Origin of the sequence: Aliidiomarina quisquiliarum, assembly GCF_023922585.1 — a bacterium.
In the GTDB taxonomy this organism is placed as follows: domain Bacteria; phylum Pseudomonadota; class Gammaproteobacteria; order Enterobacterales; family Alteromonadaceae; genus Aliidiomarina; species Aliidiomarina quisquiliarum.
Genome location: NZ_JAMFTN010000026.1, coordinates 1 through 57,671, shown reverse-complemented (window position 1 = coordinate 57,671; position 57,671 = coordinate 1). Strand labels below are relative to the sequence as shown.

Genomic DNA, 57,671 nt, shown 5'->3' with positions numbered 1-57,671 from the left:
CTGGATCGCACAACGGGTTCAGCCGTTGGAAATAAGGCACAATTTGTTCTGAGCTATAGTTCGCTTCAATTAAATTATCGTAGGCGTTAGGCACAATACCCACCGAGTGGGTAAGCAAATGCTGTACTTGCACTTTATTACTGTATTCAGGATTAGCGAAAGTAAACTCAGGCACATATTGGGTAAGCGGATCAGTCCAATTAAAACGCTGATCGTACTCTAAGCGGGCAGCGAGGCCGGCAGCAAAGGTTTTCGATACGGAAGCTATACGAAACACGGTGTCGGCAGTAACCGGCTCAGGCGACGACATAGAGCGCACACCAAAGGTGTGAATATGCTGAATTTGGTCACCTTTAATTATAGCAAATACCCCACCCGGTACATTGTCGCTTTTTAGGCGCTCTTCAAAGAACTGGGTAAACTCAGGGTATAACGGTACTGGGCTTTCCACATGCACATGTTCTGCAGCGTTAAGAAGGCCGCCGCACATGCATGCGGTAATAACACTAAGGCTGGCTAATCGTCGTTTTATCATTCAGTTTCTTTTATTGTTATGTTCACGACATTATTTTTCAGCGAGCACTTGGTCCACGAGCAATAACAAGCTTAGGCTAGTTTCTGCTGCTGCGCGATAAAAATCTACGTCGACTCGATCAGCTGTGTCCGTTGGCTGATGATAGTCGGGATGGTCGGCCACGCCAAAATAAATAAATGGAATGCCCTGTTGGTGGAAAGGACCATGGTCGGAAGAATTGGTCCAGTCGGGCGTGTAACCGGCTTTATATTTGGGTTTGTCGTGCGCCATAATTAACTTAACCCCGCTTTCCTGCTGTACCCGACGAATAAGAGGAGCAAGCCAAGGTGAATGATAAGTACCAACCGCAAACAGAGTTTGGTTGGTGTCGCGACTAATCATGTCCAGGTTCAAATTAAAGGCAAGTGTGTTCGGGTCGAGAAATTCAGTTGAAAACAACGCCCGCGAACCCCTCAGACCACGTTCCTCGTGATCTAATGCCATAATGGCGATGGGGTGTTTGTTTGGATATTCCATCAAGTAGCGAGCAATTTCAAGAATAGCCGCTGTACCTGAAGCATTGTCGTCGGCACCATGGTAAATTTGCCCGTTATGCACCCCAAGGTGGTCGTAATGCGCTGAAAGTACGATGGTTTTAAGTGGCTTTCCTTTTTTTAGCTCGGTACCGGGAATAATGCCAATAATATTCGCCGTTAGCTCTGTACTTGGCGTGTTAAATGGGTGTAAATAGCCATCGCTCCCACCTGGTTGTAAGCCAAGCTCTTCAAATCGTTGAATAATATACTCACGGGTGGCTAAACCACCGGCGGAACCAGCCAGCCGGCCTTCGCGCTCAGGGGCAGCTAGCCAGTTAACATCGGCCATAAGGCGTTCAATACTAAGGCGTGCCGGAATAACTGCAGCTACCTCGGTTGGCGTAATAGCCACAATACGTTCTGCTTCTTTTACCGTAAGGTGATTAAGGTAGGCAAGGCGGCCAGGCCATGCAATAAGTACGGCTAAAACAACAAAAGCAAGCCAAAAGGGCCAAAAACGACGAAACCAAGCCATGATGTGTCTCTTTTACAGGGGTAAAGATGGCATAATACCTTGTTTTAGCAACGATGAAAAATACTTGGAGTAATCTAGCCTAATGACTGATCAGCAAGCCAAAATACCTAAGCAGCCCGGTTTATTTGTTGAGCTACTGTTCAATATAATCATTCCCTCAATAATTTTAATGAAACTGAGCGGCAAAACCACCTTAGGCCCTATGTTTGGTTTAATAGTAGCGCTATTGTTTCCACTGGGTTACGGCCTATGGGACTTATACCGCCGCCGTAAAGTGAATATGTTTTCTCTGTTAGGTTTAGTTAGTGTGTTATTAACAGGTGGTATTGGCTTATTACAGCTCGATCCAAAATATATCGCAATAAAAGAAGCCGCTATTCCTGCCTTAATTGGAATGGTGGTGTGGGTAAGCCAGTACACGCGATTTCCATTGGTACAAACATTATTATTGAACCCGAAAATAATGGATGTAAAGAAACTGGAAAATAAGCTGGCCGAGGTTGCACAAACAGCGGCATTTAAGAACACTTTGCGCCATGCGGGAATAGGGGCCAGCGGTTCGTTTTTCTTGTCGGCCACGCTGAATTACATTTTGGCCCGCATGATCGTAGTAAGCCCAGCTGGAACCGAGGCCTTTAATCAGGAAATAGGGCGTATGACAGCTTTAAGTTTTCCTGTCATAGTGTTGCCTACAATGATTGTACTTTTAGCTTCTATTTTTTATTTATTCTGGCAAATTAAGCGTTTAACTGGCGAGTCCATTGAATTTTTTATTCGCGATGAACGTGAATAGTACGCAAGTATATTAGGAGCTTTCGTTGCTGCATGTTGACCTAAAAGACAGCTTTCACTTACGCATTACCCGTGAACTAGGTGACTTTCCCGAACATACGTTCGATGCTTGCCTGTTTGTGCCGGGCGAACTTGCGTTAACGCCGGAAGTGTTAGAAGAGAAAGTTTTCTATCAGCAAGGTGTTCAAATTCACCGTACGTACCAAAGTACGGCCACCCTTGAGCCTTTGGTACGTAGCCGGCTTATTCGACGCATGAGCCGCGAGCGTGGCCGGCCCGATCCGCAATACCGCCTTAGCTTAAGTTTGTATGGTTTCCAATATGTAACTGCTATGGAACAAGCCGTGCATAAAATATTACAGGGCGACAGTGAAAACCTTCGTGAAGAACTAGGTGAGCTAATTGAGCTAAGCAGCACTATTCTTGGCCGTTTGCGCCGTAACCGACCAGACGACGGCACCTTAGCCTTATATTTTACCAATATAGACAACTACGTGTCGTGGCTAACCGAGCAACAATTTTTAAAGTTAGCCGCCGAACTAGAATTTCAAGATAAAGAAAGTGACTTGAAAGAGTTGCTTATGCGTATTGCTCAGCGTGAGTCGAAGTACCGCGATGAATTAAAGTATAACTCGGCTCGAGTGAGCCAAGACAGTATTCGTCTGTCGAATAAAATGCGTTTATTACGCCGTTTAATTGAGCACCCTGTGTCGATGCGCCGAGTAGGTATGGAGCTTGGTGAGCGCGAGCAAAAATTGGTGCGTGCAGGTGTAACGGCGGTAATTATGTCGGGAGTGTCGTTTTTAGTGCTACGTACCAGAGACGTGCTAGGCGACATTACCGCCATATTCTTACTTGCCTTGGCACTGTTATATGCTATACGAGAGCTATTCCGCGAAGACTTGCAAAAAAAGCTGTGGAACTGGTTACGTAAGGGCCGGCCTAAGTGGCGCTATCAATTTATTGACGTGAACTCAGAGCAAACCGTGGGCACCGCACTTGAATGGTTCGACTATAAAAAGTACGAAGACTTGCCCGAGAACATACGGAATGCGCGCCATAGTAGTGCTCAGCAGCGCGAAGAAACCGTGGTTAGGTTTCGCAGCTATTCAAAAATGCTACCCGCCCGATTTTTAAGTGGTTATGCGGGCACGCGGGAAACCTTAACCTTCGACTTGTCGCTGTTGCAGCCACTAATGAACCAAAGTACTTACCCGCTGTATAGCCAAGAAGACGGCCAAGTATTAAGAGAAGACGTTGAGCGCCGCTACGTATTTAACCTGATTACCAGTGAGCGTGTAGGCGAGAAAAAAGAAACAATAGAGCGTTGGAAAATTACTATGAATTACTCGCGCATTATAAGCGTGGAGAAAAGCGAGATATAAAAACAATAAGAGCATAACAATAACTAAAAAAGGGAATAACCATGATAGGAAATTTGGGTCTTTTAGCCGGGTTAGTATTGCTTATTATGCTGGCCCTAAGAGGTTGGAATATTCTGTTTGCGGTGTTGGTGTCGGTGTTCGTAATTGGCATGACCAATTCGATGACCTTAGCTGACGTATTCCTGAAACACTTTCCATTTGGGCCCTCGGGGGCCTTTTCTTTTGCCGGTAATTTTTTAATGCTGTTTTTATGGGGTGCTGTGTTTGGCCGCATGATGGCCGCTAGCCAAGCTGCGCACAGTGTCGCTACCGCTATTACTCAGTGGTTAGGCGCCAAGCGTGCTTTACTTATTGCCATGTTAGTGTGCGCACTACTAACTTACGGTGGTGTGGTGGTGTTTGTGGTTATTTTCACCATGTACCCCATTGGCGTAACCCTTATGCGCGAAGCCAATATTCCCCGCCGCTTATATGCCGCCGCCATTGCCTTAGGTGCGGGAACTTTTACCATGACCGCCATGCCAGGTACGCCTTCCATTCATAACGTAATTGCCGCCCGTGCACTTGGCACCGACCTATTTGCCGGTGGTTGGTATGGCGTATTTGCCAGTGCAATTATGGCCGTGCTAGGTATGTGGTATTTAGAGCGTCGCTGGCGCACAGCCACCAATGCAGGCGAAGGTTACGTGGCCACTGAGCAAGACGAAAAAATGCACCAGTTAGCCATGGCGCGCGGGCATGAAAGCCCAGCCTGGCAGCTGGCCATACTGCCAATGATTATTGTATTAGCGATAATTGTGTTGCCGCGGTTGTTGCAGATGGTTGGCCAGAGCGCCGATTGGATAACCTTTGGCTTAACCCAGCCAATTTTATGGGCCAGCTTTGCCTTATTAATGGGCGCCATAAGCTGCTTTGTGTTGTTTAAACCGTTACGTAGCCGTTTTTCAGACGCCATATGCGAGGGGGTGAACGACTCTATTTTACCCCTTATAAACACCGCGGCGGTAATCGGCTTTGGTGGCGTAGTGATTCAAACTACAGGCTTTCATGACTTTGCCGCCTGGCTCTTAGCCTTACCCATGCCGCCATTACTTTCAGTATTTGTGTCGGCCAACCTAATTTCTGGCGTTACCGCTTCGGCCTCAGGCGGCTTACAAATATTTATGTCGAGCTTAGCCCCGGCTTATTTAGAAGCCGGCGTAAGCCCAGAGTTGCTGCACCGTTTAGCCAACCTTGCCGCCGGCGGGCTTGATTCATTACCCCATTCAGGTGCCGTAATCGCCCTGTTTACCTTAATGGGCTTAAAGCACAAAGAAGCCTACCGCGACGTGTTTATGGTTACCGTACTGTTTCCCATGGTGGCAGCATTAGCGGTAGTTATGGTGGCATTGGTGTTGGGTTAACGTTGGGTGCTAAATGCATGAAATGAAAGAATCTGCCCAATTATGTTTATCGTTAATCAGTAATTGAAGGAGCAATAAAATGGACAAGAAAGCTGTAGGAATGCTACTAGGGGTGGCTGGTGTAATTTTGTGGTTTATGCCTTTTTTATCCGTAAAAATGGGCGGTTATAACAACATGTTTCATGGTTTACAGCTACATCAGGCTGGGCACCATATTGGCGGCATTGCCTACCTGTTAATAATAAGCTCGGCTATTTATGCAGTAAGCGCATGGCTGCTAAACAAACAAATTTCAATTGTTGCGGCTGTTGTTACTTTAGGTATATCTGCTTGGCTTGTGATTCAAGTAGGCTCGAGTGTAGCTTGGGGTTTGATAAGTTTAGTTGCTGTTGCCATTGCAAGCTTAATTCTTGCTTTGACAATGGATAAACATGAAAGGCTAGATGAGGGCAAACATTATAGAGCATTCAGCCCAAGCCCTGCGAATACGAATAGACAACCTGTAATAACACAGTCGATGTTAACCTTTGAGTGTGATTGATATTCACCCCGCCACGGTGGCTTAGGCCAATTTTAACTTTTTCCTCAGCGCCGAAGGGTATGGCCAAAGTATGCCAGTTGCCGACAACAATACGGAAAGTGGTCGGCAGTTAAACCGTCGTGTAGAACTGCGTATTATCCCTAACACAAACTGGTTTTTTGTTAACTCCTCTTTTATTGGTCGTGTGTTCAGAACGTTTGACCGTAGTGCACTAGACTTACTCTAGCAACTGCTTTAAAACAAAATCATAACTAATAATTGGGGAACTCCATGAAGTCACTAACTACTATGTTGCCGGCGCTGGGTTTAGCGGCGTTGGTAGCAGCTATGCCTAACTATGTGCAAGCTGCAGAAAGCTGGTCGGTTGCCGAACCACAAGGCGAACTTAAGTCAGTTCAAATTCAAACCACTGAAGGCACTTGGATGAGCGTGGACATTAGTCCTGACGGTCGCCATGTGGTGTTCGACATGCTGGGCGATATTTACCGTATGCCAGCGGCAGGTGGTAAAGCAGAGCTGTTGCGTGGCGGTATAGGCTGGCACATGCAGCCCTCCTTTAGCCCTGACGGTGAATACATTGCTTACACTTCAGACGAGGGTGGCGGTGACAACATTTGGGTAATGAAATCCGACGGTAGCGACGCGTACCAAGTAACGAAAGAAAGTTTCCGTTTATTAAACAGCCCAGCCTGGAGCCCAGACGGTAATTATATTGTTGCCCGTAAGCATTTTACCGCGCGCCGTTCATTGGGTGCCGGTGAAATTTGGATGTACCATCGCACGGGTGGCCAAGGGGTAATGTTAACTGCCCGGCCGAATGATCAAAAAGACTTAGGCGAGCCGGCGTTTTCTCCAGACGGCCGTTATGTGTATTACTCGCAAGACAGTACCCCAGGCCCTATTTTTGAATACAGTAAAGACTCGGAAAGCGGCATTTATACCATTAAGCGCTATGAGCTAGAAACCGGCGAGATTGAAACGGTACTTTCGGGCCATGGTGGTGCGATTCGCCCAGTTCCTTCCCCAGACGGCAGGCTGCTTGCTTATGTTTCGCGTGACGACTTCCAAAGCAAGTTATATGTATATGACCTAGCAACCGGTGAACACAAAGAAGTGTACGCTAACTTGTCGCGCGACATGCAGGAAACCTGGGCCATTCACGGTGTTTACCCAGCCATGGGCTGGAGCAAAGACAGCAAAGACATTGTGTTTTATGCTAATGGCGGTATACATCGGGTAAATGTGAACAACCAACAGGTTGCGGCTATTCCGTTTGAAGTAACAACCACCAAGGAAGTTCAGCACACCTTGCGTTTTCAACAGCCGATTGAAGCAGGTAGTTTCGACGTGCGTATGTTGCGTAACGTACAGGTGGCACCAGATGGCAGCCAAGTTATTTATGAAGCGCTTGGGCATTTATATAGCCGCGCCTTGCCTAATGGCACGCCAAAAAGACTAACCAATAGAACCGATCGGTTTGAACAGTTTCCTGCGTTTTCACGCGACGGTCGCTATTTGGTGTACACCACCTGGCACGACCAAGAACAAGGTCAAGTTATTGTGCGTGACTTGAAGCGTAATTCAGAGCGGGTACTGCCAACAGGAAAAGGCAAGTTTGTTGAGCCTGTGTTTGCGCCAAATGGCGAATCAGTGGTGTATCGGAAAATTAGCGGTGGCTACTTAACCGACCCATTACATGGTTTAAATGCGGGCTTGTATCACTTAGCGCTAAATGCGACCCAGCCTGAATTTATTACTAAACATGGTTCACAGCCACACTTTGGAGCACGTAACGACCGTGTATATGTGCAAGGCCGTAGTAGCACTGGACCAACATTAGAAAGTGTTGATTTAACAGACAATAGTAGCCGGACTCTATATACCTCAAGCCATGCTACTGAATACCGAGTGTCGCCGAACGGTGAATTTTTGGCCTTTGCTGAACGCTTTCGTGTTCATGTAACGCCATTTGTAGAGCGCGGCCAGCCGATTAGTATTAGCCCTACGGATCGCCAGTTTCCAGTTGAGCAGCTGTCGAAGCGGGCAGGCGATAATATTTCCTGGACCAACGATAGCTCGCGCTTATATTGGTCGCTAGGTCCGGAGCTTTACTCGGCGTCGTTAGCGGGTATGTTCGACATTGGTGCCGGCAAAGTTGAGTTGGTGGCCGACGGTACTAACATTAGCTTTAGCCAAAATGCTTATGTGCCAGAGCAAACTGTTGCCTTTGTGGGCGGTAAAGTGCTGACCATGAATGGTGAAGAAATTATCGACAACGGCGTAGTGGTGGTGGAAGGTAATAAAATTGTCGCCGTAGGTGAGCGCGGCACAGTACGCGTACCAAGGAATGCACGAGTGATAGACACCACAGGCAAAACCATTATGCCTGGCTTGGTTGACACTCATGCCCATGGTGCGCAAGGCGAGCAGCAAATTATTCCCCAGCAAAACTGGGTAATGTATGCTGGGTTAACTTTTGGTGTAACCACGATTCACGACCCGTCGAATAATACCGGGCAAATATTCACCGCCAGCGAAATGCAGCGTGCTGGTACCATTGTAGGGCCGCGTATATTTTCTACCGGTACTATTTTATATGGTGCTAATGGGCCAGGTTATACCGCCCATGTGGATAGCTTAGACGATGCTTTATTCCACTTAGAACGCATGAAAAAAGTAGGCGCGTTTTCAGTGAAAAGCTACAACCAACCACGTCGTGAACAGCGTCAGCAAATTATTCAAGCGGCTCGCGAACTCGACATGATGGTAGTGCCAGAAGGTGGTTCGTTGGTTCACCACAACTTAAGTATGATTGTTGATGGCCATACGACGATTGAACACTCTATTCCGGTGGCGAATATATACAGCGACGTGAAACAGCTATGGAGCCAAACGGAAACGGCCTACACACCAACTTTAGTAGTAGGGTTTGGTGGTATTTGGGGCGAAAACTATTGGTATGCACATACCAATGTGTGGGAGCACCCAAAACTGTCGCGCTTTGTACCTAAACATATACTACAACCACGTTCGGTGCGTCGTGAAATAGCCCCAGAACACCATTACAACCACTTCAATATTGCCCGTGGTGGTAAAGAGCTACAAGATGTTGGGGTAATGGTAACCACAGGTGCCCACGGGCAGCGTGAAGGTTTAGGCCAACACTGGGAGCTTTGGATGATGGCACAAGGCGGCATGACCCCTATGCAGGCGCTGCGTACCGCAACCATAGACGGCGCGCGCAATTTAGGCATGGACCATGCCATTGGTTCACTTGAAGTGGGTAAGCTGGCCGACATTATTGTGATAGACGGTGATGTGGTGAACGACATACGTAGTTCAGAGAAAGTAACCCATACCATGGTAAACGGTCGTTTATTCGATGCCGACACCATGAATGAAATGGGGCGTCGAGCGCAAGCGCGTCAGCCGTTCTATTTTGAGTAGTAACTTGGCTTTAAGTGTATAAAGCTTTTAAAGGCCAACCTTCGGGTTGGCCTTTTTGCTATTTAAGTGCTGATTTTGTAGTCTTGACATACACTATTGGTTATAAAGAACGAGCCGTTTCTATTTTAAGTAACCCCGCTTGGAGGCGTTATGTCTTGGTTGACAGCACGATTAAAGAAATTGTCGACTCGCATTATTGCGGGCTTTGTGGTGGTTGCCATTTTGGTGGCAGTAACAGGCGGCGTGGGTATTGGCTTTATTAATAGCTTTGAGCGCACCTTACGTTATGTAACAGAAACCACAACACCAACGGTTACCATTACGGGTGAATTAACCAACGCTATGTTTGAAGCAAATGCTTTGGTAGGACGGGCTTTAGTAACTGAAAGCGTAGAAACATTGAGCCAGTATGAGGACGAGTTTAATGCTGGCAGTGCGCAGTTTGGACAAAATTATCGAAAGTTAAATACCTTAGTAGATAATCGCCAGGTTAAAGTGCGGCTAGAAGAGTCGATGCAGGCCCGTACGGCTTTTGAAACGGCAGCAAGCAACCTGTTTGCCTATCATCTTGAAACCTTACGGCATGCGGCGGAAGTGCGTCGGCTATTAACCCACTTCGACCGTGTAGCCGCCTTCTTAGTAGGTGAACTAGGCAATATTTCGTATCATGCAGAGGAGGTTGCGCAAGACGTGGAGCTTACCTCTGCGGCGGTTAACCTGCAAAGCTTGGTAATGGAAGTGCAATATTTAACCCGCGATTATGTAAACCAAACCAGTGTTGTTACCTTGCGACCATTGGCCGAAGAGGTTGAGCAGGTTTTTGAAATATTTGAATTTCCTATGGCCACCATGCAAGAGCGCAGTGGTCCAGACATACGAGCTTCGGTTACTGAAGTGGCGTCGTTGCTTGAACAATGGAGCGAAGCTGCGTTTAGTTCAGGGGCGTTGTTTGAATCGTATCAACGGCAAGTGGAAGCGCAAATTCAAGCCGCAGCTAGTTCAGCGGCCATGGACGAGGCTATTGAGCAGGTTAATGCTGCGTTAGCAGAAGTTGAGGCCGCCGCTATAACACTGAACACCAATGCAGCAGCAGCGGCAACCGACAAGGTTACCTCGGCTTTAGGAATTATTTCGGTAGTGGTGCTGTTTGGCTTTGCCGTGGCTGTGGCGTTGGGCTTATGGGTTACCCGCAGTGTAACTCGGCCATTAGGTGGCGAGCCAGAACACATGCGGTATATAGCAGAACAAATAGCCAATGGAAACTTAAGCGCTAAGGGCACTGGAACAGAAGTAGGTTTATTAAATGCCATGATGCTAATGGCTGAAAACTTGCGCAAACTATTGGCTGATATTTCAACAGCAAGCCGTACGGTAACAGATTCAGCGCAGCAAACTCATGCTGTGGCTGAGTCCACTAGCGACAACGTACACGAACAAGAAGCTTCGGTGCAACGGGCGGTAACTGCTATTGAAGAAGTAGTCACTACCGTACAAGAAATTGCCAACGCCGCGTCGCGGGCACTTTCAGCTACGCGCCATGCAGAAACTGAAACCCAAAGTGCAGAACGAGTATTTCAAGAAACGTCGAGCGCTATTAGTAATGTTGCCGATGAAGTAAAACATGCCGCAGAAGTTGTGCAACAGGTGGAAACCCAAAGTAATGAAATAGGCACCATACTAGAAGTGATTGAGGCGATTGCGAATCAAACCAACTTGCTGGCGCTAAATGCCGCCATAGAAGCGGCCCGTGCGGGCGAACAAGGCCGTGGCTTTGCCGTGGTTGCCGATGAAGTTCGTTCGTTAGCGCGACAAACACAAGATTCAACTTTAAATATTCAACGTATTATTGAAAGCCTGCAAAAAGGTACGCAAAACGCTGTAACGGTTATGGCGGGTAGCCAAAAAGGCGTAGCAGCAACGCTAGAAAAGTCGATAGAAGCACGCAGTGCGCTTGACACCATTCGTGAGGCAGTTGGTGAACTTACGGGCATTAATGATCAAATAGCTACGGCCTCGGAGGAGCTAGCCGCTGCTACGGTGGGCATTAAAGGTAATATGGACGAAATTAGTGAAAGAGCAAAAGAATCGGCCTCGGGCACATCGCAAATTATTGCTTCTAGCCGGGAATTAACAGAAGTAGCAAATCATTTACAAAGCTTGGCAGATCGCTTCGAAGTTTAAGACCGGCTAGCTACTTCTGCTAGTAGAGTACGAAACCAGCGGTGGCCTTCGTCGTGCTGCAACAGCGGGCTCCATATCATGCGTAGGTCAATAGCTGGAATAGGGAAAGGTGGTTCGCGTAGCACTACGTCGGAGTTGTCTTTATATAAGTTTGCCGCACGTCTTGGTAACGTTGCAATAAGGCCTTCCAAAGCCAAATGCATAGCCACATGATAATTCCGCGTAAACACCTTAATATGCCGCGTATGGCCAAGTTGCGCTAAGGCATTGTCGACCCAACCTAATTTTTGCACAGCATCGGGTGTCATACCAATTCCTACCCCAAAACCAGTTTTACTCACCCAGCTATGCTGCGCGGTTAGATAGTTTTCTAGCGTGTAATTTTCAAGCAAGGCATGATTTTTATGTACCAAGCAGGCAAAGTCGTCGTTCCAGAGAAGTTTCTGGTGGAACGATTGGGGTAAGTCGTCGAAACGGTTAATGGCAAGGTCTACTTTGCCATTTTCTACGTCGTGAAAGCTTACGTCGCTGGGAGTCATTAAGTCGAGGGTAATATGTGGCGCTTGTACACGTAAAGCTTTTAGTAACGGCGACATAAGTGTAGAAGCCGCATAGTCAGAGACCATAATACGAAACACACGGCTACTTTCGAGCGCTTCAAAACCCCGGCTAGGCTGAATAACTTCTTCTACCGCGTAGAGTATTTGCCGCACTTGCGGCTTCATGGCCAAAGCCCGCTCGGTAGGTACCATGCCTTCACTGGTGCGCACCAAAATAGGGTCGTTTAGTAAGTCGCGTAGCCGTTTTAAGGCGTTGCTCATGGCCGGCTGGGTAATGTTAAGTTGCTCGGCAGCACGGGTTACATTGCGTTCGCGCAGTAAAGCGTCAAGGTAGGTAAGTAAATTAAGATCTATTTGACGAAAATGATTCATGCAACCGCCTGCTTTAATATGCCATTATAACTGTGGTGAATTATAGAGCAGTAAATGATAGGCGCAACCGATACATAAAATCGGCGTGGCGAAAGGAAACCCCCATGGTTTTATCTTATTCAAATGTGGCTCGGACCATTTTAACTGGCTTTCATCGTCATTACCGGGCATTTCAAGCCGTAACCGAGCAAGCTCGGGAGCTTTATATTGAACAGCGTTGGAGCGCCCTGCAAGCGGCAGCAAGGGCACGTATTAGTTATTACGATCAGCGAGTTATAGCAACTGTACAGGAACTTTCGGAAGCTATGGACTGCACTGAAGTAAATGAAAAACTATGGAAAAAAGTACGCAGTTACTATGCTGATTTATTGGTATTTCACCCTCAGGCAGAACTGGCCGAAACCTTTTTTAACTCGGTGTTTTGTAAGTTATTTCACCGGAGTTATTTTAATAACCGCTACATATTTGTAGAAAGTGTGCTGGCAAAGCGCATACCCTTACCACAAGAAACCGAGTACCGCGCTTACTTTCCTGTCGCTGATGGGATTGCTAGCACCCTTGAAAGCATACTAACCGACATGAACTTTGGGGCAGCCTTTGCAGACATGGCTGCGTGCCAAACGCAGCTTATGCACGCTTTTTTAGCCCAGGTAAAACTACGGAAACTGGCAGCGCATCAATTACGTATTGACGTGTTAAAACACCCGTTTTACCGTAATAAAGCAGCCTATGTGGTGGGGCGTATTGTAACCGAGCAGCACCAGTACCCATTTGTTGTGCCTATATTAAACAATAGTCACGGCCAACTGTATGTAGACGCACTGATTACCGACGTAGAGCAAATGCTGGTGGTATTTAGTTTTGCTCGGGCCTATTTCTTTGTAAAAACTACTACGCCTTCGGCGCTTGTTCGGTTTCTGCAGGGACTGATGCCACGAAAAAAATTAGCAGAATTATATTCGGCTATTGGTCTGCACAAACAAGGTAAAACAGAGTTCTACCGTGAATTGCTGCAGCACTTCGCCACGTCGACGGACCAATTAGTGGTAGCGCCAGGGGTGCGGGGGTTAGTAATGGAAGTATTTACTCTACCGTCGTTTCCTTATGTGTTTAAAGTTATTCGCGACACTTTTGGCGAAACCAAGCCGTTTGGCCGCGACACGGTGCTGGCGCGTTATCAGTTGGTAAAACAGCATGACCGGGTAGGGCGCATGGCCGACACCATTGAGTATTCGAACGTGGCTTTACCACGAAGCAGGTTTTCAGCCGAGCTGCTAGCAGAGCTAAAGCAAAGTATTGCCGGCTCGATGGAATTTGAAGGCGACTATGTGGTGTTAAAGCATGTGTATATAGAAAAGCGTTTAACCCCGTTAAATATTTATTTAACCGAAGCCGACGACACTGCTATAGAAGCAATTTTACTCGACTATGGGTATGCACTAAAAGATATGATTGCTGCCAATATTTTTCCGGGCGACATGCTATTAAAAAACTTTGGCGTAACTCGAGGGAAACGGGTGGTTTTTTATGACTACGACGAAGTGCAATATTTAACAGAAATGAACTTTCGAGCGATACCTAAAAGCGATTATGCGCAAGACGTACTCGCTTCAGAGCATTGGTATTCGGTTGCCCCTGGCGATGTGTTTCCTGAGCAAGTGGCCACCTTTGTGTTTCCCAACAAAAAATACTTAAGAGTTATTCAACAGCATCACCCGGAGTTGATTGATGCGACTTTCTGGCAAGAGCAGCAACAGCAGATAAAAAAAGGGATGCTCGCAGACATATTTCCATACCCGCAGAGCATCCGCTTTCGTTATCAAACCAATACCGAGTTAAGGAATGATTAGAACTGCTCTTCTTCCGTTGAGCCCGTAAGTGCCGTAACCGACGACTGGCCACCTTGAATAACATTGGTAACGTCGTCGAAATAGCCAGTACCTACTTCTTGTTGGTGCGCAACAAAGGTATAACCACGGTCGGCAGAAGCAAACTCTTCTTCTTGTAGCTTCACATAGGCCGACATATCGTTACGGGCATAGTCGTAGGCTAAATTAAACATGTGATACCACATGTTATGCACGCCCGCTAAAGTAATGAACTGGAACTTATAACCCATGGCCGCTAATTCGCTTTGGAACTTAGCGATGGTGGCGTCGTTCAGGTTGCGCTTCCAGTTAAATGAAGGTGAGCAGTTATATGCCAACAACTTACCTGGAAACTTAGCATGTACCGCTTCAGCAAACTGACGCGCTTCTTCTAAATCGGGTTTGGCGGTTTCGCACCACACCAAGTCGGCATAAGGTGCATAAGCTAAACCACGTGAAATAGCTTGCTCTATGCCTGGCTTCACGCGGTAGAAACCTTCGGCGGTACGTTCGCCAGTGAGAAACTCTTTATCGTTAGGGTCTACGTCGCTGGTTAGTAAGTCGGCGGCATTGGCGTCGGTACGAGCCACAATTAAGGTTTTGGTGCCAGACACGTCGGCAGCTAGGCGCGCTGCAATCAGTTTTTGTACAGCTTCTTGCGTAGGCACTAACACTTTCCCACCCATGTGGCCGCATTTTTTCACCGACGCTAATTGGTCTTCAAAGTGAACACCAGAAGCACCGGCTTTGATCATGCCAAGCATTAATTCATAGGCGTTCAACACACCACCAAAACCAGCTTCGGCGTCGGCTACAATAGGTGCAAAGTAGTCAACGTAATCAGGATGCTCTGGACCAATGCCCTTGCCCCATTGAATTTGGTCGGCACGGGAAAATGAATTGTTTATACGTTCAATTACTTTGGGTACCGAGTCGACTGGGTAAAGTGACTGGTCGGGGTACATGCTAGCTGCCGAGTTGTTGTCGGCGGCTACTTGCCAACCCGAAAGATAAATGGCTTGTAAGCCCGCTTTTACTTGCTGTACGGCCTGGCCACCGGTTAAGGCACCTAAGGCGTTCACGTAGTCTTTACCGAATTTGTCTTTCGCTTTGCCGTGCAATAGGGTCCATAGCTTGTCGGCACCTTGGGCGGCATGGGTGTAAGCAATGTTCCGCGAGCCACGTAGGCGAATGACGTCTTCAGCACTGTAGGTGCGCTCTATGCCTTCCCAGCGTGGGTCTGTCGCCCAGCTTTGCTCTAGCTCTTGTACCGCATTTTGCATATGTTTAGGTGTTGTCATGATAATTACCTCAAAGTTGTTAAATTAAATTCTTTTGTTATAAGTATTTGTAGCCAGGCAAAGTTAAAAACTCGGTTAGTTCGTCGGCGGTAGTAATGTCGTCGAGCAATTGCATGGCTTTGGTAAAGTTTTCATGTTGCCAGCGGTCGTTACCTACTTCGGCTTTAACCACCTCGGCCTCTTCGCTAAGCATGCTTCGAAATAGCTCTTTAGTAACTTGCTTACCGTTAGATAAATGTTTGCCATGCTGGATCCACTGCCATATAGACGTACGTGAAATTTCTGCGGTGGCGGCGTCTTCCATGAGTCCGTAAATTGGTACGCAGCCGTTACCCGACATCCAAGCGGCAATATATTGCAATGCCACCCGAATATTGGTGCGCATACCTTCTTCGGTGCGGTCGCCGGTGCTGGGCTCGAGTAATTCTTTAGCGGTGGTAAGTGAATCTTGTTCTCGTAGTGCATGTAATTGGTTGGGCTTGTCGCCTAAGTATTCTGCGGCAACAGCGCGCACTGTGGCGGCTAGGCCAGGGTGGGCTATCCAGGTGCCGTCGTGGCCATTGCTAAATTCAAGTTCCTTGTCGGCTTTTACTTTGGCCAAAATTTCTTTGTTGGCGGCTTCGTCTTTCAGTGGAATAAAGGCGGCCATACCACCCATGGCAAAGGCACCGCGCTGGTGGCAGGTTTGAATAAGTAAGCGTGAATATGCGCTTAAAAAAGGCTGAGTCATGGTAACTACTTGGCGATCAGGCAAAATGCGATCCGCATGAGCCCGTAAGGTTTTAATATAGCTGAATATGTAGTCCCAGCGGCCACAATTTAAACCAACAATATGGTGTTTTAAGCTGTACAGAATTTCATGCATTTGGAACACGGCGGGCAAGGTTTCAATTAATATAGTGCAGCGCACGGTACCAGTAGGCTGGTTGAACTTTGCTTCAGCGAAGTGGAACACGTCGCTCCACCATTTGGCTTCGTTATGGTGCTGTAATTTGGGTAGGTATAAATAAATACCGCTACCGTTGGCAGTACGCGTTTGGTAGTTATGGTAGAAATAAAGGGCGAAGTCGACCAATGCTCCAGGTACCGGCTGACCATTTAAAAGAATATGTTTCTCAGGTAAATGCAAACCCCGTACGCGAGCAATAAGCAAGGCCGGGTTAGGGTTAAGCTGGTATTTTTTACTACGGGCTTCGTCGGTAAAGGCTATGGTACCTAGGTTAGCGTCGCGCAAGTTAATTTGCCCTTGCATCATGCCGTTCCAAGTAGGCGAAAGTGAGTCTTCAAAGTCGGCCATAAATACATCAACGTCGGCATTTAGGGCGTTAATAATCATTTTTCGCTCGACGGGGCCAGTAATTTCCAAGTGACGTTTTTGCAAGTCGGCTGGAATGTCGGCTACACGCCAGTTTCCTTCGCGAATGTCTTTGGTAGCTGGGTCGAAGTCGGGTAAGGCGCCGCGGTCATAATTTTGCTGTGCTTGCTCACGGTTAGCCATCAGCTCTTCAATACGTGGCGCAAACTGCTGGCACAGCTCAACCAAAAAGCTTTGTGCTGCTGGGGTAAGTATTTCTTCATATTCCGCTGTTAGCGGCTGAGTAAAGCTAAGAGTATGTGTGTTCATAATGCAACCTAACTTGTTAGTTTGTTGTAATGACTGGGTTCAGTATGGATTATGAATGTTTATTCATGCAATGTATGGCTTCTTATGTTCGGTATTTACATTGTGAATGTATGTTGGCTTTGGTTACTTGAAGTATTCGCCGCGTAAAGATACGTTGCCTAGGCATAAGGATAAAGCTGTCTATTTCTTGCGTTGGGACAAGTCTTTACTAAAGCCATGTGGTATTCTCCGCACGCTCCTAGCGAGAGCCCTGTATCTGCGGCTTTCCACAGTCTGTGCAGACTGCGTTGAAAGCCTTACCACCTTTCACGTGCGACTGGAGAACACACTGACATGAAACGCAACATACTCCTGGCCTTAGTATGGATTGCTCTTTTCATTAGCCCTTCGGCAATGGCCGCCGACGGTGCCCCCCTCGACCTGACCTACTCCTTTGTTGGTTTTCTTTGTATTAGTATTTTCGTTATTGCCTATGCCTTGGTTATGGGTGAAGAAAAACTACATATGCGTAAATCTAAACCTGTGCTGGTTGGGGCGGGTTTAATTTGGATTATTATTGGTATTGTTTACGCTCAAAACGGTTTTGACAACGAAGCAAAACACGCTTTTCAACATAATCTGTTAGAGTTTTCTGAGTTAATGTTGTTTTTGCTTGTGGCCATGACTTACATAAATGCGTTAGAAGAGCGCCGCTTGTTTGATGCGCTGCGTTCTTGGTTGGTACGTAAAGGTTTTAGTTACCGCTCGTTATTTTGGATTACAGGAATACTCGCTTTCTTTATTTCCCCCATTGCCGACAACTTAACCACGGCACTATTAATGTGCGCGGTGGTTATGAAGGTGGCCGAAGGAGATCGTAAGTTTGTTAGTATTTGCTGTGTAAACATTGTTGTGGCGGCTAATGCTGGCGGTGCATTTAGTCCCTTTGGTGACATTACCACCCTAATGGTATGGCAAGCGGGCATGGTGCAATTCCAGGAGTTCTTTGCTTTATTCCTACCTTCTGTGGTGAACTTTTTAATACCTGCGGCTATCATGAGCTACTTTATAGCAGACAAAAAACCAACGTCGCAGTTGGAAGAGGTAGAGCTAAAGCGTGGCGCCCTTCGTATTACCAGCTTGTTTCTATTGACCGTAGCAACAGCGGTTGCGTGCCATAGCTTGCTGAACTTACCTCCGGTGTTAGGCATGATGATGGGCCTAGGCTATTTGCAGTTTTTTGGTTATTTCTTACGCATGACTTTACCAGGCTCTTTAGCGCGCAAACGTGCCATGGCTGAACGCGCTGGCGACGTTGAACGTATGAAACGTTTAGGTAGCGTGGTGCCTTTTGACGTGTTTAACCGTGTTGCTCGGGCCGAGTGGGACACCTTATTGTTCTTCTACGGTATTGTTATGTGTGTAGGCGGGTTAGGCTTTTTAGGCTACCTTGGGTTGGTTTCAGACGTACTGTACAACCAATGGAACCCAACCTTCGCTAACATCTCGCTTGGTTTAATATCGTCGGTGATTGATAACATTCCAATTATGTTTGCCGTACTGTCGATGGCGCCGGACATGTCGCATGGGCAGTGGTTGCTAATTACTTTAACAGCGGGCACTGGGGGTAGTTTACTTTCGGTTGGCTCTGCAGCAGGTGTGGCACTAATGGGGGCGGCACGTGGTTACTATACCTTTGCTAGCCACTTAAAGTGGGCGCCGGCTATTTTATTAGGTTATGCGGCCAGTATTGCTGTGCACATGTGGTTAAACGAGGCGTTATTTCATGTGGTAGGGTAACAACACATTTAATACCGACTTTCTAAACGAAAGGGGGTGGTGGTGCTTAGTGCCACTCCCTTTTTTTGTGCTTTAATTGAAATAATTAGGCTTCAAACGGGCGATTAATAGGCTGTTGTAATGAAATAAGTGTTTCCGTTGACTGTACCTCGTCGATTACTTGTAAGCGTTCAATTAACAGCTTTTGTAAGTCATCAATATTACGCACTAATACTTTAATAAAAACACTGTACTGGCCAGTGGTATAGTGTGCCTCTACTACTTCCGGCAAGGCTTGTAGCTTGGCTATGGCTTTCGGATAGTCGCCAGCCTGGCGCAAGGTAATGCCAATAAAACAGCAAATGTCGAAGCCGAGCGCTTTCGGATCTACTTTTAGTTCTGTGCCGGTAATAATGCCCGCTTTCTTTAATTTTTCCACTCGCACATGAATGGTAGCCGGCGAAACCTGCTGTGCTTTAGCAATGTCCGCATAAGAGCCTCGGGCGTTTTGCTGTAGGGCGTGCAATATGGCGCGATCTAAATTGTCGATCATTCAGTTTTACTCGTGTTTTAAGGGTGTGTGTTGTTCATTGGTTAATAATATAAGCTTAAACTTTAAATAACAAAACGTACATGGCTAATTTTGTTGTTGTATGTTGTTTATTTTGCCAAATAGGTTGTTAATAGGCTAATTGAAGTGTTTAGAGGTGGCCATGAAAAACCAATTTATTACCCGTCAACAGTCTGTGCGCTGGATTAAACAACACTTTAACCAAGGGTTATGTGAGCAGCTTTCCTTACTTGAGGTAGAAGCGCCGTTGTTGACCGATCCGAAGCAGGGCGAGCAAGACTCCCTTTCAGGCAATGAGCAGGCAGTACAAGTGCCAATAACGGCGCTAGCCCGAAACTACGAAGTAGTGCATTCGTTAGCTAAGTGGAAACGCCAGCTGTTGGCCGATTACAACTTTCCCATAGGCCAGGGCATAGTAACCAATATGAAGGCGCTACGGCCTATGGAAGACATATACAGCCCAATTCATTCCGTAATGGTAGACCAATGGGACTGGGAACAGGTTATTGCTGAAGAGCAACGTAATGCGGTTACCTTGCGGTTGGCTGCCGAAGGTATATTTACAGCGCTAAAAAATACAGTGAATGGGTATAAACAGTTATTTGGTAGTGCAGTGACAGTGCCCGAAAAGTTAACCTATGTAACAAGTGAATACTTACTACGCAGATACCCACATAAATGCCCGAAAGAGCGGGAGCATGCTATTGCTGAAGAATGTGGCGTGGTATTTATTCAAGGTATTGGCGGTAAGCTGAGTAACGGTTTGCTACACGATACGCGCGCCCCCGACTATGACGACTGGCAACTGAACGGCGACTTATTAGTGTGGAGCTCGGTATTGCAACGTTCAATTGAATTAAGTTCAATGGGCGTGCGGGTTGATAAAGTGCGTTTAATGGCGCAATTAACTGAGTTAAAACGCGAACACGAAAGCTTACAACCTTGGCATCAGCGGCTATTGAATGGCCAGTTGCCCGCTACCGTAGGTGGTGGCATAGGACAGTCGCGCCTGTGCATGTGGCTAATGCAAGAGCCCCATATTGGCTACGTTCAAGCGAGCGTGTGGCCAGAAGAAATAAAGCAACGTTATGGGTTGGTTTAAGGTGTAGGCACGGCATTGCCGAGCACGGAGCTTCGTTTGTTCGTCATGCGGTGCATGACCTACGAATAATTGAACAGCGAATTCCAGAAATAAAAAAACCGCCACGAGGGCGGTTTTTAAATATATGGTGCCCAGACCCGGAATCGAACCAGGGACACGAGGATTTTCAATCCTCTGCTCTACCGACTGAGCTATCTGGGCGTGGAGGCAATTAAACGTTTTCAGCGCCTCAATGTCAAACGGTATTTGGCATTTTGGCGCTGACTGCTCAGGAATTGCCCACTTTCAATGGTTTTCGTTTACTTTCCGTTCCGTAGGTAGGTTGTGCCCGCTAAGCAACGTTCGTAAAAGTCAGTCCAGCGAACGCCTTCACGCGGTGGTATTTTACCTTTACGAATTTCGCGGTCGATAGATTTTTTCACCACTTTGGCCATGTAGTCGGTATTGTACTGCATGGTTTCTAGTACTTTTTCAGCTGAATGACCTGGTACTATTTCTTCAATGTAGAAGGCACCTGGCTCTTCGTCGTGGCTGAAAATATGCACTTCGGTTAAACGACCAAATAAATTATGCATGTCGCCCATTACGTCTTGGTAGGCGCCGGTTAAGAACATACCGATAACGTAGTCTTCGCCTTTGTTTAGCTTATGCATGGGAATGTTTTCGCTAATTTGGTTGTACTCAATGTACTTGCCAATTTTACCGTCGCTGTCGCAGGTAATGTCGGCAATTGAACAACGCACGGTAGGCTCTTCATTTAACCGTTGTAAGGGAATAATTGGCAGTAACTGGCCAATAGCCCAAGTGTCAGCGGCCGACTGGAAAATAGAAAAGTTAGCCAAGTACTGGCTAGCTAAGCGGTCACTAATTTCGTCGAGCTCTTGAATTTGACGGGTTTCATCGTCTAGCGCGTTATTAATGTCGGTTAGTATTTGCCAATACATGGTGTCTATTTTTGCCATTTCGACAATGCTTAAAATACCTAGCTTAAACGCCTCGTAGGCGCTTTGCTTATAGGCGCCGGCGTCGTTGTAGCGCTCTTGTGGATGCACTTCTGGAGCATTAACTAGTTCGCGCATGTTCGACAGCAACACGTGCTCGCCTTCAGCTGCGCTAATGTCGAATTCGGTACCGGTAACGCTTACTTCGCCCACTACGTTGGTAACAACCAGGCTATGGTGAGCGGTAATTACTCGGCCACTTTCGCTGACCAGGTTTGGGTGCGGAACCTTTTCTAAATCACAAATTTGCTTCACGCTATAGACTACGTCGGCAACATACTCCTCAGTGGAGTAGTTACGTGAAGAGTCGGTTGCACTACTAGAGCCGTCGTAGTCGATACCAAGACCACCACCAATGTCGAAATACTCGAGGGGTACGCCCATTTGGTGAAGCTTTGCGTATAGTCGAGCGCCTTCAATAACCGCCTCTTTAATTTTACGAATGTCAGACAGCTGACTTCCAATATGAAAGTGAAGCAGTTTTGCACAATGCAACATGTCGTGTTGCTTTAAGTATTCAATGGCGTTAATAATTTCGGCAATGCTTAAGCCAAACTTTGCTCTGTCGCCAGACGAGCTTGACCATTTGCCTGTGCTTTTCACCATCATCTTTGAGCGTAAACCAATCATGGGCTCAACATTATGTTGTTTGGCAAGGCGTACAAGCATTTCAAGTTCAGAAAACTTTTCAATTACAACGATCATTTTACGCTGCAACTGACGGCCAAGTAGGGCCATGGTTAAGTAGTCTTCGTCTTTGTAACCATTCAGAATTGTTAGCGCTTCTGGGTTTTCGTTGTAGGCCAGTACAGCCATTAACTCGGGTTTTGAGCCGGCTTCTAAACCATAGTTGTAGGGTTCGCCAGCGTCGAGAATTTCTTCTACTACTTCGCGCATTTGGTTTACTTTAATTGGGTAAACGCCGACGTAGTTTCCTTCGTATTCAGCTTCTTCAATAGTGTCGCGGAAGGTTTCATTTAGAATTTCTACCTGCGAGCGCAAAATGTCGTGAAAACGAATAACTGCTGGGAATTGAATGCCTTCAGCTTTCATTTCTGCAAGCACTTCAGCCATGTCTATTGAAACGTCGGGCTTGCGGTGATTTGGTGATATTTTAACGTTCCCCGAATCACCAACACTAAAATAACCTGCACCCCATCGATTGACGCCGTATAGGTCTTCAGAATCTTCAATCGTCCACGTTTGGCTCATGAGCGGCCTCCTTCAAGTGCTAAGATTATTTCGCGAACAACTTTGGCCGCAAAAACATTTGAATTACCAGTTGGATCAATGTCGGGCGAAAGCTCGACCACATCGGCGCCAACGAAGTTACGTGCGCGAAGTAATTTAATGAGCGCAATAAAAGAATGGAAGTCTTCGCCACCGGGTTCGGGTGTACCGGTACCTGGTAGGAACGACGGATCAAAGTAATCCAAGTCGAGCGTTAAGTAAATAGGTCGGTCGGCGGGTATTTCAGCCACACTTTTTAAGAAGTCTTGGCGTGAAGTACGCACAGTTTTGTTGCTATGCATCCATTGGTATTCTTCCCGTGTACCTGAGCGAATTCCATATTGTATAAGCTCGTGGTTGGGGCCGAAATGATCAAGCGCACGGCGAATAATTGACGCATGCGAATAATGAAAACCGTCAAAGCCGTCACGTAGGTCGGCGTGGGCGTCGAGGTGCAGTAACACTAAATTTGGGTATTGTTTTAAATACTTAACAATAGGTCCGTATGAAATAGAGTGCTCGCCACCTAGGGTAAGTACTTTAATACCCGTAGCTTCCAGATCAACAGGGTCAAAAATAGTATTGAAGCTATCGGTTGCATACTGCCATTGGTTTTCAACGTCGGTACTGTCGCCGAGCTGTAAGTTACCAAGGTCGTAAAAAACGCGATCTTCAAGGTCGTCGTCTTGATAGGGTGAATACGACTCGATGTCTTCTGAAACTGCCCGTAAGCCGTTAGGCCCATAGCGAGTTCCTTTGCGAAAACATGCGGTGCCATCAAACCCAAAGCCGATTATGAAGGTACAATTCGTTGTTAAGGTTTTAGCAACGTCGGCCCCAAAATAGGCGCGTACCGGCTCCTCAAGTGAAACCGAAACTGGGAAGACTTGTGTCAATTCCAATACCTCTCGTGCCATAAAGGCGGGTTAAGATAAAAATGGCCGACATTATCACGCTTAGCGGCCATTTTTAGAAGTGAAATTTACGCCCTGCAAACCGAACTGTAAATCCACTAAACCTTGATTTAGTGGTTTGTCGCGTTCAAAGGTTCGACTGATAGGAACTTCAACCACTTGTTTGTTAGCAAAGCCAACCATAATGTCGTTACTGCCCTTTAGAATAGCAGCTACTGCCGCTTGGCCCAATTGCATGGCTAAAATGCGGTCTTGTGCATTTGGCCGCCCGCCCCGCTGAATGTGCCCAAGTGGGCAGGGGTGGCAGGTAGTGCCTGTGGCTTGGCTTAGGCTTTCGGCTAAGCCATGAACACCACCTGGCCAGAGGTTTTCTGACAAAATAACAATATAACTACTGTCAGGAAACTTCTTGCGTGCTTGGCGTATGTTATCAGCTAAGTTGGCAAGTTTGGGCTGTGGTTCCATTTCTGGCAGAATCATAGCTTCGGCTGCGCTAGCAATAGCGGCATGTAAACCGATAAAACCAGCCCGGCGACCCATAACTTCGATAATAAACACGCGCGCCATGGCTTCTGCTGTTTCCCGCACGCGGTCAATAGCTTCAACGGCCGTGTCGACAGCGGTGCTAAAACCTATGGCCACATCGGTGCCAGTTAAGTCGTTGTCTATTGTACCTGGAACACCTATTACTTGTTTTGGCCAGTATTTGGTTAAATGATGGGCGCCTCGAAAGGAGCCGTCACCACCAATAACAATAAGTGCACTAATACCGTGAGCGTCGAGTTGTTTTGCTGCGGCTTCTGCTGTGGCGGCATCGCGAAATTCTGGGTAGCGGGCACTTTTCAGAAAAGTTCCACCACGCTGGCTAACCAAGCGCATGTCGTCTGGATGAAGGGGCTGGGCTAGATTTTCAACAATACCACGAAAGCCATGGCGAAAACCGATCACATCAATACCTTCTTGCCAAGCCGTATTGACGATGGCGCGAATGCACGCGTTCATTCCTGGCGCGTCGCCACCGCTAGTGATAACAGCGATTTTCTTCATTAATTTGTTCCTTTAATAATTATGCTTGCATAGCTTAACGGACAGTGATGCGCTGACCAAATTTGTTTTTAACGATACACTGTATTTTTACTTTGTTTGCAGGAGTTTTTATGCAAAGCGATGTTCGCGTTTCGTATACCAAACTTAAGGCTTGGGTTGAGCAATGTTTAGCAACTGCCGGAGCCGACAACGAGGTGGCAGAAATAATGGCACATTCGTTAATAGCCGGCGACTTATTAGGTTTTCGTACCCATGGGGTGCGGCGTTTACCTTATAACGTAAAACAGTTGGTAACGGGTAAAGCTAAAGGTAGCGGTAAACCCACGGTAATAAAGCAACGCGCGGCCTTAGCTCATTGGAACGCCAACCATTTGCCTGGCTTGTATGTTATGCCCAAAGCAGTGGCTGCAGCTATGAAAATGGCGCAGCAATGCGGTACGGGCACTATTGTGGTGCGTAAAATGGAACACGTGGCCAGTTTAGCTGCTTATCTTGAGCAAGCTACTGCGGCAGGATTGGTGATTAACATTATGGTGTCGACACCTGCCCAAGCCAGTGTGGCGCCTTTTGGCGCTAAGTCGCGAGTGTTTTCGCCTAACCCCTATGCTTTAGGGGTACCAACTTCAGGTGTGCCGTTACTATTAGACATGAGCCTTTCGGTTACTGCGGCTGGCAAAGTACGTGAAGCTTACGATAAAAATGAATTGCTACCATGGACAGCTCTGGTTACCGCCAATGGTAAAGGCTCGAATGACCCAGCCACCTATTTTGCCGACCCAGCCAGTGCCTTATTGCCACTTGGTGGGTTAGATCTTGGTTATAAAGGTTATGGCCTGTGTTTAATGAGTGAAATTTTTACCATGTCGCTAGCCAACTATGGCCGGCTGCAGGGCGGCCAAGATGGCGAATGTAACGCGGCATTTATTCAGGTGCTTGATCCAGAGGCTTTTGGCGATAGCAGTGAGTTTATTAAAGTAACCGATGATCTGATAGAACGCTGCCGCACGGCAACACCCATTGCCGAACACGAGCCAGTGCGCATTCCAGGCGAACGCGCAGCGCAACTTAAAACCAGCCAGTTAGCTGAAGGCGTAAGTATTGATGCCTTAACTTGGGCGAAGCTGGTTCGTTGCGGCGAACGCCTAAGTATAGCGCCACCGCAACTTATATAAGTATTTGTTTACTATGGCTGTAAGCGTTGCTGTTGCCACTCGCCTTGGGCGTTGCGGCTATAAGTGTAACGGTCGTGAAGACGCGACTTCGCCCCTTGCCAAAACTCATAGTGGGTAGGTTTAATTATAAAACCACCCCAGTGTGGTGGGCGCGGAATATGTTCTACATTGGCAAAGCGTTGTTCCGTTTGGTCATATTGGGTGTCGAGTGTTAGCCGATCAGCAATAGGCTCGCTTTGTGCTGAGGCCCAAGCGGCTATTTGGCTCGCTCGAGGACGAGAGGCAAAGTAGCGGTCGCTGTCTTGTTCGTGCAGTTGTTCGGCCAGCCCGGCAATAGAAATTTGGCGTTCTAACACGTGCCAAGCAAAATGAATATTACATTGCGGGTGTTGTAATAAGGCTTGGGCTTTGTGGCTATTGTAGTTGGTGTAAAATACATAGCCTTGGCTAGAAGCATGCTTTAACAGCACAATCCGCTGGCTTATGGTTTGGTCGGCATGGCAGGTTGCCAGTAACATGGCCGTCGGGTCTATTAGTTCGCCTGAGGCAACGGCAGCGTCGAACCAAAGTGAGAACTGCTCGTGCGGGTCAGAATGAAGGCAGTCTTCATGTAAAGAATTACGATCATACTCGCGCCGAATCTCATTAATACTCATTCAATTAACCTTCTTGTTGGCCATAAACCTCGGCGTGCTCGAACGCAATGGCGGTATTATTCATAAACATATCGAGCAATTTACGATCTGTTTCGCTTAGCTCGTTAACGCCACGAATATACAATAAATAAAAGTGATTTGCTGAGGTTTTATAAACCCCATAGTAGGTATTATCTTTGACTTGAAAGCTGACAGGCGTAGCTTTTTCAACCAGCTGTTCAACCAGTTTGAGATCGAGCACATTGTGTACGGCATAGCCAATTTGTTGAATGAAAGCGCCCGTAGCGGCAATTATATGCATGGGTTGCTGCTTATCGCAGGTGGCAGTAAAGCCGTCGATACGACAATAAGCAGCAGTATTTGAACGAGTAAGTAGTGCTACTAGTTGCTCTAAAATGCCTTGGCTAAGTTGGTTAATAGAACAGGCGCTAAAAATTTCTGTTGAAGCACTAATAATACGCTCGAGGCCTACTTTATAGTGTTCAATGGCTTGGAGGTCGCGAAAGGCTCGTAAGCTCGAATACATTAGTGTCATGAGCTTGCGGTACGTAAGTTCGGTTTTTTCTTTGTAGTCGTCTATTTCATACTTGGCTATAACTTGTTCTTCGGGCGCTTGCCCCGGTTGGCCGGTGCGCAGCACAATACGCACCATGCGGTTCTTTAATTCTTCTCGGGTCCACTTTACTAGGTCGAGTCCGGCATGGTCATGTTCCATAACTACATCTAGCAGCATTAATGCGAAATCATCCCGTTGCGATAATACTTCTCGTGCTTCAGCACCAGAATAAACGGAAGTGAATTTAAGGCCGCGGCCGTCTAATTCAAAATCGCTTAATGCCATTTTAGTAATTACATGAATTTCTTCATCGTCGTCAACTATAAGCACTTGAAAGGGTTCGCTTGCGCTCACAGCCAAGTTGCTTGAGGTTGTGTCTGCAAATACAAAACTATCGCTCATGTATAACTCACTTTCAGGGTGAACTCTTAAGGTTTTAGATAAAAGCGACGTTCGCCGGCAAGGTATGTACTTAACACTTTTATACGCCAGAGCTCATCTGCATTGATCTGGAAAGGGTCTTTGTCGACCACAATAAAGTCGGCCCATTTGCCCGGTTCTAAACTGCCGGTGGTATCGTCAAAATGGCCTGCCCATGCGGCATCTATGGTAAAGCTGCGTAGTGCTTCCGCGACAGTCATAGCTTGTTCAGCATACCAACCGTTTACCGGCTGGTTGTTACGGTTTTTGCGCGTAACAGCAGCATGAATACCATAAAAAGGGTTACTGAGCTCAACAGGAAAGTCGGAGCCTGCTGCTATGACAGAGCCTTGGTTTAAAAATGTGCGCCAGGCATAAGCTCCAGCCATACGTTCGCTACCAAGCCTGCTTTCGGCCATGTTCATATCACTGGTGGCATGGGTGGGCTGCATAGACGGAATAATGCCAAGCTGTTGAAATCGGGGAATGTCGTCAACATGAATAATTTGAGCGTGTTCAATACGATGGCGTAAGTTGGTGGTGGCTATGCTGCTTTCAGCACTAATGCGTTCGAAAGTGTCGAGGGCTAAACGGTTGGTGTAGTCGCCTATAGCGTGATAGTTCACTTGAAAGCCATGGTCAGTAATAAGTTTAAATAGCTCGTATATTCGGGCTTCCGGTGTTACTAACAAACCAGAGTTCTCAGGATCGTCGCTATAAGGCTGCAGTAAGGCGGCGCCTCGGCTACCTAATGCACCGTCGCCGTAAAGCTTAACACCGCGAACTTGTAATAGGTCGTTGTCGCTACGAAAAACACCTTCGGCTAATACCTGCTCGAGTTTTCGGTCGCTACCACTAAACATAGTATTAATACGAATCATATTGCCTTGTTCAGCTAGCTTTTTATAGTTCTGCAGTGCTTGGTAGCTTACGCCAGCATCGTGAACTTGGGTTATGCCTTCGCTTAATAAATGAGTGAAGGCTGCTTCTTGATAACGCCTTAACTGTTCGTTGCTGAGCTCTGGAATATGTTGCCAAATTAGGTTCATGGCCGTGTCGATAAGAATACCTGTGGGTTGGCCATTGGCGTCTTTGACTATTTCACCACCTTCAGGTGACTGGGTGTCGGCAGTAATGCCGGCCAGTGCTAAAGCTTTGCTATTGGCCCAGCCAGCATGGCCGTCGATACGTGCGAGCCATACGGGGCGATCACTAAGAACGGCGTCTAAGTCATGGCGGCTAGGAAAAGTTTGTTCAGGCCAGAGTACTTGATTCCAGCCACGGCCTAGCACCCAAGCTAGGTCTAAGTTTTGGTCGGCATAGTTAGCTACTTGCGCTACAGCAGCTGTACGGCTAGTAAGGCCGCGCAAATTGACCTCAAATTGGTTTTTACCCAGGCCAGCCACGTGGCCATGTGCGTCGATCAAACCAGGTAATACGACTTGGCCTGCAAGGTTGATATGTTTACCAGCACTGACAAGGCTAAGCAAACCTTCGTCGCCAGTAGCAACTATTTTGCCATCTTTAACAACCATAGCGGTGAAACGGTTTAAAACAGCTTGTTCACCATGGCCCGCAACAAAGGAATAGCCAGTAAAGTTATAATAAACCTTTGTTTTTGCCAATGTTGGGGTGGCAAAAAGAAAAGCAGCGGCTACGAAAACAGTGAATATGATTCTCATAAAATATACAGGATCTTATGTTATTGACTATTCCCCAATATACCTACTTTCTGCCATTTTTGCATTTCCCCCCGAGAGGTTAACATAACAATTACTGTAGGTAGCTCGTAGAGGGCAACAATGCGCCCTTGTTGATTTGGGTTGCGCGCAGGAAGGGCTCCGTTTTTTTGTTGATGAGTACTTAAGTTATAGCTTTGCCAAGAAGAATTACTGCCTCCAACAATAACAGCGTTATTGACCGCTAGGTGGCTAAATACACCTGTAGAGCCAGCTAACTTGTAGGCTTGGGGTGTACTTTCAGAGCTAAGTTGCCAGAGGCTAAGTTCATTGTTAGTTGCTAAGGGGTTGTTATAACGACTGGTAAGAGCGTAAAGCTGGTTGCTTACTGTTATTACTGCATGAATAGGTTGTGCAACCTTAAAGTGTCGCACGGTGTCATAAGTCGTGTCTTCCCACAGCCAAAGATCACCATTTCTTGTGCCCACATAAGGTTGCTGCTGGGTAAAGCCAATGGTAGAAATGCCAACTTGGTTTTCTAGTAGGCTGCGTGGCGGCTGCAACTTATATTCTTGATTGGTGGGGTACCAATATACCGAGCCGGTTTCCGTCGCTAACATAAGGCCATGGTCGGTGGCACGAACATGGCGAATAGGGTTAGCTTGAAATAACTGTGGTGGAGAAATATTAGCTTTGCCTAAGCGCCAGTGGTACAGGTTATGTTGGTCATAAAACCAAAGATTGTTGTTTCCTTGCCAGCTTATTTGCCATATACCATTAGGTTCGGGCAAGGTAAGTAAATGCAATAGTTCACCTTTTAGGTTATATATACCTATGTCTTGGCTGACACTTAAAGCTAGAGTGCCCGACGAAGAAAAATGTGCATCGTTAACTGCCCAGTCGCCTAACTTTATTTGCTCTACATTGTCGTTTGCAGGTGTGCAGCCTATGATAGAAAAAAACAGCAACAAGAGTAGCAGCAGGAAAAATAATGAATGCAAAGCTCTAAACAAGTGGCACCTAAGTGCTAACATTTGATTGGTGTATTTGTTAAGATTACCCGCTTCATTCATGTTGTTTACCTATGCTATGGATGAAAGCACCCTAGAATAAATGGATGTTGTCCTAATTCAGACAAATCAGTGGGCTTCTACTTGAGATAAACATTCGGTGTAGAAGTTCGGAGTTAACATTAAGCATGAAAATATTAATCATTGACCCGCAATTTATAACACGCTCTGGTTTAATTTACCTACTTACCAGTTATACAGCGGATGTAGCTATTTATGAAGCAACCGACTTAGATGTGGCTGAAAGCTACTTAAATAGTGGTGAGTCTTATGATTTGATTTTTACCGAGCTTGATTTGCCAGACGCAGAATATAAAGAAATTATTCCCCGTTTAGTTAACTTAGCTCCTAGTGCACACATTGTACTTTTCACTTGGCGCCAACACCGCAGCGATATTCATCATTGCTTTGGTCAGGGTGCGCGTAGCTACTTACGCAAAGACATTTCGGCCGAAGAAGTGAAATTGGCAGTGCATGGCTTATTACAAGGTAAAGATTATGTTCCGGAAATGTCGTCGGCTAACTACGACAGATTCCGTACCGACTCAGGACGCAAACTTTCTCCTCGGCAGCAAGAAATTATGCAGTTGCTGGCGCAAGGCTTATCTAATAAAGAAATTGCTCATATTCTTGGAATTACTGAAGGCACCATACGGGTTCACTTGTCGTCTATTTTCAAGGCGATAAAAGTGTCGAATAGAACAGAAGCAACCCTTTGGTATTTATTACGACAAAATAAAGTAGCAGGTTAAACAATGCGTTTAGAGGAGTTGCAGCGGCAATTAGAGCGGCAGCACCGAGCTCCAACAGAGCGTTGGAACCCCGCTTACTGTGGTGACTTAGACTTAATTATTAAAGCCAGTGGCGAGTGGCATTATCACGGCTCGCCTATTTTACGGTTGCCACTAGTAAAACTATTCGCTAGCGTTTTAGTGCATGAAAACAATGAATACTTCCTTGTTACGCCGGCAGAAAAAATAAGAATACAGGTAGAAGATCTGCCATTCTTAATTACTCAATGGCAGTATATAGACTCTGCAGACGGTCCAATTTTGCAAGTGGAAACAAACATTGGCGAGCGTTATTTAATTGGGCCGCAATACCCTGTGGTGCTAAATAATGGCACGCCAGCGGTAAAAATTCGCGACGGGCTACTAGCTCGTGTGCATCGAAATGTTTACTATCAATGGGCCGAACAGTTACAAAGGCATAATGAGCACGAGCAACCAGGTTATTACTTAATAAGTGGTGGTTGTCGTTTCTTCATTAGTGGTTTAGAGGTTTAAGGGAAGGGGTAAAGTCGCATTGACTACGGAGCATCAAATCGCGGTTTGCGTAGTATCGTCGGAAGCTGACTCGGCTAAAATGTTGCACACTATTTTTAAGTTTGTAGGTGAGCAAGCCAGCATATATTCCCTCGATTCATTAGAGCAGAAACTAAAACAAGCGCCGCAATTGCCGCTAGTTTCGGTAATTGATGATGCTGCAGCAAGCGCTGATTTATTGAAGCACTTCCCGGGCACGCCCTTTATTGTAACGGAGCGTGTTTCTAAAGATCTTATTAAACGTAACAACTGTGTGGGCGTGTTATCGAATAAACCAGGTTATGGTGAAGTAATTCGCTTGCTGCACTATGCGCAGGAGTATCATTCGCAAAAGCCCGATCAACAAAATATTTCGCAGGCATCTGCGTTAAGCCAGTTGGCGCGCACCTTAGTTGGCCAAAGTGCTGTTATGCGCTCGGTGCGGGAACAAATTGTGCAAGTGTCACCGTCGAATGCGAACGTGCTCATTCTTGGCGAATCAGGTACAGGTAAAGAAGTGGTAGCACGCGGCATTCATAATTGTTCAAAAAGAGCAAGAGGCCCATTTGTACCAGTGAATTGCGGAGCTATTCCTGCAGAGTTGTTAGAAAGTGAGTTATTTGGTCATGAAAAAGGTGCTTTTACTGGCGCTATAGGTGTACGCAAAGGGCGCTTTGAGCTGGCTCAAGGTGGCACCTTGTTTTTGGACGAAATAGGCGATATGCCGTTACCTATGCAAGTGAAGCTTCTGCGTGTGTTACAAGAGCGTGAATTTGAACGGGTAGGCGGTACTAGAACACTACAGGCCGATGTTCGCATTGTAGCCGCTACTCACCAAGGGCTTGAGGCTTTAATTAGTGAAGGTAAGTTTCGAGAAGACTTATATTATCGACTAAATGTTTTTCCTATCGAGATGCCGGCGTTACGTGAACGCGAAGGTGACATACCACTGTTGGTGAATGAGTTAGTTGAACGCATGCGCCAAGCTGAAGCGGTTGATTTACGCTTCACCGAGGCGGCACTTGGCTCGCTGGCTATTCATCGCTGGTCGGGCAACGTGCGTGAGCTTGCTAACTTAATTGAGCGTTTATGCATAACCCATGGTGGTCGAGTGGTAGATGTAAGCGACTTACCTGGGAAATACCGTGATGAAAATGCCGAGCCTTACAAGCCCGTTTACCCGGCCGAAATGCACGAGCGTGACGCATTAAATGCTATGTTTGCAGAAGATGAGTCGACGCTTGATGAAGTGCTGTACCCCGAAGGTTCTGGCTTGGTACCTGCCACCTTGCCAAAAGACGGCGTAGACTTAAGAGCCTTATTGGGTGACTTAGAAGTTGAGCTTATTCGCCAAGCGTTAGATCAGCAAGAATGGGTTGTTGCCCGTGCCGCTGAGTTGCTTGGTATGCGTCGCACCACCTTGGTGGAAAAAATACGCAAGTATCAGCTTACTCGCGATTAAGGTACCTTCCGCGCTTTTAATCCAATTAAGTTATTGATAAGCATAGATTAAAATGTGGCACGTTGGTTGCATCATAGTCTCTAGGTATATTTGGAGACGAATTTATGGCGCACACCTCAACTGTTACGAACTATACGCAGGCTTTGCCTGTGCAACAGCATCTTGTTGGTGGGGCAGGTTCACGCATACGCAGCTTGGTGCAAGCAATGCCAAATGGTGTGGTTTTGCTTGATGCCCGTGGTTATGTTCGTGAAGCGAATAAAGAAGCCACGCGGCTACTTGGCAATCAGCTAGAAGGTGAGCGCTGGCGCGATGTGATTAAACGTGCTTTCCGTCCGCAAGCTGACGACGGCCATGAAGTTTCACTTCGCTCCGGCCGCCGAGTGCGCCTGGATATTTCCTCATTAAAGCCCGAGCCCGGGCAGTTAATAGTATTAACCGACTTGTCTGAAACCCGCGCTTTGTTAGAGCGCATTAGCCATTTACAGCGTTTAACGGCTATGGGCCGTATGGTTGCTTCGCTTGCCCACCAAATACGTACTCCTTTGTCGGCGGCTTTGTTGTATGCAGAAAACTTGGGGCGTGATGATTTAAGTGTGTCGCAGCAACAAAAATTCGTCAGCAAAGTAACCGACCGATTGAAAGACCTAGAGCAACAAGTAAATGACATGCTGCTGTATGCCAAAAGCGGCGAGCAGCAAACGGTGTCACGCATTGCTGTAGCTGAATTACTGCATGCTGTAACCCTGCAAGTGCAACCTTTAGCGGAGCGCGAAGGGGTGCTGCTAGAAATAACGAATGAAGCCACAGCAGCAGAAATCATTGGAAATATGTCGTCGTTAACGGGTGCTTTGCAAAACTTAATTGTAAACGCCATTCAAGCTAGCGCTATCAATAAAACTATTTTTGTAACCGCACAAACCACCCAAGATGGACTTACCTTAACGATTGAAGATCAAGGTAGTGGTATTAAAACAGCTGATTTAAATCATATTTTCACACCCTTTTTCACGCGCAAGGCGCACGGTACTGGCCTTGGCTTAGCTGTGGTGAAAACCATATTGAATGCTCATCAAGGGCATATTTCAGTCACTAGTACAGAGGGCGAAGGAACGACATTCACGCTTGGTTTACCTCTTGCTGAAGCCGAGCGTAAGCAAGAATACGAGGAGAATTCTCATGAGTTATCATAAAAATGTTCTGCTTGTTGAAGACGACCTAGCATTACAAGAAGCCTTGGTCGACACATTAGAGCTAAATGGGTACAAGGTACGCACAGCAGACAGTGCAGAACAAGCATTGTTGGCAGTACAGAAGCAAATACCGGGGCTTATTTTAAGTGATGTGCAGCTTGGTGGTATTACTGGATTGCAGTTACTGACTAGCTTACAGCGCCAAGGCTATGACATACCTGTAATTATGATGACAGCGTATGCACAGGTTGACGATGCAGTGAAAGCCATGCGGCTTGGTGCGGTGGACTACCTAAGTAAACCCTTTGCCACCGAACAATTACTTGAATTATTAACGCGCTACGCGCCAAAGCCGAGTATTGACATAGTGCGCCCGGTGGTGGGCGACAAGTCGAGTGAAGACTTATTGCGACTAACCCAGCGGGTAGCCAGTACCGACGCCACGGTAATGATCACGGGGCCTAGCGGGTCGGGTAAAGAAGTATTAGCGCAGTTTATTCACCACTCTTCAAGCCGCAGCGACGGGCCCTTTGTTGCCATTAACTGCGCAGCAATACCAGAAAATATGCTAGAAGCAACTCTATTTGGTTATGAGAAGGGTGCCTTTACTGGTGCCGTGCAAAGTTGTGTGGGTAAATTCGAGCAGGCCAATGGCGGTACTTTATTACTTGATGAAATTACCGAAATGGACTTAGGGTTGCAGGCGAAAATTTTACGGGTTATTCAAGAGCGCCATGTAGAACGCCTAGGCAGCCGAAAAGAAATTAAGCTAGATGTAAGAATTATAGCCACCAGTAACCGTGATTTACGCGAGGCGGTTACTTCGGGTATCTTCCGTGAAGACCTGTATTACCGGCTAAATGTGTTTCCATTAAACTGGAAGTCGTTAGCTGAACGACCGGGAGACATTCTACCACTTACCGAGCATTTATTAGAGCGGCACTGCTCTAGGGCGGGTACTGAGCGTCCTTCGTTAAGCATGCAGGCACAAAAAAAGCTTGTGCAATACAGTTGGCCAGGGAACGTGCGAGAGCTAGAAAACGTTGTGCAGCGAGCGTTAATAATGCACTTAGATGGCCGCATTGAAGCGGAAGACATTATGTTAGATGAGCGCTTCCAAACCTTCGATATGCAGCAAACCGGAGCCGCCATTCCAGAACAGGTATTAGCCGGTGACAAAGACAATTTAGGTAATGAACTAAAGGTACAAGAGCAACAAATTATTTTAGATACGCTTGAGAAGTTTTCTGGCCGGCGAAATAAAGTAGCCGAGGCGCTTGGTATTAGTCCTAGAACCTTAAGATACAAGCTCGCTAAAATGCGTGACGACGGTATAGCCCTGCCTTAGCCTTTCGGCGCCCAGATAAGCCCAATTTAAAAGTTGGCACTTATTATGCATTAAACCTCTTATCTAAGAAGCTGTCGAGAAATTGACGGTAGCCAACGGTAAGAGGTTTTTTGTTATGAACGTGACTAATAATCCACTTTTAGCAGATATGCAAAGTATGCTCGCCGACATGCGAGCACAGCAAGGCGTGACACAATTACCTAACCAACCTAGCCAACAGGTTGAGCCAGTGGGCAACTCGTCGCGGGCAGACTTCGGTGCGATGTTGAAATCAGCTGTTGATAATGTGAATGGCTTACAGTCGACTGCTCGCGACCTGCAAACTCGAATAGAAATGGGAGACCCTAATGTGTCTCTGGCGGAAGGCATGATTGCGGCGCAAAAGTCGAGCATTGCTTTTGAAGCAGCGGTCCAGGTACGAAATAAGTTCGTAGAAGCGTACGAAAAAATTATGCAAATGCCGGTTTAATACTGGGGCTTAAGGAGATTGAACCATGGCTGAGTCAACAGATTTAATGATTTCAGATAATGAACTAGGTAACGACCCGAAAGATTCAGGTCGCAATGAAGAGCAAAAGTCTGGCTTTATGAGTGCTTTGGCGAATATTGATGTGATGCGCCAAGTGATTATAGTGCTTGCGCTTGCTATTTGCTTGGCTATTGCTGTGTTTATTATGCTGTGGGCCCAAGAGCCTGAGTATCGCCCGCTTGGCCGAATGGAAACCGATCAGTTAATTGAAACCCTCGACTTTCTCGATGCCAATAAAAAAGAATACAAAGTTGAAGGTAACACCGTATATGTACTTGAGCGCGATATTAGTGAAATTCGCTTAAGCATGACGCGTCAAGGTTTAGAGCCGGTACGTTCCTCGACCGGTGACGAAATGTTATTAAAAGACCCAGGTTTTGGTGTTAGTCAGCGCTTGGAAGGTGAGCGCTTAAAGCATTCTCGCGAGCAGCAGTTAGGGCGTATTATTGAAGAAATGCAGTCGGTAGCTACGGCGCGAGTACTATTAGCTTTGCCTAAAGACAATGTATTTACTCGCCGGGAACGGCCGCCAAGTGCCAGTGTGATGATTAAAACACGACGCCAGCAACTTTCCCGTGAAGAAATTGAAGCCATTGTTGATTTGGTTGCTTCGGCAGTGCCGCAGTTAAAACCTAACAATGTAACGGTAACAGATCAAAATGGTCGGTTACTGCATTCCGGCTCGCAAAATGAAATGTCAGCAGCAGCTCGGCTAGAATATGAAATTGAGCGCCAACGTGAACGTGAGTTTATGGAGAAAATAGACACAATTTTGGCTCCAGTTTTGGGCTTTGGAAACTATACCGCGCAGGTAGACGTAACCATGGACTTTACCCAAGTTGAACAAACACAGCGTTCGTACAATCCCGACTTACCTGCAATTCGTAGTGAAATGATTATTGAAGACAATAGCGTTGGTTCAGGTGCGGGAGGTATTCCAGGTGCCTTAAGTAACCAACCGCCATTAGACGCAAGTATTCCTGAGGTAGCCACGGCTGCTAATAATAGCCAAACCCGCGCGCCGGGCAGAAGTCACCGTGAAGAAACTAGAAACTATGAGTTAGATCAAACCATTAGCCATACACGTCAACAAAGCGGTGTGCTGCAACGCTTGAGTGTAGCAGTAACATTGGACTACAAGCGCAGCGTAAACGAAGATGGTGTTACAGTTCGTGAAGCCTATACTCAGGAAGAGTTAACAAGTATTCGGCGTATGCTGCAAGGTAGTTTAGGTTTTAATATGAATCGCGGCGATTCAATTGAGGTGGTGAGCTTTCAGTTTCTTGAAACACCAAGTTATGACGACGTGGGCATGCCTTGGTGGGAAGAGCCATGGGTGTGGCGCTTATTACGCTTAGTTGTAGGTGGTCTGGTTATTATTGTACTGATTCTAACCGTGGTTCGACCGATGCTGAAGAAATTAATATACCCAGAAGAGACCGGTGAAAGTGAGTTAGATCAGTTGTTAGCTTATGATAAAGATCTAGGTGATGAGACCATTGAGTTGTTGAGTCAGCAGTTTGATTCAGACTCGATTGGATTCGCTCCAGATGGTACGCTGAAGCTACCAGACTTACATAAAGATGAAGATTTACTTAAAGCGGTTCGGGCCTTGGTAGCAAATGAGCCTGAGCTTTCCTCTCAAGTTGTCAAAGCGTGGTTAAATGAAGATGCCTAATACAATGCAGCAAACGCGAAGTGTAGATGTCGCAGGCGATAAAGACCGCTCAAGCTATGATGTACACAAGCTTGATGGGGTTGAAAAAGCAGCCATTTTACTACTTAGCTTGTCGGAAGAAGACGCCGCCCAAATATTAAAGCACCTAGAGCCAAAGCAGGTGCAACGGGTGGGCATGGCAATGGCTGGCTTGGTGGAATTTAGCCAAGAAAAAGTAAACGCCGTACATAACTTATTCCTAGACGACATTCAGAAGTTCACCACTATTGGCTTTAAGTCGGAAGAGTTTGTACGTAAAGCATTAACTGCGGCGTTAGGTGAAGACAAAGCGGGCAACCTCATTGAACAGATCGTTATGGGTAGTGGTGCGCGTGGCCTCGACTCGTTGAAATGGATGGATTCAAAACAGGTGGCGACCATTATTCGTAATGAGCACCCACAAATTCAAACTATTGTTATGTCGTATTTAGAGCCGGAGCAGTCGGCAGAGATTATGTCGCAATTTACTCAGAAAGTACGGCTAGACTTGATGATGCGTATTGCTAACCTAGAAGAAGTACAGCCGGCAGCATTACAAGAACTAAATGAAATTATGGAAAAACAATTTGCTGGTCAGTCGGGTGCACAAGCTGCGAAAATGGGTGGTTTGAAAGCCGCGGCCGATATTATGAACTACCTAGACAACAGCGTAGAGCAGCCATTAATGGATGCAATTCGCGAGCAAGACGAAGAAATGGGTCAGCAAATTCAAGATCTTATGTTTGTATTCGAGAACCTTATCGATGTCGACGACCGTGGAGTACAAACCTTACTACGAGATGTTGAAGGCGAAACATTACAACGTGCTCTTAAAGCTTCGGATGAGAAAATACGTGAGAAATTCTTTAAGAACATGTCGAAACGCGCCGCTGAATTATTACGTGATGACCTTGAAGCAATGGGGCCAGTGCGTTTGGCCGATGCGGAACAAGCGCAAAAAGACATCCTGGCTATTGCTCGTCGTTTAGCCGATGCGGGCGAAATAATGCTTGGTAGTGGTGGTGGTGATCAGTTCGTATAATACAGCTGAGCACATTAGGTATTGAGGCGTAATATGAGCAATAGCAATTCCAAGTTATGGGATGTGCCAGATATAACAGAAAAGCCCAGGCCTGAGGATGAGCGTAAAAATGCGCTTAACATGCCTTTGCGCTGGGCCTATGAACCGCCTGAAGCCGAAGAAGAAATTGAAGAAGTAGCTCCTTTAACTGCCGAAGCACTTGAAGCAATTCGTGAAGCAGCCCGACTTGAAGGGTACGAAGAAGGTAAGTTAGAAGGTATTGCAGCGGGCCATACAGAAGGTTTTGAAGCTGGCTATGCTGACGGTGAAAAACTAGGTTATGCGGCGGGGGAAAAAACAGCTCTTGAAGCCACCGAGCAGCTTAATGAGTCGTTGTCGGCCCATTGGCAGGCGTTGTTTGAAGGTTTGCGACACCCTTTAAAGCAAGTTGACCAAGCGGTTGAAAACCAGCTGGTGCATTTAAGTATGGCTTTGGCTCGTGCTATTTGTTGGCAAGAAGTAACGCAGAATAATGAAGTTGTAAGAGAAGCCTTTAGGCGCGGCATTCAAGAATTAAGTATGACTTCGCAGCGAGTTGAAATTTATATTCACCCAGAAGACTTTGCTTTAATTGACGGACGTTGGGATGAAAAAACTCGTGCCGATAAAGGTTGGTTTTTTTATCAAGACGAAACAATTAGCCGCGGTGGTTGTCGCATACAAACACCATTAGTGGCCGTTGACGCTACTTTAGAAGCGCGCATGAACGATGTGTTTACTCAGTTGTTACATGGTGTTAAAGACGTGCCTGCTGATCTTAAAGCGGCTGCCCCTCCAATAAGAAATAATGACCCAACAACGCCAGAGCCAAAAACAGAATCAACTGTAGAGCCAGCTGCAGTGCCTAACCCAGTTGCTGAACAAGCAGCTCCTTTGGGCAGTGGTGAAGATGATGAGGGACAGCATGACCCTAGCCAATCGGATTAAAAAGTTCTCCAGTCGCATTCAGGATGCTCGGCCCCAAGTAGCTGGGCATTTAACTCGTGTAGTGGGTTTAACTTTTGAAGCGGTTGGTGTGCGTTCGGCTATAGGTTCACTGTGTGGCGTTGAAACTGCTTCGGGTGAGGTAACAGCCGAAGTAGTTGGTTTTGACGACGACGTTATTTACTTAATGCCCCACGACGACGCCCATGGCGTGTTGCCTGGCGCTCGTGTTCGGCCATTGTCTAATCAAGCGGGTATTCCTTTAGGCATGGAGCTGCTTGGGCGAGTAATTGATGGTGCGGGTAACCCATTAGACGGTAAAGGCCCGGTGGTTACGGGTAAATACGGCTTGAATGATCGAATTAAAATGAACCCATTGGTGCGACGCCCGATTCGGCAGCCACTCGACGTGGGCGTAACGGCTATAAATGGTTTGATTACTGTGGGTCAAGGCCAGCGTATGGGCTTATTTGCGGGTTCAGGGGTGGGTAAAAGTGTGCTTATGGGCATGATGACGCGAGGCACCACCGCCGATGTTATTGTGGTGGGCTTGGTGGGTGAACGGGGCCGTGAAGTAAAAGAATTTATTGAGGATATTTTAGGCGATGAAGGTATACAGCGATCAGTAGTAGTAGCCGCACCGGCAGATCAGTCGCCACTTATGCGTTTACGGGGTTGCGAAACAGCCGCACAAATTGCTGAATACTTTCGTGACCAAGGTTTGAATGTGCTGTTATTACTCGACTCGTTAACCCGCTATGCCATGGCTCAGCGCGAAATTGCACTTGCCATTGGCGAACCGCCAGCTACCAAAGGTTATCCACCTTCGGTGTTTGCTAAGCTGCCTGCTTTAGTAGAGCGGGCGGGTAATGGTGGCGAAGGGCAAGGCTCTATTACGGCTTTTTATACGGTATTAACAGAAGGTGACGATTTACAAGACCCTATTGCTGATGCCGCTCGGGCCATTCTTGATGGTCATATAGTGTTGTCGCGCGACCTAGCTGAGTCGGGTCATTACCCGGCTATTGATATAGAAGCGTCGGTGAGCCGGGTTATGCCCCAAGTTGTTAGCCCCGAACACCTACAGCATGCCATGGTTATTAAACAGCTTTATTCTACCTACCAACGTAGTCGCGATCTTATTTCTATAGGCGCATACACACAAGGCTCCGACCCTCGTATTGATAAGTCAATTCAAATGCTGCCGTTAATGGAGCGCTATTTACAGCAAGGCATGCGTGATATTTCCCCTTATGATGATTGTGTAACGGTGCTGGCGCAATTAGCCCAGCAGGCAAGTCATGGCCGTAATCAAGGTGCCGGACGATGAAAGACAACGCCCTAAAAATGGTATTAGAACTTGAGCAAAAGCGTGAAGACGAATGTGCTCGCGACTTTGGCCAAGCCCGCAGTCAATTAACTATGCAAGAGCGGCGGTTGGAAGGGCTAACCAATTACCGTACCGATTATTTGCACCAGGCAAATAACAAAGCCCAACAAGGTATGGGGTCGGCAAGCTTTGGTCGATATCACGCTTTTGTTGGCAAACTAGATGTAGGAATTAAGCAGCAACAAGAAAATTTAAAGCGTATGCAAACCCATGTGGAAGACCTGCGATTACGCTGGTTAGCTCAACAGCAACGGCGCAAGGCAATAGAATATTTGTTAGCCAAGCGTTTTAAAGCAGCTGAGCGAATAAAAAATAGTCAAGAACAACGGACTTCCGACGAATTTGCTATGCAAGGCTTTCTCCGCCGCAACCGCTCTTAGTGGTGTTCTGGCATATTCTTTGCATCTGTATGTTTGAAAGAAATTGCTTTTCTGTAACGTGCAAATAAAGCAGTAGCGTACTTTGAAACTTATTCACTGTTGGATGATGTGATTAACTATGCAAATACTTGATGTAAAAGTTCATACCGAGCCTAAATTAGCGCCGCAAGCTAGCAATCTTGGGGAAAACGTTGGTGAGCGCACTTCTCGTTTCGACGAAGCATTGGGGTCGGAGCAAGAGCGCCGAAGTATTGACGATCGTGGCCATAAGCCAGCGGCAACAATTGCCGATAACAGCAAAAAACAGTCGAGTGCGCATAGCAAAACAGAAATGGCTGTAGATAAGGGCGCGCTTAATTTGTTGGACAGTGAGAGTGAAATTGAGCCAATAAATAATTGGCATGACTTTTTACAAAGCGTGCATCAACCACGAGATAATGAAGCGCCAACCATGACTACCGGTCATACGGTTGTTGCTACTAGTCGGGCAAAAGTAACAACGCCGTTAACCCAAGCTGAAGCAAAAGAAGTGGCGGCATTACTAGACCAGCTAGGCATTTCATTAACGGCGCAAGAAAAGCAAGGCCTATTAGATAAAGGCGAACTGTCAGCTTCCTTAACCACCAAAGTAAACCAAGCGCTTGCCAGTGCGGGCCCTAACACTCAGCAAACCGAGCCACAGCAACGCCTTGCTTTGCTATTACCTGAGCAAGCACCTGTGGCGCAGCCTGTACCCGTAGCAAACGACGAAGCACCAATCATGACTACCGGTCATACGGTTGTTGCTACCAGTGGGGCAAAAGTAACAACGCCGTTAACCCAAGCTGAAGCAAAAGAAGTGGTGGCATTACTAGACCAGCTAGGCATTTCGTTAACGGCGCAAGAAAAGCAAGGCCTATTAGATAAAGGCGAACTGTCAGCTTCATTAACCACCAAAGTAAACCAAGCGTTTGCCAGTGCGGGCCCTAACACTCAGCAAACCGAGCCACAGCAACGCCTTGCTTCATTGCTGCCAGAGCAAGCGCAGGCTGCTGAACATACTCCAACAACTAGTGATACAGCGCCAACCATGACCACCGGCCATACGGTTGTTGCTACTAGTGGGGCAAAAGTAACAACGCCAGAAAGCTCGGCTATCAAGTCTTTTACGGAGCAGTTGCCAGCGGCCGAGCAAGAGCAACTTAGCTTAGCACTAGATGCGTTAGCTGAAGGTAACCCAGCAGAACTGAAAAAATGGTTGGCAAAACAAAACTTACCAAATGAATTGATGCAACCGCTCATGAGCTTAGTGGACGCAGCAGAAAGTGCCATAGCAGCGCTAACGTCTACTGAGCTTCAAAATGACGTGCAAGGCAACATGAAAGCCGGCTTAGCAGAAGTTCTTGCTGCAGCTGTGACCTTGGTTAAAACGGAAAAAGAAGCTGGTCGTGAGCCTATTGTAGGCCAGGAAGGGGAAAATAAACTTTTACAAACGTTGCAGCAATTAACGCAACGAGTAAGCACTAGCGAGGGAGCACCTACGAGCACATTAGTGCTGCAACAGCTGACACAACCACAAGAAAACAAAGTGCTGTTAGCTTTCTCGAGTACGGCTCAAGAATTGCGTGCTTTGGTGCAAGAAAGCCTTCGCGATGACAGCCAACTGCGTGGTGACAGCCGTGAATTACAGTTTATGCGTGGCGTAGAGCAGCAATTAAGCGGGCAGAGCCAAGTTGAGGGACCAAAAAACATCAACCCCAATTTTTTAGCAGCGGCCCAACAAGCTCAATTACAGCAGCCAACGGTAGCACAGCAGGCAGCGCGAGCAATGACCGCGCCAAGTCAGCTGGCTGAAACTGCATTTGAGCAGGCACGACAAAACCAGCAATATATAGACATAACGGGGCTGCAGGGGACAACGCAATTAAAAGATCAAGTTGCGCTCATGTTTAATAATAGAAGCCAGGTGGCTGAAATGCGTTTAGACCCACCTGAACTAGGGCGTTTGAACATTCGATTACAAATGACAGGCGAGCAGCAAGCGTCGGTTACGTTTCTTGTTAACACGCCGCAAGCCCGTGAAGCGATAGAACAGGCCATGCCGCGCTTACGTGAAATGCTAGAAGAACAAGGCATTCAATTAACCGACTCGAATGTACGTGATGAATCGTCGCAATTAGCCCGCGAAAGCCAACAACAAGGTAAAGGTGGTCAGGGCGGCGGCGGCTTGTCTGGTAATGATGAAAGCCAGCAACACGAAGAGGCAACCTATATAACTAAAGTAGACGTGCCGAAAGGGCAAATAGATTACTACGTTTAAAGAAGAGGGCTGTGTTAGCCTTAGTAAAGTAATTTTTGGAGAGCCTAACAATGGCAGCAGAAGTTGAAAATCAAGAACAACAAGCAGAGCCAGCAGCTGGTTTATCGAAAAAAATGCTGTTTATTATTATTGGTGGTGTTGTCGGCGTTATAATTATTGCAGTGCTGCTTTTCTTTTTTATGTTTGCTGGTAATTCAGCTGATACTAGTTCGCCAGAGCGCGGTGCAGTGGTGACAGGACCAGCGGCTGGCAATGCTTACTATGTAGCTTTACCGCGACCGTTTATTTTTAACGTGCCAGGGCAAAACCGCGACCGTTTAGTGCAAATATCAGTGCAGTTAATGGTGCGTGGCGGGGCAAACGATGATTTAGCACGACAAAACATTCCCATGATTGAAGGCGTACTACACCGCACGTTTTCTGCCGCAACAGCAGAAAGCTTGCAAACAAGTGAAGGGCGTCTTGCGCTGCGCGATGCAGCATTGAATGTAGTGCAAAATGCACTGCAAGAACTAACCGGAAGTCCAGTAGTAGAGGAATTGCTCTTTACTGGTTTCGTGATGCAATAGGTGGCTGAGCTATGGCTGTGAGTGACTTACTATCCCAAGATGAAATTGATGCCCTTTTACATGGTGTCGATGACGTTGAAGAGGAAGAAATAGAGACGTCGGGATCAGCCTCGGATGCGGTTGACTTTGACTTTTCTTCGCAGGACCGTATTGTTCGCGGGCGTATGCCAACGCTGGAAATTGTGAACGAAAGGTTTGCTCGCCATATGCGTATTAGCTTATTTAATATGATGCGTCGTAGTGNCCAACTAGCTTGAACATGGTGCGCTTTCGCCCTTTAAAGGGCACAGCATTAATAACTATGGAAGCGCGGTTGGTGTTTATTTTGGTAGATAACTTTTTTGGCGGTGATGGGCGTTACCATGCCAAAATTGAAGGGCGAGAATTTACGCCAACTGAACGTAGAATTATTCAAATGCTGTTAAAGCTAATTTTTGAAGATTATAAAGAAGCTTGGGCACCGGTTATGGACGTAGGTTTTGAATATCTAGATTCAGAAGTAAACCCTGCCATGGCCAATATAGTAAGCCCCACAGAGGTTATTGTTATCAGCTCATTTCATATCGAGCTAGACGGTGGTGGTGGAGACTTCCACGTGGCTTTGCCCTACTCCATGCTGGAACCAATAAGAGAATTGCTTGATGCAGGGGTGCAAAGTGACAAAGAAGACACGGACTTGCGCTGGAGTAAGGCATTACGAGATGAAATTCTAGATGTGCCGGTAGATTTGCGCGCAAAGTTATGTGAAACCGAGCTGTCGTTACGCGAAGTAATGGACTTGGAAGAAGGTGATATTATTCCAATTGATATGCCAGAAAACCTAACGGTATTTATTGAAGACTTACCCACATTTAGAGGGAAGTTAGGCCGCTCGAAAGACAGCTTAGCCATTAAAATAGCTGAAAAAATACCGCGGCCAGAAACGGTGAAGTCGGACATTCATATGCTAACCCGCGGCGGTCGTAGAATTGGCGGTGACGCAGAATTGCAAGAGCTAGAAAAAGATTTTGATCCAAAGGCACGCTAAGGTGCTAGGAGAGACCCATGAGCGATGATATTGATAATAAAAGTGGTGACGAAATGGACGATTGGGAAGCAGCATTAGCTGAGCAAGCTGCAACAGAAGGCGGCGTGCATACGCCTGAACTAGACGAATTGTCGGATAGTTCAGACCGACCAAAAGAAGAAACTGGTAAGTTAGACGCTATTTTGGATATTCCTGTAACTATATCCATGGAGGTAGGGCGTAGCCAAATAAGCATTCGAAATTTACTGCAATTAAACCAAGGCTCGGTTGTAGAGCTTGAGCGTATAGCGGGCGAGCCATTAGACGTACTAGTGAACGGAACGCTTATTGCTCATGGTGAAGTGGTGGTAGTGAATGATAAGTTTGGTATTCGCTTAACCGACGTAATTAGCCAAATTGAGCGTATTCGGAAGTTAAGATAAGATGCCCACGACAGAAGCTAGCAGTATAGGGGTGAAAGCTGCTCCTATTCTTTCTTGGGGTGATGTTGGCGCTACGTTGTTAATGCTAATGCTAGTGTTGGGCGTTATTATTGGTTTAGCATTATTGGCGAAACGCTTTAATGTTGGCATGCCAATGCAGCGCAAGCAGCACATTCGTGTATTAAGCACTACTATGGTGAGCACGAAAGAACGAGTAGTGGTGGTTAAAGCCGGTAATTCCTTGTTGTTACTTGGTGTAACCCCGCATAACGTAAACTTAATAAAAGAATTGCCTGCTGAATTCGAGGCTGAATTATTAAAGGAAAAGCCCAACTCCTAATGTTTGGCGCTTGTATGTGTATGCGCCGAGGGCAATAATGGGTCTATCACAACAATAACGGTGCACAACCGAATGAAATACCTTGTTCTAATTAGCTTGGCGCTTGCCGCAATTTTGCTACCTGATACCGGATTTGCACAACAGAGCGGTATTAGCGCCGTAACTGTGACCGCCAATGAAGACGGTTCACAAACATATTCAGTTACCCTGCAAATACTAGCGGTGATGACAGCGCTGAGCTTCATTCCAGCGTTGGTTATTATGACCACGTCGTTTACCCGAATAATTATTGTGTTGGCCATTCTTCGCCAGGCAATTGGGCTGCAGTCGTCGCCTTCAAACCAAATTCTTCTTGGCCTGACTTTGTTTTTAACGTTTTTTATTATGGCCCCCATTTTTAATCAAATTAACGAGGAAGCATTACAGCCTTATATGGCAGAAGAAATAATGCCCCTTGAAGCTGTAGAACGCGCTAAAGCACCTATAAAGGCTTTCATGCTGTCGCAAACGCGGTTAACGGATTTAGAAACTTTTTTAGATATTGCCGGCTACGTGGAAATTGACCGGGTTGAAGAAGTGCCCATGTCGATACTTATTCCTTCTTTTATTACCAGCGAGTTAAAAACAGCTTTTCAAATTGGCTTTATGATTTTCATTCCATTTCTAATAATTGACTTAGTAGTAGCTAGTGTACTTATGGCTATGGGTATGATGATGCTATCGCCAATGCTGGTGTCGTTACCGTTTAAACTTATGCTGTTTGTGCTGGTAGACGGCTGGAGTATGGTTATGCGAACACTAGCTGGTAGTTTCGGGTTATAGGTTTCAGTGTGTCAAATAAGGAGTAACGATGAGTCCTGAAGTTTTTGTCGACGTTTTCCGTGACGCCTTGTTCATGGTTGTTTTAATGGTTAGCGCAATTATTATACCAAGCTTATTAGTAGGCCTTGCGGTTGCAGTATTCCAAGCGGCAACATCAATTAACGAGCAAACCTTAAGCTTTTTACCACGCTTGCTGGTAACTATTTCAACAATAGGTTTTGGTGGTCATTGGTTTGTTCAGCAGCTAACGGAATTTACCATAGGAATGTATATGCGCATTCCTGAAGTTATTGGCTAATGGACGTTACGCTTGATGTTATTCTTACCTGGCTAGCACAACATTACTGGCCCCTTGTGCGTGTTGGTGGCATGTTCAGCACCATGGCGCTATTGTCTGGTCGCTCTGTTCCTGTGCGCTTAAAAGTAGTTATGGCAATAGCTATTACCTTGGGCATTACTCCCGCATTACCACCTGTTGAATACTCATTTGAAACGGTTTCTTTACTGGGCATGATAATTACTGCTCAGCAAGTACTTATAGGTATGATTCTAGGAATTGTGTCGGCTATGGTAATAAATACATTTGCCATAGCGGGGCAAATTTTAGGGATGCAAATAGGTTTAGGTTTTGCCGCAATGGTAGACCCAAGTTCGGGCCAGCAGGTGCCTGTAATTGCTCAGTTTTACCTGATGTTGGCGTCGCTTATGTTTCTTGCTTTTGATGGCCACTTAATGATGGTTCGTGTGGTGGTTATGAGTTTCGATGCAATTCCAATAGGTCCGCGTGGGCCAGACGCAGACGCGTTTTTTCATATTGCCACTTGGGCTAGCTGGATGTTTGCAGCTGGCATGACCTTCGCTTTATCGGCGGTTGTTTCTATTCTGGTTATGAACTTAGCCTTTGGGGTAATGACTCGGGCGGCGCCACAGTTAAATATATTCAGTATTGGTTTTCCGATTAAGCTAGTGTCAGGGCTACTGGTACTTTGGTTGACTATAGGTAACTTTGTTGTTCACTTCGAAAACCAGTGGAATCGCGGAATTGACGCGCTTTGTTTTATTCTCAGTGGCCAATGCTAGGAGTAAGCAATGAGTGATGACGGTCAGGAACGCACAGAAGAACCCACGGCGAAAAAACACCAACAGGCCAAAGAGAAAGGCCAAATAGCTCGTTCTAAAGAATTAGGAACCTTGGGTGTGTTGTTGTCGGCTGCACTGGCTTTAATTATTGCTGCACCCTATTTTGCGTCGGGCTTAGAAGAAATTATGACCATGCAATTCACTCTTGACCGCGAGGCTGGCTTTGATCAAAGCGTGATGTTTAAGCTGTGGCCACAAGTAGGGAAGGTTTTGCTTGTGCCCATGTCGATATTTTTTGGCATTGTTGTTTTTGGTGCTTTCATCGGCAACATTATGCTGGGTGGTTTTAATTTCTCTATGGAAGCGGCAAGTCCTAAACCTTCGAAAATGAACCCGTTGAAGGGCTTAAAGCGCATGCTTGGGCCACAAGCGTTGGTAGAGCTACTGAAAGGCGTGGGAAAGTTTTTTGTTATCGCTATTTGTTCCTATTTTTTATTGAAGTGGCAATTCCCTAAAATAATTAGGTTGTCGGAAGGTATTCAGCCGGTTATTTTTGCCGACGCTTTGAAGTTGGTAGCTTTCCTTTTTGTGTTGCTTGTTCTTAGCTTATTGTTAATTGTGGCTATAGATGTGCCATATCAGTCGCACAAACACCACAAAGAATTAAAAATGACCATGCAAGAAGTAAAAGATGAACGTAAAAACGCAGAAGGTAACCCGCAAATAAAGGCTAAAATGCGGTCGATGCAAATTTCTATGTTAATGCGGCGAATGATGCAAGACATACCGCAAGCCGACGTGGTGGTAACTAACCCGACGCATTTTGCGGTAGCTTTAAAATACGACCCCCATGGCCGCGATGCGCCGCGTGTGGTAGCAAAAGGCTCTGACGACTTAGCCGCCCGTATTCGTGAAGTGGCCACCGACGCAAATGTACCCTTATTAAGTAACCCACCTTTGGCGCGTGCCGTTTATTATACCACTGAGCTTGGCCATGAAATTCCAGAAGGTTTGTTTATGGCGGTTGCGCAGGTACTTGCCTATGTATATCAGTTGCGTGACTTTAAACTTGGCCGTGGCAAACGACCGAAAAAACCAAGTAACAAACTACCTATTCCCGACGAGCTGCAGTTTGATGAGGAAGGCGAACTGCCGTCAGAAAATTAGTTTGCAGGCTTATTTGCCCCATAATGGCTGTTCCGTTATGATTCGGCCGTTCAGACCTACTGGAGATAAAAGGTTTTATGGCACATCATGTTTTGCAGCTGGCACTTGCACAGCTGAACTTTAAAGTTGGAGATCTTGCTGGCAACTTGTTAAAAATAGAAACCGCAATTCAAAGCACTACTAACTGTGATCTTTTCGTATTTCCTGAACTAGCTTTAACCGGTTACCCTCTGCAAGATTTAGTGAACCGCCCAGATCTTTATATTGAGCTTGAACAAATAACTGCACGGCTATTAGAGCTTTCCCACCAACAGGCATTCTTAATAGGATTGCCCGTTAGAGAAAATGGCGCAACGTATAATGCGGTGTCGCTATTTTCAGCTGGCCAAATACTGGCTACTTATTACAAGCAGAACCTGCCTAATTACGGTGTGTTTGACGAAAAACGCAATTTTACGGCCGGTGCCGAGCCTACGGTTATTGACTTTAAAGGCCATCGATTAGGGTTGTTGATTTGCGAAGACCTATGGTCGGCTGAAGTGGTAGAACAAACCTGCGCGGCTGGAGCCAATGTAATTTTAGCGGTTAATGCATCGCCCTACGAAATAAATAAGTATAAACAACGTATGGCTATTTTAACTGCTCGCTGCCAAGAAAATAAGGTGCCTTTAATATATGTAAATGCCATTGGTGGCCAAGACGAGCTAGTGTTTGACGGCAATTCAGTTGCACTTGATCAGGCAGGGAAACTTTGTGTGCGTTTACCCCATTGTGAAGAGCGTATTGGTCACGTTGTTATTGAAGCAGGGCAAATAGCACCGGGGCAAATAGCGCCTGAACTATCTGAACACGCAGCAACCTATGAAGCTTTAGTGCTGGCGGTTCGCGACTATGTTAATAAAAATGGTTTCCCTGGAGTTATTTTAGGTTTGTCCGGTGGTATTGATTCTGCTTTAACCCTAGCAATTGCAATCGATGCGCTTGGGGCCGAAAAAGTGCATACAGTGATGATGCCGTACACTTACACAGCAGAAATAAGCATTGAAGATGCGAAAAAACAGGCGATAGACATGGGCTGTGCCTTCGACATTATTCCCATTAAGCCAATGGTTACTTCGTTTATGGCAGAGTTAACTCCCTTATTTGCGAAGACAGCACGCGACACCACTGAAGAGAACCTTCAAGCTCGATGTCGTGGCACTGTGCTTATGGCGCTGTCGAACAAATACGGTAAGTTACTACTTACTACAGGCAACAAAAGCGAGCTGGCGGTAGGCTATTGCACCTTATATGGCGATATGTGCGGCGGCTTCGGGCCAATTAAAGATATACCTAAAACCTTAGTGTATGACCTATCACGTTATCGGAACAGCTTGGGGCTGGCTATTCCAGAGCGTGTGATTGTGCGCCCACCGTCGGCAGAATTAGCTCCTGATCAAAAAGATGAAGACTCGTTACCTCCTTACGATATATTAGACGGTATTATAGACGGCTATGTTGAACAAGATATGAGTATAAGCATGTTAGTAGCACAAGGTTACCCAGAAGAGCATGTTATTCGTGTTATTCAGCTTATAGAACGTAATGAGTACAAACGCCAGCAAGGTGCCGTGGGGCCAAAAGTAACCAAGCGGAACTTTAATAAAGACCGACGTATTCCTATTACCCATGGTTACTTGCAAACCATGTTGGCGTCGTATAAACAAACAAGGGTTAGTGATGAAGAAAATTGAAGCGATTATTAAGCCGTTTAAGCTTGATGACGTTCGTGCGGCGTTGTCGGACGAAGGCATTGCCGGCATGACCGTAACTGAAGTAAAAGGCTTTGGCCGGCAGCGTGGGCATACGGAATTATACCGTGGTGCCGAATACATGGTAGACTTTTTACCGAAGGTGAAAATTGAAATAGTTGTTGCTGATGACGACGTTGATCGCTGTTTAGAAGTCATTGTTGAAGCAGCCCAGACGGGTAAAATTGGCGATGGAAAAATATTTGTCAGTGACGTGCGGCGGGTTATTAGAATTCGTACCGGCGAGGAAAACGAAGACGCAGTGTAAGCTGCGCCTTCGATATAAAGCATAGTTAAAACAGACTAGCCACGTGAGTTGGCAAAATTAGCCTGCAGGATGCCTTTGGCGTCTTCCGACTGTTCCGTTAAACCTAATTGCTGGTAGCTATGAACCATTATTTCTAACGCTTGTTTCTGCTCAGGCGTGTTCGGGTGTGCTTCTAGTATTGCTTTAGCTCGGTTGGCTGCCGCAAGAAAGGCACCTCGGCGCTGGTAATATTCCGCCACGCTAAGTTCATGCTTGGCTAAGCGGGAACTTAAACCAATCATTCGTGCTTGGGCGTCGGCTGCATAGGCGCTGCTTGGATATAAGCGTAACAATTCGCCAAACTCTTCGAAGGCACGTTGTGCATAATAAGGCGAACGGTCGGACCGATCGATATTAAACATATCTTGAAAAATACTGAATTCGGCCTGTTGGTAAACTAAACCTCGCATATAACGAACATAGTCTAAATCGGCATGATTTGGGTTTAACTGCAAAAAACGGTCAATATGCGACAGCGCTTTGTCTTGGTCGCCAATTTTGTACAGTGCATAAATCAAGTCTAATTGAACTTGTTGAGTGTATGGACCAAACGGATACCGAGTACTCATAGCTGTTAAAAGCTGAGCTGCTTCAGTAAAACGCCCTACGTCGAGGTACACTTGCGAGGTTTCGTACATATGTTCGATAGTGCTACGCTCAATTATCTGTTCTTTAGGTTTTGAGGAGCACCCACTAAGAATAACAACGCTTGCGAGCACAGCCGCAACAACTAATCTCATGCTTTTATCCAACCTTAATTATTATTTCACTGGGATGAAGCTGCCCATCGGGGTAAACTTAAATCAATTAACTGATTGTAACGTACCGAAACGAGGATGCACAGCGCAAGTTATATGACAAATCAAGTTCGCGAGACCGCAATAATACCCGAAGAGGCGCTAGGCCTTCGATTTGACCAAGCATTAGCAAGTATGTTCCCTGAGTTTTCTCGCTCGCTGCTAAAAAAATGGGTTCAAAATGGTGCGATTACATTAGACGGAGTTGTAGTTACTAAACCCCGTGAAAAAATAGTTCCAGGGATGGAAGTTACAATTGCAGCAGAGCAGCCCGTAGAAGTTGAAAACAAAGCACAAGCCATCGACTTAGATATTGTGTACGAAGACGACGCTTTATTGGTTATTGATAAACCAGCAGGGCTAGTGGTGCATCCAGGCGCTGGTAATACCGACGGTACTTTATTGAACGCGCTATTGCACCATTGTGCCGATTTAGAACAGCTTCCACGTTCAGGCATAGTGCACCGACTCGACAAAGAAACCAGTGGTTTAATGGTGGTGGCGAAAACGATGGAAGCCTACGCGCGCTTAACCAGAGCACTTAAAGCGCGTAACGTGATTCGGGAATATGAAGCGGTGGTGGTTGGCGTATTAACTGCCGGAGGCTCGGTGAATGCTGCAATTGGTCGCCATCCTTCTAAGCGCACCCACATGGCAGTGTTAAAAACAGGGAAAGACGCTACCACACATTATCGTGTTATTGAGCGTTTACGTGCCCACAGTTACCTGCGGCTACGGTTGGAAAGCGGCCGCACTCACCAAATACGGGTGCACATGGCGCATATTAAACATCCCATAGTGGGAGACCCGCAATATGGTGGCCGACCGCGCCCCCCGGCAAATGTAACTGACGAGCTAGCATATTTACTGCGTAGCTTCCCACGCCAAGCATTGCATGCGGTGCATTTGTCTTTTGCTCATCCGGTTAGTGGCGAAATGATGGCCTGGACCTCGGCATTGCCTGCCGACATGCAAAAACTAATTAAAGCGTTGCGCTTAGACAAAGAGGAACATATTTAGTGATTAGAGGTATTGAACCTAATTGGCAAGTAAGCGCCAAGGTTAGGGGGATAACTACGTTTCGCTCTGGCGGGGTAAGTTCTGCACCTTATGAATCATTAAATTTAGCTTTGCATGTGGGCGACGAACCAACAGCGGTGCTAAGCAATAGGCAGCTAGTTAACCAGCAGTTGAACTTGCCCAGTGCACCGCGTTGGTTACACCAAACCCATGGCGCCGACATTGTGACAGTGACAGGGCAGGAATTTTCTTGCCCGCCCGAAGCAGACGCGAGTTATACCCAAACAGCCGGGCAAGTATTGGCAATAATGACAGCTGATTGCCTACCTTTGTTTCTTGCTAATTCCACAGGAACTGAAATTGCCCTGCTACATTGTGGTTGGCGTAGTGTAGCCAACGGTATTATTGAACGCGCTGTAGAAAACTTCGATTCGCCACTGCACACTTTGCATGCTTGGTTAGGCCCGGCTATTGGGCCCAACAATTTTGTTGTGGGTGAAGACGTAAAATTGGCAATGACACAGTTAAGCCCAAGCTACGCTAATCATTTTAAAGTTTCTAATGACCGTTGGTTGCTGGATTTATTCGGCTTAGTGACAAGTGAGTTAAACCGCGTGGGTATAAACCATGTGGGCATTAGTGGCCTATGCACTGTTGAGCATGCAAGCCGCTTCTTTTCTTATCGGCGTGACGGTCAAACTGGACGCATGGTGTCGTTACTCTGGTTAGAAGCTTAGTTAGAAACGCTTCCTATTGTTTACTTTTCAACCTTGAAAAACCTATCGAATGTACCCACATATAAGTTAATAAAGTTTTAATGTGAGGTTACGTTATGCGTTTAGATCGCTTTACTAGTAAATTCCAACTTGCTATTTCCGATGCCCAGTCTTTAGCACTAGGCCGTGATAACCAATTTATTGAGCCGGTGCATTTAATGACCGCCCTCCTTAACCAAGAAGGTGGTTCGGTGCGGCCGTTATTGCAGTTGGTTGGTGTAAATTTAAACAATTTAAGAGCACAGCTTTCCAAAGCTATCGCTGAATTACCGCAAGTAGAAGGCACAGGCGGAGAAGTTCAGCTTTCAGCTGCTACGGGTAATTTGCTTAACCTTTGTGATAAGTACGCGCAAAAGCGCAATGATTCCTATATTGCTAGCGAAATGTTTGTCTTAGCCGCGGTTGAAGACCGTGGCAAGCTAGGCGACATTTTAAAACAAAATGCTGTAACAGCAGCAAGTATTGAAAAAGCCATTGATGATATTCGTGACGGCCAGAAAATAGACGACCCTAACGCGGAAGAACAGCGTCAAGCCCTAGACAAATACACGATCGATCTGACTGAGCGAGCAGAGCAGGGCAAATTAGACCCTGTGATTGGTCGCGATGAGGAAATTCGCCGCACCATACAAGTGTTACAGCGTCGAACCAAAAACAACCCGGTTCTTATTGGTGAACCAGGGGTGGGTAAAACGGCTATTGTTGAAGGTTTAGCTCAGCGCATTGTAAATAATGAGGTGCCTGAAGGTTTAAAACGTAAGCGGGTGTTGTCACTCGACTTAGGTGCATTATTAGCGGGAGCGAAATACCGTGGCGATTTTGAAGAGCGGTTAAAAGCCGTTTTAAATGAGTTACAAAAAGCCGAAGGGCAAATCATTCTCTTTATTGACGAACTACATACGGTTGTAGGCGCGGGTAAAGCCGACGGTGCTATGGACGCGGGCAATATGCTTAAACCAGCCTTAGCCCGAGGTGAATTACACTGCGTAGGGGCAACAACCCTCGATGAATATCGCGATTACATTGAAAAAGATGCAGCCTTAGAGCGCCGATTCCAGAAGGTTTTAGTGGAAGAGCCTACGGTTGAAGACACTATTGCAATTTTACGTGGGCTAAAAGAGCGCTATGAACTGCATCATTCAGTAGAAATAACGGACCCAGCTATAGTGGCAGCGGCTTCTTTATCACATCGTTATATAAGTGACCGACAGCTACCCGACAAGGCAATCGATTTAATTGACGAAGCGGGCTCTAGCATTCGTATGCAAATTGACTCGAAGCCAGAAGAGCTTGATCGTCTCGAGCGCCGCATGATTCAGCTTAAACTTGAGCGCCAAGCGTTAAGTAAAGAAAAAGACGACGCCAGTAAGAAGCGCCTAGAGGCACTCGAAGCTGAACTTGCTGAGCATGAATTAAGTTATGCTGATCTTGAAGAAATATGGAAAACTGAAAAAGCGGCATTGCAAGGTCACCAGCATATTAAGGAAATGCTTGATCAAGCCCGTACTGACTTGGAAATATCACGTCGGGCAGGCGATTTAAACCGTATGTCGGAATTGCAATATGGACGAATTCCCGAGTTAGAGCGTCAACTAGATCTTGCCTTACAAGCTGAAATGCAAGATATGAGCTTGCTACGCAACCGTGTAACAGAGGAAGAAATAGCTGAAGTACTGTCGCGTTGGACAGGTATACCCGTAGCCAGAATGTTAGAAGGCGAACGCGACAAATTGCTGCGTATGGAAGAAGTGTTGCATGACTCAGTGGTAGGTCAGCAAGAAGCGGTTATTTCTGTGTCGAATGCAATTCGACGCTCGCGGGCTGGCTTGAGTGATCCTGATCGACCTATAGGTTCGTTTTTGTTCTTAGGGCCAACAGGCGTAGGTAAAACAGAGTTAGCCAAAACCTTGGCACGCTTTATGTTCGATACGGAAGAAGCCATGGTTCGTATCGATATGTCGGAGTTTATGGAAAAGCATTCTGTCGCCCGTTTAGTAGGAGCACCTCCTGGTTATGTGGGTTATGAAGAAGGTGGTTACTTAACGGAAGCAGTTCGTCGTCGGCCTTATTCAGTTATATTGTTAGATGAAATTGAAAAGGCTCACCCCGATGTATTTAACATCTTACTGCAAGTATTAGACGATGGGCGCTTAACTGATGGTCATGGTCGAACGGTCGACTTCCGCAACACGGTAATTATTATGACGTCGAACTTAGGTTCGGAGTTAATACAAGAAAATGCCGGTAGTATTGACTATGATGTAATGAAAGCAATGATAACTGAGGTGCTAGCGCAGTCGTTTCGCCCCGAGTTTTTAAACCGCGTTGATGAAACAGTAGTGTTCCATCCGTTAGCAGGCGAGCATATAAAACGTATTGCTACTATTCAAATACAACGTTTATTAGACCGCTTGGCAGAACGCGATTTAATAATGGAGTTAACAGACGCCGCTATGGAGCAACTAGCAGAAGCAGGCTTTGACCCTATGTTTGGTGCTCGACCATTAAAACGCGCAATTCAGCAGGAGTTAGAAAACCCACTTGCACAACGGATATTAGCAGGTGAATTTAATGCCGGAGATACGATTAATGTCGACCGAGGTGACGGTGCTTTAACCATAACTAAGCTGAAATAACGACTGAGAAAACAAGGATGAACTTGTGTAGACTGTGATACCCTAATTGGGTATCACAGTCTTCTTATTTGGGATTCTATATGACAGTTCAACAACAACGGGGCTTAAAGCGCCGCGGTATTTATCTATTACCGAACTTATTAACAACAGCGGGCCTTTTTTCTGGCTTTTATGCCATTGTGGCATCAATGAATAGTGACTTTCATCAAGCTGCAGTAGCTATTTTTGTTGCTATGGTTTTTGACGGACTAGATGGCCGTGTTGCTCGCTTAACAAATACTCAAAGTGAGTTTGGTGCCGAATATGACAGCATGGCAGATATTGTCTCATTTGGTGTTGCCCCTGCCTTAGTAGCTTACAACTGGGCATTATATGATTTAGGCAAACTAGGTTGGTTGGCTGCGTTTATATTTGTAGCGGGTGGGGCATTGCGTTTAGCACGCTTTAATGCAGCTTTAGGTTCAGCCGACAGTAATTTTTTTCAGGGCTTAGCAATACCTAGTGCTGCTGCAATTGTAGCTGGCATGGTATGGGTTGGAGCAAGATATGAAATTAACCCTGATAATATTTCTTGGTTAGTGGCATTGGTTACTATAGCGTCAGGCTTGCTTATGGTGAGCAACTTTAAGTATCACTCATTTAAAGACGTTGATTGGCGCGGCAAGGTAAACTTTGTTGTTATTCTACTTATAGTGCTAGCCTTTGTAGTGGTTGCCACTGAACCAGCCTTGGTTTTATTTATACTATTTGTTGCTTATGCTGTTTCTGGGCCTGTATTTACCATTAAAAATGCTGGTAAGTTAAAACTGGAAGACGTGATTGGCGATAGTAAAGACGACGACGCCGACTTTAAACCGGAAGATAAGAAAGAATAATTGTAGTTATTTTGTTGTGGAAAGGGCGGTTTTTAATGAAAACTGCCCTTTTTTTATACGCTTCGAGCATAAAGTCAGCAGTCAGAATAAATAATTGAAAAAGGGCTTGATCAAACCGCGGAGATCTCTATAATTCGCTTCCGTTGTCAGGCACAAACCTAACAACAGGCACGAAGCAAGCGGAAAGAAATAAAGATCGAAA

49 protein-coding genes, 1 tRNA gene and 1 pseudogene (1 of these 51 running past the window's edge) are annotated in these 57,671 nt (G+C 46.3%); 36 read left to right on the top strand and 15 right to left on the bottom strand.

The window, feature by feature from the left end:
• Both M1L23_RS11680 and M1L23_RS11675 read right to left on the bottom strand, forming a co-directional pair.
• A protein-coding gene (locus M1L23_RS11680; protein WP_252627600.1) for a serine hydrolase domain-containing protein crosses the window boundary here: on the bottom strand, positions 1-535 show its 5' portion. Its footprint begins 779 nt before the window's first position; the window shows 535 of its 1,314 coding nt (coding positions 1-535); its start codon is at positions 533-535; its stop codon lies off the left edge, out of view.
• Positions 536-565: 30 nt separating this feature from the next.
• Positions 566-1,585 (bottom strand): M28 family peptidase, encoded by a 1,020-nt coding sequence (locus M1L23_RS11675; RefSeq protein WP_252627598.1) that lies wholly within the window; start codon positions 1,583-1,585, stop codon positions 566-568.
• A gap of 82 nt (positions 1,586-1,667) precedes the next feature.
• On the opposite strand from M1L23_RS11675, the gene M1L23_RS11670 reads away from it, so the two are divergent.
• The 6 genes from M1L23_RS11670 (at position 1,668) to M1L23_RS11645 (ending at position 11,334) form a co-directional block, all read left to right on the top strand.
• Positions 1,668-2,378 carry a VC0807 family protein gene (locus M1L23_RS11670; RefSeq protein ID WP_252627596.1) on the top strand — a complete coding sequence of 237 codons (711 nt, stop codon included), beginning with the start codon at positions 1,668-1,670 and terminating at the stop codon, positions 2,376-2,378.
• A 25-nt stretch (positions 2,379-2,403) separates the two neighbouring features.
• On the top strand, positions 2,404-3,762 hold the full coding sequence (locus tag M1L23_RS11665) for a hypothetical protein (RefSeq protein ID WP_252627594.1): 1,359 nt from the start codon (positions 2,404-2,406) through the stop codon (positions 3,760-3,762).
• A gap of 41 nt (positions 3,763-3,803) precedes the next feature.
• Positions 3,804-5,165, top strand: coding sequence for a GntP family permease (locus tag M1L23_RS11660; RefSeq protein ID WP_252627587.1), 1,362 nt, complete (start codon positions 3,804-3,806; stop codon positions 5,163-5,165).
• Between the two features lie 79 nt (positions 5,166-5,244).
• Positions 5,245-5,706, top strand: a complete 462-nt coding sequence (locus tag M1L23_RS11655; protein WP_252627585.1) for a hypothetical protein — start codon at positions 5,245-5,247, stop codon at positions 5,704-5,706.
• Between the two features lie 270 nt (positions 5,707-5,976).
• A complete protein-coding gene (locus tag M1L23_RS11650) occupies positions 5,977-9,153 on the top strand; it encodes an amidohydrolase family protein (RefSeq protein WP_252627583.1) in 3,177 nt (1,058 codons plus the stop codon).
• Between the two features lie 150 nt (positions 9,154-9,303).
• A complete protein-coding gene (locus M1L23_RS11645; RefSeq protein WP_252627581.1) occupies positions 9,304-11,334 on the top strand; it encodes a methyl-accepting chemotaxis protein in 2,031 nt (676 codons plus the stop codon).
• On the opposite strand, the gene M1L23_RS11640 is transcribed toward M1L23_RS11645, so the two are convergent.
• Positions 11,331-12,266, bottom strand: coding sequence for a LysR family transcriptional regulator (locus tag M1L23_RS11640; protein ID WP_252627579.1), 936 nt, complete (start codon positions 12,264-12,266; stop codon positions 11,331-11,333). The two genes, M1L23_RS11645 and M1L23_RS11640, sit on opposite strands and share 4 nt — an antisense overlap.
• 104 nt (positions 12,267-12,370) lie before the next feature.
• Between M1L23_RS11640 and aceK the strand changes: the two genes are divergently transcribed.
• Positions 12,371-14,116, top strand: a complete 1,746-nt coding sequence (aceK, locus tag M1L23_RS11635; protein WP_252627577.1) for a bifunctional isocitrate dehydrogenase kinase/phosphatase — start codon at positions 12,371-12,373, stop codon at positions 14,114-14,116.
• Here aceK and aceA read toward each other — a convergent pair.
• The gene (gene aceA, locus M1L23_RS11630; protein ID WP_252627576.1) at positions 14,113-15,435 is read right to left on the bottom strand and encodes an isocitrate lyase; all 1,323 of its coding nucleotides are present in this window, start codon (positions 15,433-15,435) and stop codon (positions 14,113-14,115) included. The two genes, aceK and aceA, sit on opposite strands and share 4 nt — an antisense overlap.
• A gap of 37 nt (positions 15,436-15,472) precedes the next feature.
• Positions 15,473-17,059, bottom strand: a complete 1,587-nt coding sequence (aceB, locus tag M1L23_RS11625) for a malate synthase A (protein WP_252627575.1) — start codon at positions 17,057-17,059, stop codon at positions 15,473-15,475.
• A 333-nt stretch (positions 17,060-17,392) separates the two neighbouring features.
• On the opposite strand from aceB, the gene nhaD reads away from it, so the two are divergent.
• Positions 17,393-18,838: a sodium:proton antiporter NhaD gene (gene nhaD, locus M1L23_RS11620; protein ID WP_252627574.1), complete on the top strand. Its 1,446-nt coding sequence runs from the start codon at positions 17,393-17,395 to the stop codon at positions 18,836-18,838.
• A gap of 85 nt (positions 18,839-18,923) precedes the next feature.
• Here nhaD and asnC read toward each other — a convergent pair whose 3' ends face one another.
• The gene (asnC, locus tag M1L23_RS11615; RefSeq protein ID WP_252627570.1) at positions 18,924-19,370 is read right to left on the bottom strand and encodes a transcriptional regulator AsnC; all 447 of its coding nucleotides are present in this window, start codon (positions 19,368-19,370) and stop codon (positions 18,924-18,926) included.
• A 160-nt stretch (positions 19,371-19,530) separates the two neighbouring features.
• On the opposite strand from asnC, the gene asnA reads away from it, so the two are divergent.
• Entirely contained in the window at positions 19,531-20,490 is a 960-nt protein-coding gene (asnA, locus tag M1L23_RS11610; RefSeq protein WP_252627569.1) for an aspartate--ammonia ligase, read from the top strand.
• Positions 20,491-20,615: 125 nt separating this feature from the next.
• On the opposite strand, the gene M1L23_RS11605 is transcribed toward asnA, so the two are convergent.
• From M1L23_RS11605 to M1L23_RS11590, 4 genes are all read right to left on the bottom strand, one after another.
• A tRNA-Phe gene (locus M1L23_RS11605) sits at positions 20,616-20,691 on the bottom strand.
• Positions 20,692-20,789: 98 nt separating this feature from the next.
• On the bottom strand, positions 20,790-22,703 hold the full coding sequence (speA, locus tag M1L23_RS11600; RefSeq protein WP_252627567.1) for a biosynthetic arginine decarboxylase: 1,914 nt from the start codon (positions 22,701-22,703) through the stop codon (positions 20,790-20,792).
• Positions 22,700-23,617 carry an agmatinase gene (gene speB, locus M1L23_RS11595; RefSeq protein WP_252627566.1) on the bottom strand — a complete coding sequence of 306 codons (918 nt, stop codon included), beginning with the start codon at positions 23,615-23,617 and terminating at the stop codon, positions 22,700-22,702. The genes speA and speB overlap by 4 nt, the downstream gene beginning before the upstream one ends.
• A 60-nt stretch (positions 23,618-23,677) precedes the next feature.
• Positions 23,678-24,682 carry an ATP-dependent 6-phosphofructokinase gene (locus tag M1L23_RS11590; protein ID WP_252627564.1) on the bottom strand — a complete coding sequence of 335 codons (1,005 nt, stop codon included), beginning with the start codon at positions 24,680-24,682 and terminating at the stop codon, positions 23,678-23,680.
• 110 nt (positions 24,683-24,792) lie between these two features.
• On the opposite strand from M1L23_RS11590, the gene M1L23_RS11585 reads away from it, so the two are divergent.
• Positions 24,793-25,854: an Ldh family oxidoreductase gene (locus tag M1L23_RS11585; protein WP_252627562.1), complete on the top strand. Its 1,062-nt coding sequence runs from the start codon at positions 24,793-24,795 to the stop codon at positions 25,852-25,854.
• An 11-nt stretch (positions 25,855-25,865) separates the two neighbouring features.
• On the opposite strand, the gene pdxH is transcribed toward M1L23_RS11585, so the two are convergent.
• From pdxH to M1L23_RS11565, 4 genes are read right to left on the bottom strand one after another with little or no spacing between them, the layout of a single operon-like run.
• Positions 25,866-26,510, bottom strand: a complete 645-nt coding sequence (gene pdxH, locus M1L23_RS11580) for a pyridoxamine 5'-phosphate oxidase (RefSeq protein ID WP_252627561.1) — start codon at positions 26,508-26,510, stop codon at positions 25,866-25,868.
• 4 nt (positions 26,511-26,514) lie between these two features.
• The gene (locus M1L23_RS11575) at positions 26,515-27,468 is read right to left on the bottom strand and encodes a DUF3369 domain-containing protein (protein WP_252627559.1); all 954 of its coding nucleotides are present in this window, start codon (positions 27,466-27,468) and stop codon (positions 26,515-26,517) included.
• 26 nt (positions 27,469-27,494) lie between these two features.
• Complete coding sequence (locus M1L23_RS11570) at positions 27,495-29,168, bottom strand: amidohydrolase (RefSeq protein ID WP_252627558.1); 1,674 nt, start codon at positions 29,166-29,168, stop codon at positions 27,495-27,497.
• A 20-nt stretch (positions 29,169-29,188) separates the two neighbouring features.
• Complete coding sequence (locus tag M1L23_RS11565; protein WP_252627557.1) at positions 29,189-30,238, bottom strand: hypothetical protein; 1,050 nt, start codon at positions 30,236-30,238, stop codon at positions 29,189-29,191.
• Positions 30,239-30,363: 125 nt separating this feature from the next.
• Between M1L23_RS11565 and M1L23_RS11560 the strand changes: the two genes are divergently transcribed.
• The 22 genes and pseudogenes from M1L23_RS11560 (at position 30,364) to glnB (ending at position 51,326) form a co-directional block, all read left to right on the top strand.
• A complete protein-coding gene (locus tag M1L23_RS11560; protein ID WP_252627555.1) occupies positions 30,364-30,987 on the top strand; it encodes a LuxR C-terminal-related transcriptional regulator in 624 nt (207 codons plus the stop codon).
• Positions 30,988-30,990: 3 nt separating this feature from the next.
• The gene (locus tag M1L23_RS11555; RefSeq protein ID WP_252627554.1) at positions 30,991-31,521 is read left to right on the top strand and encodes a DUF1285 domain-containing protein; all 531 of its coding nucleotides are present in this window, start codon (positions 30,991-30,993) and stop codon (positions 31,519-31,521) included.
• Positions 31,522-31,540: 19 nt separating this feature from the next.
• Positions 31,541-33,001, top strand: a complete 1,461-nt coding sequence (locus M1L23_RS11550) for a sigma-54 dependent transcriptional regulator (RefSeq protein ID WP_256473786.1) — start codon at positions 31,541-31,543, stop codon at positions 32,999-33,001.
• Between the two features lie 104 nt (positions 33,002-33,105).
• Positions 33,106-34,194, top strand: a complete 1,089-nt coding sequence (locus M1L23_RS11545) for a sensor histidine kinase (protein WP_252627552.1) — start codon at positions 33,106-33,108, stop codon at positions 34,192-34,194.
• On the top strand, positions 34,181-35,542 hold the full coding sequence (locus M1L23_RS11540; RefSeq protein ID WP_252627550.1) for a sigma-54-dependent transcriptional regulator: 1,362 nt from the start codon (positions 34,181-34,183) through the stop codon (positions 35,540-35,542). Before M1L23_RS11545 ends, M1L23_RS11540 begins: the two co-directional genes overlap by 14 nt.
• A 115-nt stretch (positions 35,543-35,657) precedes the next feature.
• On the top strand, positions 35,658-36,011 hold the full coding sequence (fliE, locus tag M1L23_RS11535; protein WP_252627548.1) for a flagellar hook-basal body complex protein FliE: 354 nt from the start codon (positions 35,658-35,660) through the stop codon (positions 36,009-36,011).
• Between the two features lie 25 nt (positions 36,012-36,036).
• Positions 36,037-37,749 (top strand): flagellar basal-body MS-ring/collar protein FliF, encoded by a 1,713-nt coding sequence (gene fliF, locus M1L23_RS11530; protein ID WP_252627547.1) that lies wholly within the window; start codon positions 36,037-36,039, stop codon positions 37,747-37,749.
• Positions 37,750-37,753: 4 nt separating this feature from the next.
• Positions 37,754-38,809 (top strand): flagellar motor switch protein FliG, encoded by a 1,056-nt coding sequence (gene fliG / locus M1L23_RS11525; RefSeq protein ID WP_252627626.1) that lies wholly within the window; start codon positions 37,754-37,756, stop codon positions 38,807-38,809.
• 33 nt (positions 38,810-38,842) lie between these two features.
• Complete coding sequence (gene fliH / locus M1L23_RS11520) at positions 38,843-39,775, top strand: flagellar assembly protein FliH (RefSeq protein WP_252627546.1); 933 nt, start codon at positions 38,843-38,845, stop codon at positions 39,773-39,775.
• The gene (fliI, locus tag M1L23_RS11515) at positions 39,753-41,102 is read left to right on the top strand and encodes a flagellar protein export ATPase FliI (RefSeq protein ID WP_252627545.1); all 1,350 of its coding nucleotides are present in this window, start codon (positions 39,753-39,755) and stop codon (positions 41,100-41,102) included. The genes fliH and fliI overlap by 23 nt, the downstream gene beginning before the upstream one ends.
• Positions 41,099-41,542, top strand: a complete 444-nt coding sequence (gene fliJ / locus M1L23_RS11510; RefSeq protein ID WP_252627544.1) for a flagellar export protein FliJ — start codon at positions 41,099-41,101, stop codon at positions 41,540-41,542. The genes fliI and fliJ overlap by 4 nt, the downstream gene beginning before the upstream one ends.
• 118 nt (positions 41,543-41,660) lie before the next feature.
• Positions 41,661-43,841, top strand: coding sequence for a flagellar hook-length control protein FliK (locus M1L23_RS11505; protein ID WP_252627543.1), 2,181 nt, complete (start codon positions 41,661-41,663; stop codon positions 43,839-43,841).
• A gap of 50 nt (positions 43,842-43,891) precedes the next feature.
• A complete protein-coding gene (fliL, locus tag M1L23_RS11500; protein ID WP_252627542.1) occupies positions 43,892-44,410 on the top strand; it encodes a flagellar basal body-associated protein FliL in 519 nt (172 codons plus the stop codon).
• A gap of 17 nt (positions 44,411-44,427) precedes the next feature.
• Positions 44,428-45,437 (top strand): annotated as a pseudogene (gene fliM, locus M1L23_RS11495) (flagellar motor switch protein FliM).
• Positions 45,438-45,454: 17 nt separating this feature from the next.
• The gene (gene fliN / locus M1L23_RS11490; RefSeq protein ID WP_252627541.1) at positions 45,455-45,859 is read left to right on the top strand and encodes a flagellar motor switch protein FliN; all 405 of its coding nucleotides are present in this window, start codon (positions 45,455-45,457) and stop codon (positions 45,857-45,859) included.
• 1 nt (position 45,860) lies between these two features.
• Positions 45,861-46,199, top strand: coding sequence for a flagellar biosynthetic protein FliO (gene fliO / locus M1L23_RS11485; protein ID WP_252627540.1), 339 nt, complete (start codon positions 45,861-45,863; stop codon positions 46,197-46,199).
• A 72-nt stretch (positions 46,200-46,271) separates the two neighbouring features.
• Positions 46,272-47,021 carry a flagellar type III secretion system pore protein FliP gene (gene fliP, locus M1L23_RS11480; RefSeq protein WP_252627539.1) on the top strand — a complete coding sequence of 250 codons (750 nt, stop codon included), beginning with the start codon at positions 46,272-46,274 and terminating at the stop codon, positions 47,019-47,021.
• A gap of 28 nt (positions 47,022-47,049) precedes the next feature.
• A complete protein-coding gene (locus M1L23_RS11475) occupies positions 47,050-47,319 on the top strand; it encodes a flagellar biosynthetic protein FliQ (protein ID WP_252627537.1) in 270 nt (89 codons plus the stop codon).
• The gene (fliR, locus tag M1L23_RS11470) at positions 47,319-48,101 is read left to right on the top strand and encodes a flagellar biosynthetic protein FliR (RefSeq protein ID WP_252627536.1); all 783 of its coding nucleotides are present in this window, start codon (positions 47,319-47,321) and stop codon (positions 48,099-48,101) included. The genes M1L23_RS11475 and fliR overlap by 1 nt, the downstream gene beginning before the upstream one ends.
• A 9-nt stretch (positions 48,102-48,110) precedes the next feature.
• On the top strand, positions 48,111-49,268 hold the full coding sequence (gene flhB / locus M1L23_RS11465; RefSeq protein WP_252627535.1) for a flagellar biosynthesis protein FlhB: 1,158 nt from the start codon (positions 48,111-48,113) through the stop codon (positions 49,266-49,268).
• A gap of 77 nt (positions 49,269-49,345) precedes the next feature.
• Positions 49,346-51,001, top strand: a complete 1,656-nt coding sequence (locus tag M1L23_RS11460; RefSeq protein ID WP_252627533.1) for an NAD+ synthase — start codon at positions 49,346-49,348, stop codon at positions 50,999-51,001.
• Complete coding sequence (gene glnB / locus M1L23_RS11455) at positions 50,988-51,326, top strand: nitrogen regulatory protein P-II (protein ID WP_252627532.1); 339 nt, start codon at positions 50,988-50,990, stop codon at positions 51,324-51,326. The genes M1L23_RS11460 and glnB overlap by 14 nt, the downstream gene beginning before the upstream one ends.
• 35 nt (positions 51,327-51,361) lie before the next feature.
• Here glnB and M1L23_RS11450 read toward each other — a convergent pair whose 3' ends face one another.
• Entirely contained in the window at positions 51,362-52,105 is a 744-nt protein-coding gene (locus M1L23_RS11450) for an outer membrane protein assembly factor BamD (RefSeq protein WP_252627530.1), read from the bottom strand.
• A 114-nt stretch (positions 52,106-52,219) separates the two neighbouring features.
• Between M1L23_RS11450 and rluD the strand changes: the two genes are divergently transcribed.
• The 4 genes from rluD to pssA all read left to right on the top strand — a co-directional run bounded on the left by rluD (position 52,220) and on the right by pssA (position 57,469).
• Positions 52,220-53,182, top strand: a complete 963-nt coding sequence (rluD, locus tag M1L23_RS11445) for a 23S rRNA pseudouridine(1911/1915/1917) synthase RluD (protein WP_252627529.1) — start codon at positions 52,220-52,222, stop codon at positions 53,180-53,182.
• A complete protein-coding gene (pgeF, locus tag M1L23_RS11440; RefSeq protein WP_252627528.1) occupies positions 53,182-53,919 on the top strand; it encodes a peptidoglycan editing factor PgeF in 738 nt (245 codons plus the stop codon). The genes rluD and pgeF overlap by 1 nt, the downstream gene beginning before the upstream one ends.
• Before the next feature lie 95 nt (positions 53,920-54,014).
• Positions 54,015-56,594, top strand: coding sequence for an ATP-dependent chaperone ClpB (gene clpB / locus M1L23_RS11435; protein ID WP_252627527.1), 2,580 nt, complete (start codon positions 54,015-54,017; stop codon positions 56,592-56,594).
• An 80-nt stretch (positions 56,595-56,674) separates the two neighbouring features.
• The gene (gene pssA, locus M1L23_RS11430; RefSeq protein ID WP_252627526.1) at positions 56,675-57,469 is read left to right on the top strand and encodes a CDP-diacylglycerol--serine O-phosphatidyltransferase; all 795 of its coding nucleotides are present in this window, start codon (positions 56,675-56,677) and stop codon (positions 57,467-57,469) included.
• Positions 57,470-57,671: the final 202 nt, after the last annotated feature.

Bases quoted from the DNA above. Each gene is read 5' to 3' on its own strand.
- flhB (WP_252627535.1), top strand. From the start codon at position 48,111: ATGAGTGATGACGGTCAGGAACGCACAGAAGAACCCACGGCGAAAAAA.
- M1L23_RS11505 (WP_252627543.1), top strand. From the start codon at position 41,661: ATGCAAATACTTGATGTAAAAGTTCATACCGAGCCTAAATTAGCGCCG.
- fliJ (WP_252627544.1), top strand. From the start codon at position 41,099: ATGAAAGACAACGCCCTAAAAATGGTATTAGAACTTGAGCAAAAGCGT.
- M1L23_RS11660 (WP_252627587.1), top strand. From the start codon at position 3,804: ATGATAGGAAATTTGGGTCTTTTAGCCGGGTTAGTATTGCTTATTATG.
- fliR (WP_252627536.1), top strand. From the start codon at position 47,319: ATGGACGTTACGCTTGATGTTATTCTTACCTGGCTAGCACAACATTAC.
- rluD (WP_252627529.1), top strand. From the start codon at position 52,220: ATGACAAATCAAGTTCGCGAGACCGCAATAATACCCGAAGAGGCGCTA.
- pssA (WP_252627526.1), top strand. From the start codon at position 56,675: ATGACAGTTCAACAACAACGGGGCTTAAAGCGCCGCGGTATTTATCTA.
- fliO (WP_252627540.1), top strand. From the start codon at position 45,861: ATGCCCACGACAGAAGCTAGCAGTATAGGGGTGAAAGCTGCTCCTATT.
- M1L23_RS11675 (WP_252627598.1), bottom strand. From the start codon at position 1,585: ATGGCTTGGTTTCGTCGTTTTTGGCCCTTTTGGCTTGCTTTTGTTGTT.
- asnA (WP_252627569.1), top strand. From the start codon at position 19,531: ATGAAAAACCAATTTATTACCCGTCAACAGTCTGTGCGCTGGATTAAA.
- M1L23_RS11560 (WP_252627555.1), top strand. From the start codon at position 30,364: ATGAAAATATTAATCATTGACCCGCAATTTATAACACGCTCTGGTTTA.
- M1L23_RS11650 (WP_252627583.1), top strand. From the start codon at position 5,977: ATGAAGTCACTAACTACTATGTTGCCGGCGCTGGGTTTAGCGGCGTTG.
- fliH (WP_252627546.1), top strand. From the start codon at position 38,843: ATGAGCAATAGCAATTCCAAGTTATGGGATGTGCCAGATATAACAGAA.
- fliG (WP_252627626.1), top strand. From the start codon at position 37,754: ATGCAGCAAACGCGAAGTGTAGATGTCGCAGGCGATAAAGACCGCTCA.
- M1L23_RS11645 (WP_252627581.1), top strand. From the start codon at position 9,304: ATGTCTTGGTTGACAGCACGATTAAAGAAATTGTCGACTCGCATTATT.
- aceK (WP_252627577.1), top strand. From the start codon at position 12,371: ATGGTTTTATCTTATTCAAATGTGGCTCGGACCATTTTAACTGGCTTT.
- fliE (WP_252627548.1), top strand. From the start codon at position 35,658: ATGAACGTGACTAATAATCCACTTTTAGCAGATATGCAAAGTATGCTC.
- fliL (WP_252627542.1), top strand. From the start codon at position 43,892: ATGGCAGCAGAAGTTGAAAATCAAGAACAACAAGCAGAGCCAGCAGCT.
- M1L23_RS11460 (WP_252627533.1), top strand. From the start codon at position 49,346: ATGGCACATCATGTTTTGCAGCTGGCACTTGCACAGCTGAACTTTAAA.
- fliI (WP_252627545.1), top strand. From the start codon at position 39,753: ATGACCCTAGCCAATCGGATTAAAAAGTTCTCCAGTCGCATTCAGGAT.
- clpB (WP_252627527.1), top strand. From the start codon at position 54,015: ATGCGTTTAGATCGCTTTACTAGTAAATTCCAACTTGCTATTTCCGAT.
- speA (WP_252627567.1), bottom strand. From the start codon at position 22,703: ATGAGCCAAACGTGGACGATTGAAGATTCTGAAGACCTATACGGCGTC.
- aceA (WP_252627576.1), bottom strand. From the start codon at position 15,435: ATGACAACACCTAAACATATGCAAAATGCGGTACAAGAGCTAGAGCAA.
- M1L23_RS11565 (WP_252627557.1), bottom strand. From the start codon at position 30,238: ATGAATGAAGCGGGTAATCTTAACAAATACACCAATCAAATGTTAGCA.
- nhaD (WP_252627574.1), top strand. From the start codon at position 17,393: ATGAAACGCAACATACTCCTGGCCTTAGTATGGATTGCTCTTTTCATT.
- pdxH (WP_252627561.1), bottom strand. From the start codon at position 26,510: ATGAGTATTAATGAGATTCGGCGCGAGTATGATCGTAATTCTTTACAT.
- fliP (WP_252627539.1), top strand. From the start codon at position 46,272: ATGAAATACCTTGTTCTAATTAGCTTGGCGCTTGCCGCAATTTTGCTA.
- M1L23_RS11590 (WP_252627564.1), bottom strand. From the start codon at position 24,682: ATGAAGAAAATCGCTGTTATCACTAGCGGTGGCGACGCGCCAGGAATG.
- M1L23_RS11585 (WP_252627562.1), top strand. From the start codon at position 24,793: ATGCAAAGCGATGTTCGCGTTTCGTATACCAAACTTAAGGCTTGGGTT.
- M1L23_RS11570 (WP_252627558.1), bottom strand. From the start codon at position 29,168: ATGAGAATCATATTCACTGTTTTCGTAGCCGCTGCTTTTCTTTTTGCC.
- M1L23_RS11670 (WP_252627596.1), top strand. From the start codon at position 1,668: ATGACTGATCAGCAAGCCAAAATACCTAAGCAGCCCGGTTTATTTGTT.
- aceB (WP_252627575.1), bottom strand. From the start codon at position 17,059: ATGAACACACATACTCTTAGCTTTACTCAGCCGCTAACAGCGGAATAT.
- asnC (WP_252627570.1), bottom strand. From the start codon at position 19,370: ATGATCGACAATTTAGATCGCGCCATATTGCACGCCCTACAGCAAAAC.
- M1L23_RS11475 (WP_252627537.1), top strand. From the start codon at position 47,050: ATGAGTCCTGAAGTTTTTGTCGACGTTTTCCGTGACGCCTTGTTCATG.
- M1L23_RS11450 (WP_252627530.1), bottom strand. From the start codon at position 52,105: ATGAGATTAGTTGTTGCGGCTGTGCTCGCAAGCGTTGTTATTCTTAGT.
- M1L23_RS11655 (WP_252627585.1), top strand. From the start codon at position 5,245: ATGGACAAGAAAGCTGTAGGAATGCTACTAGGGGTGGCTGGTGTAATT.
- M1L23_RS11555 (WP_252627554.1), top strand. From the start codon at position 30,991: ATGCGTTTAGAGGAGTTGCAGCGGCAATTAGAGCGGCAGCACCGAGCT.
- M1L23_RS11545 (WP_252627552.1), top strand. From the start codon at position 33,106: ATGGCGCACACCTCAACTGTTACGAACTATACGCAGGCTTTGCCTGTG.
- glnB (WP_252627532.1), top strand. From the start codon at position 50,988: ATGAAGAAAATTGAAGCGATTATTAAGCCGTTTAAGCTTGATGACGTT.
- M1L23_RS11540 (WP_252627550.1), top strand. From the start codon at position 34,181: ATGAGTTATCATAAAAATGTTCTGCTTGTTGAAGACGACCTAGCATTA.
- fliN (WP_252627541.1), top strand. From the start codon at position 45,455: ATGAGCGATGATATTGATAATAAAAGTGGTGACGAAATGGACGATTGG.
- M1L23_RS11575 (WP_252627559.1), bottom strand. From the start codon at position 27,468: ATGAGCGATAGTTTTGTATTTGCAGACACAACCTCAAGCAACTTGGCT.
- fliF (WP_252627547.1), top strand. From the start codon at position 36,037: ATGGCTGAGTCAACAGATTTAATGATTTCAGATAATGAACTAGGTAAC.
- M1L23_RS11640 (WP_252627579.1), bottom strand. From the start codon at position 12,266: ATGAATCATTTTCGTCAAATAGATCTTAATTTACTTACCTACCTTGAC.